Source organism: Marinitoga sp. 1155, from assembly GCF_001021175.1.
Lineage (GTDB): Bacteria > Thermotogota > Thermotogae > Petrotogales > Petrotogaceae > Marinitoga.
The window spans coordinates 1-57,671 of sequence record NZ_AZAX01000011.1 but is presented as its reverse complement, the minus strand read 5'-3'; the positions used below and the strand labels follow the sequence as shown (position 1 = coordinate 57,671).

At 27.9% G+C, this 57,671-nt stretch carries 48 protein-coding genes and 1 tRNA gene (1 of these 49 running past the window's edge); 26 read left to right on the top strand and 23 right to left on the bottom strand.

All coding sequences use genetic code 11. The features are described from left to right. Window positions 1–321, top strand: the 3' portion of a protein-coding gene (locus X274_RS04470; RefSeq protein ID WP_047265612.1) for a basic amino acid/polyamine antiporter. It extends 1,089 nt beyond the left edge of the window; 321 of the gene's 1,410 nt are visible here — the last part of the coding sequence; its start codon lies off the left edge, out of view; the stop codon is at window positions 319–321. A gap of 37 nt (window positions 322–358) precedes the next feature. Here the strand turns inward: X274_RS04470 and X274_RS04465 are convergent, their stop codons facing one another. The 5 genes from X274_RS04465 to X274_RS04445 form a co-directional block, all read right to left on the bottom strand. Further along, window positions 359–2,041 (bottom strand): alpha-amylase family glycosyl hydrolase, encoded by a 1,683-nt coding sequence (locus tag X274_RS04465; protein WP_047265611.1) that lies wholly within the window; start codon window positions 2,039–2,041, stop codon window positions 359–361. A 15-nt stretch (window positions 2,042–2,056) separates the two neighbouring features. Continuing rightward, window positions 2,057–2,863: a MurR/RpiR family transcriptional regulator gene (locus X274_RS04460; protein ID WP_047265610.1), complete on the bottom strand. Its 807-nt coding sequence runs from the start codon at window positions 2,861–2,863 to the stop codon at window positions 2,057–2,059. Between the two features lie 24 nt (window positions 2,864–2,887). Further along, a complete protein-coding gene (locus X274_RS04455; RefSeq protein ID WP_047265609.1) occupies window positions 2,888–3,859 on the bottom strand; it encodes a carbohydrate ABC transporter permease in 972 nt (323 codons plus the stop codon). Then, window positions 3,853–4,719, bottom strand: coding sequence for a carbohydrate ABC transporter permease (locus X274_RS04450; RefSeq protein WP_047265608.1), 867 nt, complete (start codon window positions 4,717–4,719; stop codon window positions 3,853–3,855). Before X274_RS04450 ends, X274_RS04455 begins: the two co-directional genes overlap by 7 nt. 79 nt (window positions 4,720–4,798) lie before the next feature. Continuing rightward, window positions 4,799–6,079 carry an ABC transporter substrate-binding protein gene (locus tag X274_RS04445; RefSeq protein WP_047265607.1) on the bottom strand — a complete coding sequence of 427 codons (1,281 nt, stop codon included), beginning with the start codon at window positions 6,077–6,079 and terminating at the stop codon, window positions 4,799–4,801. 246 nt (window positions 6,080–6,325) lie between these two features. On the opposite strand from X274_RS04445, the gene X274_RS04440 reads away from it, so the two are divergent. Next, complete coding sequence (locus X274_RS04440) at window positions 6,326–6,700, top strand: Rid family detoxifying hydrolase (RefSeq protein WP_047265606.1); 375 nt, start codon at window positions 6,326–6,328, stop codon at window positions 6,698–6,700. Between the two features lie 72 nt (window positions 6,701–6,772). On the opposite strand, the gene X274_RS04435 is transcribed toward X274_RS04440, so the two are convergent. The 10 genes from X274_RS04435 to X274_RS04390 form a co-directional block, all read right to left on the bottom strand. After that, a complete protein-coding gene (locus X274_RS04435) occupies window positions 6,773–7,438 on the bottom strand; it encodes a uracil-DNA glycosylase (protein ID WP_047265605.1) in 666 nt (221 codons plus the stop codon). Between the two features lie 15 nt (window positions 7,439–7,453). Beyond that, window positions 7,454–10,903 (bottom strand): YjgP/YjgQ family permease, encoded by a 3,450-nt coding sequence (locus tag X274_RS04430; protein WP_047265604.1) that lies wholly within the window; start codon window positions 10,901–10,903, stop codon window positions 7,454–7,456. Between the two features lie 3 nt (window positions 10,904–10,906). Then, window positions 10,907–11,632, bottom strand: coding sequence for a phosphate signaling complex PhoU family protein (locus tag X274_RS04425; protein ID WP_047265603.1), 726 nt, complete (start codon window positions 11,630–11,632; stop codon window positions 10,907–10,909). Further along, complete coding sequence (locus X274_RS04420) at window positions 11,629–12,456, bottom strand: NAD(+)/NADH kinase (RefSeq protein ID WP_047265602.1); 828 nt, start codon at window positions 12,454–12,456, stop codon at window positions 11,629–11,631. Before X274_RS04420 ends, X274_RS04425 begins: the two co-directional genes overlap by 4 nt. A gap of 6 nt (window positions 12,457–12,462) precedes the next feature. Next, entirely contained in the window at window positions 12,463–12,762 is a 300-nt protein-coding gene (locus X274_RS04415; RefSeq protein ID WP_047265601.1) for a YggT family protein, read from the bottom strand. 5 nt (window positions 12,763–12,767) lie between these two features. Next, on the bottom strand, window positions 12,768–13,466 hold the full coding sequence (locus X274_RS04410; protein ID WP_047265600.1) for a YggS family pyridoxal phosphate-dependent enzyme: 699 nt from the start codon (window positions 13,464–13,466) through the stop codon (window positions 12,768–12,770). Between the two features lies 1 nt (window position 13,467). Beyond that, window positions 13,468–14,487, bottom strand: coding sequence for a Holliday junction branch migration DNA helicase RuvB (gene ruvB, locus X274_RS04405; protein ID WP_047265599.1), 1,020 nt, complete (start codon window positions 14,485–14,487; stop codon window positions 13,468–13,470). A 155-nt stretch (window positions 14,488–14,642) separates the two neighbouring features. Beyond that, a complete protein-coding gene (locus X274_RS04400; RefSeq protein ID WP_052913172.1) occupies window positions 14,643–15,290 on the bottom strand; it encodes a methionine ABC transporter permease in 648 nt (215 codons plus the stop codon). Then, window positions 15,287–16,261, bottom strand: coding sequence for a methionine ABC transporter ATP-binding protein (locus X274_RS04395; protein ID WP_047265597.1), 975 nt, complete (start codon window positions 16,259–16,261; stop codon window positions 15,287–15,289). Before X274_RS04395 ends, X274_RS04400 begins: the two co-directional genes overlap by 4 nt. Window positions 16,262–16,275: 14 nt before the next feature. Beyond that, complete coding sequence (locus tag X274_RS04390; RefSeq protein WP_047265596.1) at window positions 16,276–17,076, bottom strand: MetQ/NlpA family ABC transporter substrate-binding protein; 801 nt, start codon at window positions 17,074–17,076, stop codon at window positions 16,276–16,278. A 587-nt stretch (window positions 17,077–17,663) separates the two neighbouring features. Here X274_RS04390 and X274_RS04385 point away from each other — a divergent pair. From X274_RS04385 to X274_RS04355, 7 genes are all read left to right on the top strand, one after another. Then, entirely contained in the window at window positions 17,664–18,173 is a 510-nt protein-coding gene (locus tag X274_RS04385; protein WP_047265595.1) for a rubrerythrin family protein, read from the top strand. 12 nt (window positions 18,174–18,185) lie between these two features. Beyond that, the gene (locus X274_RS04380; protein ID WP_047265594.1) at window positions 18,186–18,542 is read left to right on the top strand and encodes a class II SORL domain-containing protein; all 357 of its coding nucleotides are present in this window, start codon (window positions 18,186–18,188) and stop codon (window positions 18,540–18,542) included. Window positions 18,543–18,740: 198 nt separating this feature from the next. Beyond that, window positions 18,741–18,989, top strand: a complete 249-nt coding sequence (locus tag X274_RS04375) for a TM1266 family iron-only hydrogenase system putative regulator (protein WP_047265593.1) — start codon at window positions 18,741–18,743, stop codon at window positions 18,987–18,989. Window positions 18,990–18,998: 9 nt separating this feature from the next. Then, complete coding sequence (gene hydG, locus X274_RS04370; protein WP_047265592.1) at window positions 18,999–20,414, top strand: [FeFe] hydrogenase H-cluster radical SAM maturase HydG; 1,416 nt, start codon at window positions 18,999–19,001, stop codon at window positions 20,412–20,414. Between the two features lie 15 nt (window positions 20,415–20,429). After that, the gene (gene hydE / locus X274_RS04365) at window positions 20,430–21,533 is read left to right on the top strand and encodes a [FeFe] hydrogenase H-cluster radical SAM maturase HydE (RefSeq protein WP_231580383.1); all 1,104 of its coding nucleotides are present in this window, start codon (window positions 20,430–20,432) and stop codon (window positions 21,531–21,533) included. 14 nt (window positions 21,534–21,547) lie between these two features. Next, the gene (hydF, locus tag X274_RS04360) at window positions 21,548–22,756 is read left to right on the top strand and encodes a [FeFe] hydrogenase H-cluster maturation GTPase HydF (RefSeq protein ID WP_047265591.1); all 1,209 of its coding nucleotides are present in this window, start codon (window positions 21,548–21,550) and stop codon (window positions 22,754–22,756) included. 10 nt (window positions 22,757–22,766) lie between these two features. Continuing rightward, window positions 22,767–24,134, top strand: a complete 1,368-nt coding sequence (locus X274_RS04355; RefSeq protein ID WP_047265590.1) for an aspartate ammonia-lyase — start codon at window positions 22,767–22,769, stop codon at window positions 24,132–24,134. A 38-nt stretch (window positions 24,135–24,172) separates the two neighbouring features. Here X274_RS04355 and X274_RS04350 read toward each other — a convergent pair whose 3' ends face one another. After that, complete coding sequence (locus tag X274_RS04350; protein ID WP_047265589.1) at window positions 24,173–25,045, bottom strand: mechanosensitive ion channel family protein; 873 nt, start codon at window positions 25,043–25,045, stop codon at window positions 24,173–24,175. 193 nt (window positions 25,046–25,238) lie between these two features. Between X274_RS04350 and X274_RS04345 the strand changes: the two genes are divergently transcribed. Beyond that, window positions 25,239–25,667: a hypothetical protein gene (locus tag X274_RS04345; RefSeq protein ID WP_047265588.1), complete on the top strand. Its 429-nt coding sequence runs from the start codon at window positions 25,239–25,241 to the stop codon at window positions 25,665–25,667. A 24-nt stretch (window positions 25,668–25,691) separates the two neighbouring features. On the opposite strand, the gene X274_RS04340 is transcribed toward X274_RS04345, so the two are convergent. Together X274_RS04340 and X274_RS04335 are read right to left on the bottom strand one after the other, a co-directional pair. Beyond that, window positions 25,692–27,488: a PQQ-binding-like beta-propeller repeat protein gene (locus tag X274_RS04340; protein ID WP_047265587.1), complete on the bottom strand. Its 1,797-nt coding sequence runs from the start codon at window positions 27,486–27,488 to the stop codon at window positions 25,692–25,694. A gap of 230 nt (window positions 27,489–27,718) precedes the next feature. Then, window positions 27,719–27,795 (bottom strand) — tRNA-Ile (locus X274_RS04335). Between the two features lie 77 nt (window positions 27,796–27,872). Between X274_RS04335 and X274_RS04330 the strand changes: the two genes are divergently transcribed. The 8 genes from X274_RS04330 to X274_RS04295 all read left to right on the top strand — a co-directional run bounded on the left by X274_RS04330 (window position 27,873) and on the right by X274_RS04295 (window position 34,683). Continuing rightward, complete coding sequence (locus X274_RS04330; RefSeq protein ID WP_047265586.1) at window positions 27,873–28,079, top strand: hypothetical protein; 207 nt, start codon at window positions 27,873–27,875, stop codon at window positions 28,077–28,079. A 218-nt stretch (window positions 28,080–28,297) separates the two neighbouring features. Beyond that, a complete protein-coding gene (locus X274_RS04325; protein WP_047265585.1) occupies window positions 28,298–28,810 on the top strand; it encodes an adenine phosphoribosyltransferase in 513 nt (170 codons plus the stop codon). 27 nt (window positions 28,811–28,837) lie between these two features. After that, window positions 28,838–30,205: a glucose-6-phosphate isomerase gene (locus tag X274_RS04320; protein WP_047265584.1), complete on the top strand. Its 1,368-nt coding sequence runs from the start codon at window positions 28,838–28,840 to the stop codon at window positions 30,203–30,205. After that, on the top strand, window positions 30,202–30,765 hold the full coding sequence (gene coaE, locus X274_RS04315) for a dephospho-CoA kinase (protein WP_047265583.1): 564 nt from the start codon (window positions 30,202–30,204) through the stop codon (window positions 30,763–30,765). The genes X274_RS04320 and coaE overlap by 4 nt, the downstream gene beginning before the upstream one ends. Window positions 30,766–30,832: 67 nt before the next feature. Then, window positions 30,833–32,128: an extracellular solute-binding protein gene (locus X274_RS04310; RefSeq protein ID WP_047265582.1), complete on the top strand. Its 1,296-nt coding sequence runs from the start codon at window positions 30,833–30,835 to the stop codon at window positions 32,126–32,128. 206 nt (window positions 32,129–32,334) lie between these two features. Next, on the top strand, window positions 32,335–32,910 hold the full coding sequence (locus tag X274_RS04305) for a TetR/AcrR family transcriptional regulator (protein ID WP_047265581.1): 576 nt from the start codon (window positions 32,335–32,337) through the stop codon (window positions 32,908–32,910). A 174-nt stretch (window positions 32,911–33,084) separates the two neighbouring features. Beyond that, window positions 33,085–34,023 (top strand): inorganic phosphate transporter, encoded by a 939-nt coding sequence (locus tag X274_RS04300; RefSeq protein WP_047265580.1) that lies wholly within the window; start codon window positions 33,085–33,087, stop codon window positions 34,021–34,023. 15 nt (window positions 34,024–34,038) lie between these two features. Then, window positions 34,039–34,683: a TIGR00153 family protein gene (locus X274_RS04295; protein WP_047265579.1), complete on the top strand. Its 645-nt coding sequence runs from the start codon at window positions 34,039–34,041 to the stop codon at window positions 34,681–34,683. Window positions 34,684–34,737: 54 nt separating this feature from the next. On the opposite strand, the gene X274_RS04290 is transcribed toward X274_RS04295, so the two are convergent. The 3 genes from X274_RS04290 to X274_RS04280 are packed head-to-tail and all read right to left on the bottom strand — an operon-like array spanning window position 34,738 to window position 44,013. Beyond that, window positions 34,738–37,356, bottom strand: a complete 2,619-nt coding sequence (locus X274_RS04290; RefSeq protein WP_047265578.1) for a hypothetical protein — start codon at window positions 37,354–37,356, stop codon at window positions 34,738–34,740. A 12-nt stretch (window positions 37,357–37,368) separates the two neighbouring features. Then, window positions 37,369–42,003 (bottom strand): hypothetical protein, encoded by a 4,635-nt coding sequence (locus X274_RS04285; RefSeq protein ID WP_047265577.1) that lies wholly within the window; start codon window positions 42,001–42,003, stop codon window positions 37,369–37,371. A 15-nt stretch (window positions 42,004–42,018) separates the two neighbouring features. Further along, window positions 42,019–44,013 carry a carboxypeptidase regulatory-like domain-containing protein gene (locus tag X274_RS04280; RefSeq protein ID WP_047265576.1) on the bottom strand — a complete coding sequence of 665 codons (1,995 nt, stop codon included), beginning with the start codon at window positions 44,011–44,013 and terminating at the stop codon, window positions 42,019–42,021. A 167-nt stretch (window positions 44,014–44,180) separates the two neighbouring features. On the opposite strand from X274_RS04280, the gene X274_RS04275 reads away from it, so the two are divergent. Next, a complete protein-coding gene (locus X274_RS04275; protein WP_047265575.1) occupies window positions 44,181–44,993 on the top strand; it encodes a flagellin in 813 nt (270 codons plus the stop codon). A gap of 41 nt (window positions 44,994–45,034) precedes the next feature. On the opposite strand, the gene X274_RS04270 is transcribed toward X274_RS04275, so the two are convergent. Further along, complete coding sequence (locus X274_RS04270) at window positions 45,035–46,801, bottom strand: ATPase (protein ID WP_047265574.1); 1,767 nt, start codon at window positions 46,799–46,801, stop codon at window positions 45,035–45,037. Window positions 46,802–46,984: 183 nt separating this feature from the next. Here X274_RS04270 and panD point away from each other — a divergent pair, with 183 nt between their 5' ends. The 4 genes from panD to priA are packed head-to-tail and all read left to right on the top strand — an operon-like array spanning window position 46,985 to window position 52,962. Further along, window positions 46,985–47,362 (top strand): aspartate 1-decarboxylase, encoded by a 378-nt coding sequence (gene panD / locus X274_RS04265; RefSeq protein WP_047265573.1) that lies wholly within the window; start codon window positions 46,985–46,987, stop codon window positions 47,360–47,362. 2 nt (window positions 47,363–47,364) lie between these two features. After that, on the top strand, window positions 47,365–48,663 hold the full coding sequence (locus X274_RS04260; RefSeq protein ID WP_047265572.1) for a nucleotidyltransferase: 1,299 nt from the start codon (window positions 47,365–47,367) through the stop codon (window positions 48,661–48,663). A 17-nt stretch (window positions 48,664–48,680) separates the two neighbouring features. Next, window positions 48,681–50,672 (top strand): alpha-amylase family glycosyl hydrolase, encoded by a 1,992-nt coding sequence (locus X274_RS04255; protein WP_047265571.1) that lies wholly within the window; start codon window positions 48,681–48,683, stop codon window positions 50,670–50,672. A 4-nt stretch (window positions 50,673–50,676) separates the two neighbouring features. Continuing rightward, window positions 50,677–52,962, top strand: coding sequence for a replication restart helicase PriA (gene priA, locus X274_RS04250; protein ID WP_047265570.1), 2,286 nt, complete (start codon window positions 50,677–50,679; stop codon window positions 52,960–52,962). 18 nt (window positions 52,963–52,980) lie between these two features. Here the strand turns inward: priA and X274_RS11505 are convergent, their stop codons facing one another. Continuing rightward, on the bottom strand, window positions 52,981–53,802 hold the full coding sequence (locus tag X274_RS11505) for a thermonuclease family protein (protein ID WP_052913171.1): 822 nt from the start codon (window positions 53,800–53,802) through the stop codon (window positions 52,981–52,983). A 158-nt stretch (window positions 53,803–53,960) separates the two neighbouring features. Here X274_RS11505 and X274_RS04240 point away from each other — a divergent pair, with 158 nt between their 5' ends. From X274_RS04240 to X274_RS04230, 3 genes are read left to right on the top strand one after another with little or no spacing between them, the layout of a single operon-like run. After that, the gene (locus tag X274_RS04240) at window positions 53,961–55,112 is read left to right on the top strand and encodes a hypothetical protein (protein WP_047265569.1); all 1,152 of its coding nucleotides are present in this window, start codon (window positions 53,961–53,963) and stop codon (window positions 55,110–55,112) included. A gap of 16 nt (window positions 55,113–55,128) precedes the next feature. Beyond that, window positions 55,129–56,511 carry a hypothetical protein gene (locus X274_RS04235; protein ID WP_047265568.1) on the top strand — a complete coding sequence of 461 codons (1,383 nt, stop codon included), beginning with the start codon at window positions 55,129–55,131 and terminating at the stop codon, window positions 56,509–56,511. 46 nt (window positions 56,512–56,557) lie between these two features. Then, on the top strand, window positions 56,558–57,427 hold the full coding sequence (locus X274_RS04230; RefSeq protein WP_052913170.1) for a DUF4350 domain-containing protein: 870 nt from the start codon (window positions 56,558–56,560) through the stop codon (window positions 57,425–57,427). The last annotated feature ends 244 nt before the right edge of the window (window positions 57,428–57,671 follow it).

Genomic DNA, 57,671 nt, shown 5'->3' with positions numbered 1-57,671 from the left:
ATAGCAACTACGACAATATTATTGCCCTATTTATTTTCAGCAATTTTTGGAGTTAAAGTGGCAAGTGAAGAACAAAGTGGATTATATAAATTTTTTGGTTGGATTGCGGTTATTTATACAGCATGGGTAATATATGCGGTTGGGTGGATATATATTATTACAGCATTGGTAATTTACTCATTTGGTATATTTGCTTATCCTATAGCAAAACGCGAAAAAGGAGAGAGTTTAACTGGCACTCAAAAAATAATTTATTCTATTATGTGGATAATTTCTATTGTTGTTATAATTTTGGTTGTAACTGGAAAATTAACTGTTTAAAAAACACCCCGTTATGGGGTGTTTTTTTGAATATGAGTTATTTTATCCATAATGTTTCATAAGGTAATACTTCAATAATTAAATGTCCTGATTCAGCATTAATCAACTTGTTTGATAATAAATCTTTTGGTTTTTCTGAATAAATATTTTTGACATTTATAACGAATTTTTCATTTGATACATTTGTTATGACAAGTATCCTTTCATTTTCATATTCTCTGATGAAAGAAAAAATTCTATTGTCTAAAAACAAAATTTTCTGATTTCCTTTTGGGTTAAACGCTTTTTGATTAATTCTTATTGACAGCATATTTTTCATGGAGTTAAATATTTTATATCTGAATGATTTTTTATCAGTCAGTTCATTTTCAAGAGTATCAAAATTTAGTTTTTCTCTATTTATACTTCTATTTATACCACTGATTTTAACACCTTCATAGTAATTTCTTGACCCCAATAGACTATGTATGTATATTCCAGGAACACCTTTCAATGAAGAAGCTATAGCATATGCAGAAACAAATTTTCTAATATTTAATTCCATATCCTCACTTTCTTCATATAATGCATCAAAGTAATTTATATTTAATTCATATGGTGATTTGGAACCATCGGGATTACTTTTATATGAGACTAATCCATTATTTTTTAAAGTATGAGTTACCAAGTAATCTATTTCTTCATCTTTTAATATACCTTTTGCTGGCATTAAGCCTATTCCATCATGTGAAGCCAAAAAATTAAAAAATGTAGTTTTATCGCTTGGTGTTTCCAGTTTATCCGCCCAATGGGAAATATAATATGCATTTTTTGATAAAAAAGAGTGTAAAACAAGGGGGGGTAATGAAAAATTATAAACCATTTGAGCTTCATTATATCCATTTCCAAAATACGAAATATTTTCTTTATGTGGAACGTTGGTCTCTGTTATTAAAATTACATTTTTAGCTGTAAGGTTGAGAATATCCCTGAATAGTTGAATCATTTTATGTGTTTGTTCTAGATGAATACATGATGTTCCGATTTCTTTCCACAAATATCCTATAGCGTCTAATCTTATTAATTTAGCCCCTCTTTTAGCATAAAAGAGTAATATTTCAACAATTTCTAAAAATACATCTTTTGACTTATAATTTAGATCGATTTGATCTTCACTAAATGTAGTCCATATATGCTTTTTTCCATTAGCTGTATCATATATATGTAGCAAAGGCAAAGCTCTAGGTCTTGTTACAATTTTTAGCTCTTCAACAGGAGTTTGTTCAATAAAATAGTCTTTGTATTTTTGATTTCCTTTTAAATATTCTTTAAACCATGCACTTTCTTTAGAAATATGATTTATAACAGCATCAAACATTAAATTATAATCTTTAGATAAAGATTCAATATCTTTCCATGTACCCAAATTTGGATTAACCATTTTGTAATCTATTACAGAAAATCCATCATCGGAAGAATACGGGAAAAACGGGAGAATATGAACTGTATTTATAATACCCTTTACGTGTTTGTTCAAAAAATTATGGAGGGTTTGAAGCGATTTTTCTCCTTTTTTTTGTATGGAGTCGCCATAAGTTATTAAAATAATATCCTTTTCTGTTAAATTAATATCTTCATCTGAAATTTTGTATTTTTTAATTAAATCCATTAATTTAATATAAATTTCGTTAGCTTCATCATGATACAAAAATTTTAGTTTATCTAGAATTTCTTGAGACATATTAAACACCTCGATTTAGAATTTCTTTGGTTTTATAACGTTTTTTAATTTATTAAAATGTTCATCATTGAATTTTTTTGAAACAACTATATTATATAGTAATTCAACGATATACATTTCTCCAATTCTGTCATGTGTAAACTCATTTTCTGAAGGATCACTTGGTGTTGTATAAATAACATCATGAACTACAGTGCTTAGTGGAGAGGCAACGCCGGATGTTATTGCAACTGTATAAGCTCCAGCATCTTTAGCAATTTGAGTGGATTTGAAAACATCTCTTATATATCCTGAATGACTGATAGAAATAACCATGTCATTATTGGTTAGGTTTGCACCAACAATAACCTGCATATGAGGGTCAGAATATGCAGTTGCAGCTAAACCAAGAGCAGCAAATTTCAAAGAACTATCCAGCGCAACAGGGAATGATCTACCAACAGCAAAGAAGATTAATTTTTTTGAGTTTAGAATCTTATCAGCCACTTTTTCAAGTAAAGTTTTGTTTAGATTTTTATATACAGTATTTAAGCTATTACAGATTTTATTATGGAATTCTGAAAATAAATCTTTTTTATCATTAATGTTTATAGATGGCTCTGATAATTCTTTTGCAAGTGCAATTTTAAAGTTTTGATATCCTGTAAAACCTAATTTTTTTATTACTCTATATACGGTAGTTTCGCTAACTTCAGACCAATTGGCTAATTCTGTTATGCTGTAATGAATAACATCTGGAGCCCTTTCTATAATATAATCTGCAACTTTTTTTTCTCTTTTAGTCAGAGAATTATATATTCCTTTTATCTTGTTAATTATCATAAAATCACCTCTCGATTTGAGGGTTTACTCTTTTACGCCCCCTGCGGTTAATCCACCTGTCAAATATTTTTCCATCATCATAAACATTACCACTACTGGAACTGCAGTAACAACAGATGCAGCCATCATTTTTGCCCATATGGCGTGTTCTGAATTGAAAATTTCATTTAATCCCAGAGGTAATGTATAAAATTCTGGGAATGGTCTTACAAAGATGGAAGCAAACAAAAATTCATTCCATGCTATCATAAAAGCGTAAATATATACAGTAATAATTGCAGGCAAAGATAGAGGAATAATTATTTTTGTAATAACTCCCATTCTTGTTGAACCATCTATAATAGCAGCTTCCTCGATTGATCTGGGAATGGTTCTAAAATAATTTCCAAGCATATACAGAGAAACCGGTATAGTTTGAACAATGTATATAACAAATAACGCAAAAGCAGATGATAGTCCAGAAGAAGTTAGACCTATTTTAACAAAGATTTGATAAAGTGGGACTGCTAATATTGTACCACCAAAAAGATAAACAATCAATACACCTCTTTGAATAGTTCCTCTACCTTTAAAGTCTATTCTACTAAAAGCATAGGCGCCAAATACGGAAAGTATTAAGCTCACCAGAGCACTTAATCCAGCTAGTACTAAACTGTTTCTAAAAAAACGTAAAAATGGGAAAGACTCTTTTTTTCTTTGCGCTTCAATTTGAGCTAAAACAGTTTCCTGCTGTTCCTTAGGCAGGGTTTTAATTATTTCCAGTAATTGTTGTTGTTCGTTGCTTAATTCTTCCCGTAATGATTTTTTAAATCCTAAAAGAATTGCATATGTATCTAGTGTAGGTCTTTCTGGGATTATTCCAGGTTCAAACGCATCGGTATCATGTCTGAAAGAAACAGAAACCATCCAGACAAAGGGATAAGTTATAAAAATTACCAGGATTATTATTGAAAACCAGAAACCTAAAAACTTTAAAAGGTTTTTTCTTTTTACCATTTTAACACCTTCTTTACATATAAACCAATCAATGAGATCATGATGATAAATAATATAGTTGCAATTGCAGCAGCAACTCCTTGCTCAGGAATACCAGAAAAGGCTTTTTCGTAAATATATATTGGCAAAGTATTAGCGAATTTAGACATAAGATATACTTCGTCAAATTTATAAAAATTCCATATTCCTCTCAATAGAGCAACAGAAGCGATAACAAAATATAATTCTGGTAATGTAATATAAAGGAATTTCTGCCAATCGCTTGCTCCATCAATTTCTGCTGCTTCATAATAGTCCGATGGAATAGATTGTAATCTTGAAAGAAGCATTAAATAAACAAAAGGGAAATTACGCCATATATTAAAAATAGAAACAACCCAGAAAGCGTTATTGGGATTATTTACAAAATCATTTCCAGGATTCATTCCGAAATTAGCTAAAAATTGCATTAATGGTCCGTCTATAGGAAGAAATATATATTTCCATGCAAAGACTATAGCAATTAAAGGAGTAACATAAGGTAATAATATTAAAGCTCTTACTATATTTCTTCCTGGAAACTCTCTATTCATAAGTAAAGCCACACCTAAACCAACCAAGATGCTTCCAATAACGGTTGTTAAAGTAAATAGAATAGTAATTCCAAAAGATTTCCAGAATGAACTGTCAAATAATATTTCTTTATAATTTTGCAGTCCAACAAATTTATTTGGAGTATCAGAAATAGATACCTCGAAAAAACTTAAATATATATTATAAAATACAGGATATAGTATTAATAAAGAAATCAAAATAACTGTTGGCAATACCAATTTCCAACCAAATCTCGCATCTTTTTCGCGTAAAGATAAAACCGCCATCTTTGAACCTCCTTTTTAAAAAAAGGGGGAATACTTCCCCCTTTTATGAAAAAGACTTAAAATATTAAATGATACTAAATTATTTACCCAGAACTTTTTCTGCTTCTTTTTGAGCCCACATTGCAGTTTGTTGTGGTGTCCAATCATTAGCAAACATATAATTAATAGCCTTACCTATAACGAAATTAGCGCTTAATTTACTCATATCTGTTATAACTTTTCCATTTATAAATTCAAATCTTTCTACAGAATCAAGTGCAGCAACAATTTCTGCGATTTTTGCTTTTCCGTATCTTTCTAATACAGGATTATCTAAGAAAGCATCACTTTCTGCAATAGATTTTCTTGTAGGATTCATTCCACCTGGTGCCATATGTACCCAGTAAACATAATTTTTATCTGACATTAAGAATTTAATAAATTTTTCAACTTCATCTTTATTTGCATTTTTTGTTATTCCAAGAGCAACAACCTGTCCATAAGATGTAGGTCTTGTATTTATCATCTTATTTGCGAATCCAGTATTTTTAACCAATTGTGGATTGAATTTGTTTATTCTTCCTTTTTGAACTTCTTCAACTGCAATATCATCCATAATATATGTTGAATAGAATATCATGGCAGTTTCTCCATTTAAATAACCTTTTAATGCATCTAAAACTGTTGTAAAACCAGGTTTTGAATATTTACCTAATTCTTTGTAGAAACGAAATGCTTCGATCATTTCAGGAGTATTAAATGTTATATTTCCATTTTCATCAATAGGTCTTGCACCATTTGCCAGTGCAACTTCCGTAAATACCTGTTCGGCATAAGCATCTGCTTTTTTAGGTAAAATAATACCATATACTCCTTTTTTAGGATTGTTTAAAACTTTTGCAGCTAAGGCTATATTATACCAGGTTATAGGATCCCCCAGATCTTGTGAATCGAACATATCTTTCCTATACCATATTCCCTGTACCCAGGCTGTAAAAGGAATTGCATAATATTTTCCTTTTCCATTACTCAATAATCTTGCAGCACCATTATAAATATCACCAAGGTCACTGATGATTTTTGTTGATAAATCTTCATCCAGAAAATTTTGAGACCCCAATAAAATCATTGGTTCAATTCCAGCTTCTAATACATCAGGTAAAGTTCCTGCATTTTTTGCAATAGGTATTTGCTTTAATAAATCATTTTCTTCTACAGGAACAACTTCTACATCAATACCCGTTTGAGCTTTAAAAATAGTTGCTAAAGCTCTGATTCTTTGCATTCTGTTTGATTCAACTTCAGTTGTCCAGAATGTGATTTTTGCAAAAATAGAAGTAACCAACAATACGGCTAACATTAATACAATAATCTTTTTCATGCCAATACCCCCTTATGAAGAATTCTTTTTTTAAAAAAATAATTAAAAAGAAAATTTTCTTTTTAATTATACAATAAAAAAAATTTTTTATCAATCGAAAAAAAAGCGGTTAATAATGATAAGAATAAATTTAAGCAGATTAAAGTCTATTAATGAAATATTTCTAAATTTTTTAAAATAAAAAAAGGTATATAATAAATTTATGGTATAATTATTTTGAAAAATTAAATCAAAGGGGGAATTAAAGTGGAATTATTAAATCCAAAAAATGCTCCGAAAGCTGTTGGTCCATATTCTACTGCTGTAAAGAGCAATGGCTTTATTTTTGTATCAGGTCAATTACCTATTATTCCAGAGACTGATGAATTTATACAGAGAGATATAAAAAAAGCCACCAGAGTTATATTAACTAATATAAAAAATATTCTGGAAGAAACTGGAAGTAGTCTTAATAAAGTGGTTAAGGTGAATGCATATATGACAGATTTATCGAAGTTTAATGAATTTAATGAAGTTTATGCTGAAATTTTTGAGGGGCATAAACCAGCAAGAGCAGCTGTTCAGGTTGCTGCTTTGCCAAAAGGTGCAGATATAGAAATAGAAGTTATAGCAGAAGAATAGTCAAACGGATATCCGTTTGACTATTAATTTTATGACGGGTATATAAATTTTTGAGCAGCATTATGACTAATATTATTTATTTACTCTGTTTTCAGCAGCTATTATGCCTTTTTCGGTTTTTTCTATTAGTTTTTTTAAATCTAAATTAGTTTTTGAAGTTAATTGATTATACATATATCCTATTGCTTGCATATCGATTTTAGCATAAAATAAAGGAGAGCCTTCTTTTTCGCTTCTATTTCTTAGCAAATAACTGGGGTGAAATGTTGGAAAAATATATATTCCTCCATACCATTCTTTAAATCGGCCTCTATGTTTTGTTATTGGAACAACCTGCTTTAAAAAATAATTTAATGCTGTTGATCCCAAAGCTACAATTATTTTAGGTTTTATTACTTCTATTTGGGCGATTAAAAAATGACTGCATTTTTCCATCTCGTCGGTTGTTGGAACCCGATTTTTTGGAGGGCGACATTTTACAACGTTGGTAATATAAAATTGCTCTCTAGGCACTTTTGCAATATCCTTTAATAATTTATCCAGTAAATTTCCAGCTCTTCCAACAAAAGGTCTTCCCTGTAGATCTTCATTTGCACCAGGGCCTTCTCCAATAAGCATAATTGGAGAATTTTCATTTCCTTCACCAATTACAACATTTGTTCTTGATAAACTTAATGAACAATTATTGCAGTTTTTTATTCTTTCATTTATTAATTCTAAGTTTTCTGATTTTATCATAAGTACACCACCACCTTAGAAAATGTTTATGTCTACACCTTTTTCTTCTGTATATCCAAAAGATTTTTCTGGTATATCTGTAATAAAAAATTTTAATTCAAAACTTTTTAAAGAAAACTGTGGAAGCATTTTTACATCTCCTTTAAAATAGATTGACCAACATATTATTCGTTTGTTTATTTCAAATTGGGTAAAGTTCCAGACATTATTTTTAATATCATAAATGAAAGATATTTTTGCCCAATTATATTTTGATGATGTGTCATATCCTATACCTGTTTTTAAATATTCATTTTCAATATCATAATCAAGATTTATAGTAAGTGATTTTTCGGCCTTGTTTGATTTGTATTTTAAATCATAATGTATATTTTTGTATTGATTAAAGAAATTTATGTTTCCTTCGTATTTTCCACCATATGAATCATATAATAAATATTTTGTTTTTATTTCCGGTATAGTTTCTTTAAAGGTTTCTTTTTTAAAATAATAATCATAATTTATCTGGATTTTATTTTTGCCAAATGTTAATTCATCTTTATTTTTTATCATGATTATAGGATTTTCAATATCTTTATGATTATAACTAAATTGATAGTAGTGTTTTAATAAAGATACTTTAATATATCCATTAAAATTTGTATTTATGAACTCAAATGATTCTTTTTCAAGTGAAGTTTTAGTATTGTTTTCGATATTAATATACTCATATTTAAAAGTATATTTTGTTGTAAAAAAATGATTTAAAAATTGATCTTCAGGATTTTTTTGCATAAAATCAAAAGTTCTATTATATCTTAAATCAAAATAATTTTTTGTTTTAAAAAAATTTAGTTTAAATTCTATTCCCATAAAATCTGTAAGCTTATTTGTGTGAGTTGCTGGGTTTGATACCCACTTTGGCTCGTTTACTAAAACTCTATAATATTGATAATCTGAAATACCGTATTGAAATATAAAAAGTTTGGATTTAAAGTTTGATTTTATGCCATAGGAGAAATAATTATATATATTATTTGGATATTTATTTTTAAATGCAAACTTTAATTCTGGGGTTATTGTACTGTCAAAATAAAAAAGACCTTTATTATATTGCAAAGGTTTATATTTATCTGTGATATCGTTTTTTATATATATGTTATAGTTTTTCAATATATCTTTTTGGAAATAGCTAGAATAAGTAATTTTTATTGTGTTTTTTTTATTTTTCTGGTATATTTTTGAATCAAAGGATGTGTTTATTGAAACGTTTTTTTCTTTCCATGCTTCAAATATTTTGGTAGCGGGACCTGTGATTTTTATTTTTGTTGTGTTTAATTTAAAAAAAGTTTTTTTATATTTTTTTGATAAGGAAGGAGTTGTGAGATTTAAAAAATTAATATTTGATATTTCTCTATTTTTCCATGATAAAGACGATGAAATTGAGAATTTTCCTAAATTAGTTTCAATATTCTTGAAATTGATAGATAATTTATCGGAGTTATACAAAAAATTATGAGATAATATAGCTGAAAAATCAAGTTTTTTTAATTTGTTGGATAAAGTAAAATTAAGATCCGAAAAGGCATTATTTTTAATACTATTTGATATAGCTAATGTTCCTAAAACAAAAGGTATTTTATAATTATAACTGAGGCTTTGCGAAATTGTATTTTTCTTAACATTTCTTGCATATTCCTGTGAAAAAGAGAGTTCTGAACCATTTTGAAATGTATGGTTTATCTTTATAGAAATATTCACAGTATCTTCTTTAAAAGCAAAAGCAGCAATAAAAGGAGCTTCTTTTTCTCCAGATAAACTCTGGAAATAAAATGGAAAATAAAAGACAGGAATTCCAAAAAATTCTAAAGTTACATCCCTGGCAACTAAAAATTGTTCAGGATATATTGTTACATGAGAGGCTTTAAAATAATAAGTTACACATTCTTTACAGGTTGTGATTTTAACTTTTTTTGAGAAAATAACGTTTTCATCCGTTTTTTTTTCAGAGAGTTCTGACCAAACCCTTATTTTAACATTTTTCTTTTTTTTATTTTTAAATGATTCTATGGAATAGGTATTATTTAATACAACATCTTTACTTTCAAAATTAACAGTCATTGCAGAAGCTTCAATTGTTTTTTTATCATATATATATATAACTTTTCCATATAAATTGGCTTTTATTATTTTATTCTCATCACTTAATATGCCATATCCTTTTTCAGCTTTTATTATAGAATCTTTGTAATTTATTGTGGTACTACCTTCAAAGGTAATTCTCGTTCCTTCAATGCTAATATTAGATGAGTCTATATATACTTTTTCTGAAAATCCATATGAACTTAAAAATATTAATATTATTATTGTTCCAAAAATCCTTTTTAAAGGTTCTATCAATTTATATGCAACCCTTGTGTCTAAAAGTATAAATAACGTAATACCAACAATACCAAAAAATATATTTGGCAGCCATGGCGCAAGATAAGGATTTAATATTTTCTCTTTTCCTAATGCGCTTAGCCAGGCACCTGAACCTTGATAAAAAACAACAAGAACAAATGTGGATATTACACTCCAGGATTTGCTTTTAAGATTTATAAAAAGCGAAAGAGCTACACCTAACAGAGCTATAACAATTGGCGCAATTGAATTAGAAAATTTTTCTTGATATCCAACTATCAATGCAGAAGCATCGCCACCTAATTTTTGAGTAATTTCAATTTTATGTTTTAATTCATTAGTTGTCATATCATTAGGGCTTTTTGAAAATCTGAGATATTCTTCAACGTTTTTTGATATGTCTAATTCCAATTTTTTAAATGTAATATCCAGTTTTAGCAATCCATCATCTGTGAGTCTGAAAATTCTTCCATTTTCCATATACCATTTATCTTTATCTTTAAATGCTTTTTCTGCATGGAATACTGTAGTTTTAGCATAATCTATTTCATATAATAAAAGCCCGTATAATGTTCCTGAATCTTTGTCAATTTTTCTAACATAAAGATATTTTTTGTTTTTTTCCACTTCAACAAATTTATTCATTTCAATATTTGCTTCAACGTTTTTATATACATATTTTGAAATGGCTTCTTTTGCTTTCATATTTGATTTTGGAACAATTGTATCATAAAGTGAAAAAGTTATAATTGATAGGATAGAAGCCAAAAAAAGAAAAGGAATAACAATTCTTTTTGAAGGTATCCCCAATGATTGTAAAGCAATTATTTCATTATCATTTGAAAGTCTTGATAATACCCAGAATATAGAAAAAAGTATTCCAACAGGAATACCCATAACCAAAAAGTAAGGTATATGATATGCAATTAAGATAAAAAGTTTATCAATTCCAACTTTATTTCTAACGATTATATCTGAAAGTTGATAAAGTAATTCAACACTTACAAAAATAATGAATCCAATTAATCCCATAAAGAAAGGGGATGTAAATTCTTTTGATATATATTTTATTAATTTTATCATAAATTATTCCCCCAAAGAATAAAAAATATCAAACCCTTCTTTACTGCATTTGTACCTATCTCCAGTAAGAATAAATATTGAATATTCTGCAATATTTGTTGTTAAGTCAGAAAACTTTTCTAAATTTGATAATATTTCTATATTAGCCATAATAGATCTAAAATTGTCTTTTCGTACCTTCCCCATAAGGTTTCTCTTAAATGCATTATATAGAGCATCAACTTCTGTATCTGTTTTACAAATCATTTTAGCTAATTCAATAGATTCTCTTGTAATATGAGTGTTCTTGTTTTCAACGATATTGGAAAATAATTTTAAAGATTCACCTAACATATTTTGTGATATATCGAATAAATCTTCAAATTGATAAGGATTTATAGAATTTGGGTAGGATAACAAATCCAGATTATTTTTAGCCATAATTTCGCATAAATCAGCCATGCTTTCGAGAATTCCAATTATCTTATTTCCTAAAAAAACAACTTTAAAGTAAGTTCCATATAAATTATTTATTGCTAATATTTCCATTGATTTATATTCAAGGCGTGCCTCGATGAAATCAACTCTCATATCCTGTTTGATTATCTCTTCAGATAGGGATGCATTTTTTTCAAAAAATGCATCTTTGAATTTTAAAAACATTCCTTGAACAAGTCTTCCCATTTTTAATATTTCATTGTGAAAAGAAATAACTTCTTTTTGAGTTTTTTCAGATAATAATTCTATCATATAATTCTCCTTCCAAAACCCAATTTATTATTTAATACCTTAAAAAAAGAATAATCATTTTTTTGGGCAAGAGTTACTTTTTTTTCTGATGAAGAAACAACAACAGCCATACCGGCTTCTATTCTGTGCACAATATCGCCGTCGACAGTAACATAAGCATTTCCAGCATCAATATGATGTATAATAATTTCAATATAATTATCTGGAGAAATTACCAGAGGTCGAATATTTAATGAATGGGAAGCAAGTGGATTTATGGTTATCAGGTTTAATGTTGGTTCTATAATAGGTCCTCCCATAGATAAAGCATAACCTGTAGAACCAGTTGGAGTTGATAAAATCACACCATCTCCAGAATAGTTTAAAACACTTTCTCCTTTTATCAGTATTTCAATGTCAACAGTTCCAATTGGTTGACTTTTTTGAATTGTAATATCGTTTAAAGATATAAGTTTTTTTCCACCAACATAACATTCCAGCAAATATCTATCTGAATAGTGTAAATTATTAGAAGATATATCTTTAGCAGCCTGTTCTATTTCTGTACTATCATAGGCTGTTAAAAATCCTAATGTACCTAAATTAATACCAATAATAGGTACTGAATTTTCTGCCGATAGCTCTGCTACTCTCAATACTGTTCCATCTCCACCTAAAACAATAAATATATCAGCCTGTTGATATAAAGAATTATCAGCTAATGCAGAGCCAGCAGGCATAATTTTTAAGATTTCAATATCATTATTATGAAATATATCAAAGAATTGTTCTTGAATATCATCTTTTCGAGCTTTTAATGGATTAAAAAATAGAATAGATTTCACAAAATATCACCTCAATATTCTGGCAAGATCAAATAATGTTGTGACCAAGAAATTGTCTAATAAAATTAGCAATAATATGGCAGCAAACGGAGTAAAATCAAACATTCCAAAGGTTAGATTTAAATATCTTCTAATAGGTCTTTCTATAATTTCTGACATTGAATCAAAAAATTGCCTTATAGGATGATGATAATTAAATGATATAAAGCTAAATAATGCTGAGATAATTATTGAAATTTCAAAAAAGTTTATAACTATTCTTAAAACAACAGCTAATGCATAAAATAGATTGCCAAATATGAACAAAGTTATCAACCTCCTGTATTGTAATTTCTTTTTCCAAATATAAGAGAACCTATTCTTAACATAGTAGAGCCGCATTCAATAGCAATAGTATAATCATTGCTCATTCCCATTGATAATTCTTTTAAATCAGGAAAATTTTTTGTAAAAGAATCCCTTAAATTTTTTAATTCGCAAAAAACACTTTTTATAGTATCATGATCATCAGTATAAGGGGCCATTGTCATTAAACCAACTACTTTAACATTTTCATATTTTTTTGCTTGTTTTAAAAATTCATTTAATTCATTAGGTTTAATTCCGCCTTTTGTTTCTTCACCGGAAATATTTACTTCTATTAATATTTTTTGAATTTTGTTATATTTTTTTGCAGTTTTATCTATTTCTTTTATTTCTTTTTCTCTATAAACAGAATGAATATATTCTGAAATTGGTACAATATATTTAATCTTATTTGTTTGAATTCTACCGATAAAGTGCCATCTAATGTTATAATTTTTTAATTCTGCGGCTTTATTTCTTAATTCCTGAGCCTTATTTTCTGCAAAATCTTTAATACCTGTTTCATATGCTTTTTTTATATAATGAATGGGAAAAGTTTTCGAAACTGCTATTAGTCTAATATTTTCAAAATTTCTATTGAATTTACTAGAGTGTTCTTTAATATTAGTTTTTATGGTTTTTAAATTGTCAATAATAAATTCCATATTACTTCCCCCATAATGAATATAATTTTTTATTTGAAGAAAAACCAAGATGTTTTAAAGCTTTTTCTGTTATCATTCTTCCGCGATGTGTTCTTACCAGAAATCCCTTTTGAAGCAAATATGGTTCATATACTTCGCTAATACTATCGCTTTCAATACCAAGAGAAGCAGCTAGAGCTTTTAAACCAACAGGGCCTCCATTGTAGAAATTTATTATAGTTTTCAATATTCTTCTATCCATATCATCCAGACCTTCATTATCTATTTCAAGTAATGTCATTGTTTTTTCAACAGAATTTATATCTATAATACCGTTATTATTTATCTGTGCATAGTCACGAACTCTTTTTAATAATCTATTTGCAATTCTGGGGGTTCCTCTTGAACGCATGGCTATAAGCAAGGCAGCGTCTTTTTCTATTTTCACATTTAATAATTTTGCGCTTCTTATTATTATACTTTTTAGTTCCTCTGGAGGATAAAAATTCATTTCCATTATTATTCCAAATCTACTTCGCAATGGTGCTGCAATTAATCCTGTTCTTGTAGTTGCACCAATTAAAGTAAAATGATTAAGATCAATTCTTATCGATCTGGCTCCAGGACCTTTTCCGATGACAATATCCAGTTGAAAATCTTCCATAGCAGAATATAAAATTTCTTCGACTGATCTATTTATTCTATGTATTTCATCTATAAATAGGACATCGCCATTTTGTAAATTTGTTAAAATAGCAGCCAGATCACCAGCTCTTTCCAGAACTGGTCCACTTGTTATTTGTATATTGGCTCCCATTTCATTTGCTATAACATTTGCTAATGTGGTTTTACCAAGACCCGGAGGTCCAGCCAGCAAAATATGATCAAGAGGTTCTTTTCTCTCTTTTGCTGCATTAATAGTAATTTTTAATTTTTCTTTAACTTTTTCCTGACCTATATATTCTTTTAAATATTGTGGCCTGAGGTTTATTATAGTATTTTCTTCATTTTTTTCTGCTGGATCCAATATTCTATCATCCATAAATTCCCTCCGATTATAAATGCTTCTTATAAGTTACTCTATTATAAGTCTCATATTATTATAACATACATTTATTTTAAAATCATAATAGTTTATAAAATAATAGAAAAAATAAAGGTAAAAAATCGACTCTGTCAGAGTCGATTTATTTAATATTATTTTATATCTATTGTTTTTTCTATATTCATTCCTACAAATTGTATTATTTGAGTAATCAAAATTAAGATAATTAAATCATACATTAAAATATCAAATCTAAATCTCTGATATCCATAATTTATTGCCATTGCACCTAAACCTCCTGCACCAACTGCGCCTGCTATTGCAGTATAAGTGACAAGATTTATTAGCAGTAAAGTTATATTAGCAACTATTTTTGGCAATGTTTCTGGAATTAGTATTTTTACTATAAATTCGAAATTATTCATTCCTAATGTATATGCAGTATCAATCATTTCTTTTGGTAACGAGTTAAAAGTGCTTTCACTCAATCTTGCCATAAATGGTATGGCAGCAATAGTTAAAGATACTACTGCCGATTTTGGACCAATTATTGTTCCTGCAATTAATTTTGTTAACGGTATAACCAGAACAATTAATATAATAAATGGTATAGATCGAAAAATGTTTATAATTACGTCAAATATCCTATATACAACTTTTGATATTTTTAGTTGACTGATAGATGTTAAGTATAATATTATTCCTAAAGGAATTCCAAAGATAATACTTAAAAAACCAGAAAAAAATGTCATATATAATGTTTCCAATGTTGCTTTAATTAATTCGTTTATAATATTCAAAATTCCAGCACCTCCAAAGCATAAACATGTTTTTTTAAATCATTTATAAAATTATTTGCCTGTTCTCCTTCTATTTCCAGAATTAATTTTCCGAAAGGTGCATTTTTGAAGTCTTCTATTTTTCCGTATAATATATTAAAGGTAATATCATATTTTTTAGATATTTCATTTAATATGGGTTTTCCAACGCTTTCGCCATAGAAAATAACTTTTATTATTTTTCCATTTTTAAATTTCAACTTACTATAATCATAATTAATATCTTTATAAAATTCTTCATTCAATTCTTTTTCAAATTCAGAAAAAAATTTATAAACTTCACCAAAATAATGAACTTTTCCATTTTTTAAATACAAAATTTTATCACAAATTCTCTTTATTACATCCATTTCATGTGTTACTATAATCGTTGAAATTTTCATATCTTTATTTATTTTTAATATTAATTCAAGAATTTTTTCAGTGGTTTTGGGATCAAGTGCTGATGTTGGTTCATCTAAAAATAAAATATCAGGATTGGAAACTATAGCTCTTGCAATTGAGACTCTCTGTTTTTCACCACCTGATAGATGTGCTGGAAATGCATTTTTTCTATGTTCAAGACCAACTTTTTTTATAATATTAGATACTTTTTTCTTTATTTCAGTATCCTTATTTAAAATTAAAGGCAAGGATATATTTTCAAAAACTGTTTTTCTTGATAATAAATTATAATGTTGAAAAGCTACGCCTATTTTTTTTCTAATTTTCCTTAATTCTTTCCTTGATAGTTTAGTTAAATTAATATCATTAAACAAAATTTCACCCTGAGGTTTTTTAAGTAAGTTCAAAGCTTTCAATAAAGAGGACTTTCCAGCACCGGAAAGTCCAATAATTCCCAGAATTTCGCCTTTTTCTAATTTGAAACTTATATCTTTTAATACATAGTTTTTTCCATCATAAGTAAGATTTAGATTTTTTACTTTAAACAATTTATTCACTCTCCTTAAAAAGTAGGAACTACAGCACCTTTATATTTTTCAAGTATAAAATTTTTCACCTTTTCAGTTTGAAGTATTGAAATTAATTTTTTTATTATTTTGTTATTTTCATTTTTCCTTTTTACAGCAATTATATTGGCATATGGAGAATTAGCATCTTCAATAAACAAGGCATCTTTTAAAGGATTTAAGCCATTTTCAATAGCATAATTTGTATTTATTACTGCTCCAACTATAGAAGTATCTTCCTTATATGTTCTTGGTAAATATGCAGCATCCAATTCAACAAAAGTTAAGTTATACTTATTTTCCTTTATGTCATTAATAGTAACTTTTAAAGAATTAGTATTTTTTAATTTTATTAAGCCATTTTCCTGTAGTAACAATAAGGCTCTTCCTTCATTTGTTGCATCATTTGGAATTACGACTTTATCACCGGATTTAAATTCTTTTATTGGTTTTTTAGAATAAAATCCCATAGGTTCAACATGAATTTTTGCTATTGAAACTAAATCTGTATATCCTTTATTTTTTGAAAATTCTTCTAAATAAGGTATGTGTTGAAAATAATTTGCATCAATTTGTTCTTCTTCGAGAGCTATATTAGGCTGAACATAGTCATTGAATATTACAATATCCAGCTTATAGCCAGTTTCTTTTTCAAAATCGTCTTTTATAAACTCTAAAATTTCTGCATGTGGAACAGCTGTCGCACCAATTTTTAAAGTTTTTTCCTCTCCTGTACAACTGGTTAAACTCAATACAAATGTCGCTAATAATACAATAATAATACTAACCTTTTTCACTACAACCACCTCCGGATAAAATTTTTTTTAATATGATTTAAAAAAATAAGGCCGGTTATTTTCATAACCGGCCTTCTCAATTAATTCCACTCAGCACAACAACAGAGTGGCATTAATCTTCCCTGGAGAAGACCTTGCATGCCACATCATCATCATATGTACTTTATATAATCTTTCTAAATTTTTACTTAATTCCATAATATCACCCGAATATATTTTTTTTGTATATCATTCTATTTTTTCGTATTCTAACATATATGCTCTTTAATTGTCAAGTAAACAAAAGATTATTAAAGTAAATAAAATGTAAATGGAAAAGAGCTAAAAAAAGTAGTTAGGAATTATATAAACATAAGTTTTTTTCGTTTAAAAACAGATTTAATCAATGCAAAAATTGAATCTATGAATTCATAATTCAGAATTTTAATCTAGATTTAAGTCTTTTGAATATTTATTCATTTGGACAGTCTTAATTAATTTGTTTAACTGATAATTTACTTAAAAGAAATGATTAGTTAAATTATAAGATATATACTTATTCTGTAATAATTTTAATTTTGTAATAATATTTTATAGGGGGTGGAAATATGGTGAAAAGAGAAATGACGAGAAAGTTTTTAGAAGATGCATTTTGTGGAGAATCAAAAGCTCATATGAAATATTCAATTTACGCAGAAGATGCTGAAGCACAGGGGAAAGAAAATTTAGCGAGATTATGGAGAGCAATAGCATATGCTGAATTTGTTCACGCTAGAAATCATTTCAAAGCTTTAGGATATTTAGGAGCTATAGATGCTAATTTAGAAGATTCTGCTGCTGGGGAACGTTTTGAAGTTGAAGAGATGTATCCAGTATATAAAAATTCATCAGAGTTTCAGGAAGAAAAAGAAGCGATAAGAAGTGCTCATTTTGCTTTGGAAGCAGAAAAGATACATGAAAAAATGTATAGAGATGCGAAAGAATATTTAGAAAAAAATGAAGATTTAGAAGATAAAAAAATATTTATATGTGAAATATGTGGATATACAACTTTCGATGAAATTCCAGAAAACTGTCCGGTTTGTGGTGCTTCAAAAGAAAAATTCAAAGAATTTTAGTGAGGTGAAAAAATGAAATTAGGTGATGTAATTAAAAGTGCAGATTATAAAAATGAAAAACATGTACCTGTAATAGATGCTCCAGAAAAAGTTAAAGCTGATGAATTATTTAAAATTGAAATTCAAGTTGGAAAGGATATACCCCACCCTAACACAGTAGAACATCATATATCTTGGATAGATTTATATATTCATTATGAAAATGACCCAAATACAGTTCATTTAGGAAGATTTGAGTTTGGACCATCTGTAGCGGAGCCACATGTATTAACTTATGTAAAATTGTCAAAAAAAGGAACGTTGATAGCTCATTCGTATTGTAATATACATGGGCTTTGGGAATCAGAAAAAGTAATTGATGTTGAATAAAAGAATAGCCATCCGGCTATTCTTTTTTAATATTTTTGTAATAAATATTTGTTATAATAATCACAGGTAAAGTGAATAATTTCTCCTGAGATGAAGGGAGCAATCCTAATGGAGTATCCTAACATCAAGGGAGGGGAAATAATATAGGATAATAATATTCCCCTTCCTTGATGATATATAAGGAAGGGGGATTTTTTTATGGAAAATAAAATTAGTACAGTATCTATAATAGTGTATAACAGGGAGTTGGCTTACCAAAAAGTAAGTGATATTTTACACAATTATGGAAAAAAAATACTTTTAAGAGTTGGATATCCAATGAGAGAGAAAGGCGTAGCGATAATATTTTTGGTTGTTGAAATGACGACCGACGAATTAGGAGCATTATCCGGGAAAATTGGGCAGATAGAATCTGTTAAAGTAAAAACAACAACATTAAAGATATGAGGTGATAGTATGTTTTATATTAAAGATAAAGATAGTTTGAAATCATTTATTCCTCAAGAAACAATATCTGAATTATTGGAGAAAACTAAAAATCCTGATCCAGCAAAAGTAAGAGAAATCATTCAAAAGTCATTAAATAAAAATAGGCTTGAACCAGAAGAAATGGCAACATTACTTAATGTAGAAAATAAAGATTTATTGGAAGAAGTATTTGAAGGCGCGCGAGAATTAAAAAGGAGAATATATGGTAATAGAATAGTTTTATTTGCTCCATTATATATAGGTAATGAATGTATAAACAATTGTCAATATTGTGGATTTAGAATTACCAATAAACATATTGAAAGAAGGAGTCTGTCTTTAGATGAAGTTGTTGAAGAGGTAAAAGCGCTGGAAAACAAAGGACATAAACGTTTGATAGTGGTTTTTGGTGAACATCCTAAATATGATGCTAAATTTATGACAGAAACAATAAAAACTATTTATGAAACAAAAGTAGGTAAGGGTGAAATTAGAAGAGTAAATGTAAATGCAGCACCTCAGACAGTTGGAGATTATAAATTATTTAAAGAAGTAGGGATTGGTACATTTCAAATATTTCAGGAAACGTATCATTATGAAACATATAAAAAATATCATTTAAGTGGTCCAAAATCTAATTTTCACTGGAGATTGTATGGTTTGGATAGAGCGTTTGAAGCAGGACTTGATGATGTAGGAATTGGTGCGTTATTTGGGTTATATGATTGGAAATTTGAAGCTATGGGATTATTATATCATACAATTCATTTTGAAGAAAGATTTAATGTTGGTCCGCATACTATATCTTTTCCTCGTATGGAACCAGCATTAGATACACCTCTTGCTGAAAGGCCTCCATATGCAGTTTCAGATGATGATTTTAAAAAATTAGTAGCAATATTAAGATTGGCGGTACCTTATACAGGGTTGATTTTAACAGCACGCGAACCGGTAAAAATACGAAATGAAGTAATGAAATTTGGAGTTTCTCAAATTGATGGTGGATCTTCAATTGGTGTTGGGAGTTATCATGAAAGTGATGATGAAAAATTAAAAAGAAGTCAATTTTTATTAGGAGATAATAGAACATTAGATCAAATTATTGAGGAATTAGCTGAAGAAGGTTATTTGCCATCTTTTTGTACAGGATGTTATAGACTTGGAAGAACAGGAGAACATTTTATGGAATTTGCTATTCCAGGTTTTGTGAAAAGATTTTGTACTCCAAATGCAATATTAACATTTTTAGAATATATAGAAGATTATGCACCTGAAAAAACAAAAATAATAGGTATTAGAAGAATAGAAGAAGAAATAAAAAATATGAAAAATAATCCATTGAAAGAACAATTACTTGAAAAAATAGAAAAGGTTAAAAATGGAGAAAGAGATTTATATTTTTAAGATTTATATTTTTAGGTGGTGATTATAATATCAAAGAGAGTCGAAAGAGTATATGAAAAATTAACTAATATAAGATTAGAGATGCCTGATGAAATAAAAAATATTATAGATTATTTTTTAGAAAATCAAACGTTAGATTATGAAAGGATATTATGGATATTATCTTTAAAAGATGAAAGTCAAAGAGAAAAAATTTTTAAAATAGCAGATATTGTTAACAAAGGATTAAATACAGATATAATAACTTTGAAAGGAGTAATAGAATTTAGCAATTACTGTAAAAAAAGTTGTTATTATTGTGGAATAAGAGCGCAAAATAAGCAGGTAAAAAGGTATAGAATCCCTTCAGACGAAATATTTGAAATAGCAAGAAATGGAGTGAACATGGGGTTGACCACTATAATATTACAATCTGGGGAAGATGATTATTATAGTGATGGAGAGTTAGAGAATTTGATTTATAAAATACACCATGAATTAAAAACAGCGGTTTCAATATCTATAGGTGAAAGAAGCAAAAAAGCTTATGAAAGATTTAGAAAAGCAGGAGCTTCAAAGGTTTTATTAAAACATGAAACGATTAATAAGAACCTATTTGAAAATATACATCCAGATAAAGATTATAATAAAAGAATAGAATTGTTGGATTATCTTGTGAAATTAGGATATATTACCGGGTCTGGGAATATTATAGGCCTTGTTGGTCAGACGATTGAAGATATAGCAAAGGATATAATATTCATGAAAAACCATAATATAAAAATGATAGGTATAGGTCCTTTTATCGCAACACATAATACACCATTTGAAGAATATAAAAATGGTTCTGCAGAATTAACTTTAAATGCATATGCAGCAACGAGATTAGCAATACCATATGCTCAGATGCCAGCAACAACAGCTTTGGGAACAATAGATAGAAAATATCAATTTAAAGCGCTTAATTGTGGCTGTAATGTTATTATGGTTAATTTAACACCTGATAAATATAGAGAAAATTATAATATATACGATGAAAAGATAAAAGTTGATTTATTAGATACTGCCAGACAAATTGTTAATATGGGATTAAGAATTCCACCATATACATTAAGAAAATTACCATTATTAAATAGTTAATAAGGAGGAAAGCTATGGCTTCGGCAATAAAAGGATATAGAAAATATATAGCAATTACCGGTAAAAGAAATGTTGGAAAATCAACGTTAATAAATGCAATATTAAATCAAGAGGTTGCAATTACAAGCGATATGCCAGGCACAACGACAGATCCAGTTTATAGAAGTATGGAACTTGCACCTTTAGGACCGGTAACATTGGTTGATACTCCGGGTATTGATGATACTGGAATAGTTGGTGAAAAAAGAGTAAAAAAAGCAAGTAAAGCTTTGTATAAAGCAGATATAGCATTATTGGTTGTAACTGATAATATTTCTGAATATGAAAAAATGCTGATAGATAATTTCAAAAAACTTGATATTCCTTTTTTAGTGGTTATAAACAAAATAGATGAAATAAAAAATATTGATATTATTAAGAAATCATATTTAAAATATACAAAAGAAATTATTGAAATTTCGGCAAAAGAGAAAAAGAATATAGAAAGATTAAAAGAAAAAATAGCTATGATTTTACCGCCTTTGGAAGAAGTTCCGCTAATAGCCGATTTAATTGAACCAGGGCAGTTAATAGTATTAGTAGTACCTATAGATTTAGGGGCACCAAAAGGAAGATTAATAATGCCTCAGGTAACAGCAATAAGAGAAATATTAGATAGAGAAGCAATTGTAATAGTTACAAAAGAAAGAGAGTTAAGATATACAATAGAAAAATTGAATCAAAAACCAGATCTTGTAGTGACAGATTCACAAAGTGTAATGAAAGTTGTTTCTGATATAGACATAGATATTCCCTTAACAACATTTTCAATTTTAGAAGCCAGACATAAAGGTGATCTGGCAATTTTATCTGAAGGTGTAAAAGCAATTGAAAATTTAAAAGAAAATGATAAAATTATTATTATGGAAGGATGTTCTCATAGACCTTTAACAGAGGATATTGGAAGAGTAAAAATACCAAGATGGCTTACCAACCACCTGGGTATAAATTTAAATATAGAATTTTTTGCTGGCACAGAATTTCCGGATTATGAAATTGTTAGAGATGCAAAACTAATAATACATTGTGGAGGATGTACACTTACCAGAAAAAGTATGTTAAGGAGAATAAATATAGCAAAGATGTATGAAATTCCAATAGTAAATTACGGGGTAATAATATCTTATTTACACGGTGTATTAGATAGAGCACTTGACATTTTTCCAGAATTAAAAAAAGTATAAGGAGTGGATTATGAGAGTAGAAAAAGATTTTATTGGAGAAGTTCTGATTCCTGAAAATGTTTATTATGGAATACATACACATAGGGCTTTAAAGAATTTTCCTAAAACAGGTGAAATTTTTAGTGAAAGTTTCATCTGGGCAATGTTTATGGTTAAGAAATCAGCGGCTATACTTAATTATGAATTAGGATATTTAGATAAAGAGATATCAGAAGCAATAGTTAAAAGTTGTGAAGAATGGCCGGAATTAAAAAAAGAGATAATTGTAGATCCTTTAAGTGGAGGAGCAGGAACGTCTATAAATATGAATATAAATGAAGTAATTGCAAATAGAGCTACAGAAATTTTAGGAGGGCAAAAATCAGAATATATAGTTAACCCCTTGGATCATGTGAATATGCATCAATCAACAAATGATGTTTTTCCGACTGCAGGAAAGATAGCAATTATAAAGGATTTAAGAGAATTAATTGAAAAAATAATTAAACTTCAGGATAAGATTCAAGAAAAAGAAAAGGATTTTATAAAGATAAGAAAAATAGGAAGAACACAACTAATGGATGCAGTACCCATTTTATTGGGGCAGGAATTTGGAGCCTGGGCTGACGCATTAAGTAGAGATAGATGGAGATTATATAAAGTAGAAGAAAGAATAAGAAGCGTTAATATTGGAGGAACAGCTATAGGTACGGGTATATCTGCACCAAAAGATTATATTTTGAAAATTACAAACAAATTGAGGGAAATTACAAAAATAGGAATAGCAAAAGCAGAAAATCTTATAGATACTACTCAAAATTTAGATGTTTTTTCAGAAATTAGTGGCTTATTAAAATCTTTAGCTGTGAATTTAATAAAAATATCCAATGATATTAGATTGTTAGGTTCAAATGCAATAAATGAGATAATATTACCAAAAATTCAAGCAGGAAGTTCAATTATGCCAGGAAAAGTAAATCCTGTAATTCCAGAATATGTGGTTCAATTATCAATGAGTGTAATTTCTTTTGATAACTTAATAACAACTGCGTCCAGTTTGGGGAATTTAGAATTAAACCATCTTACACCATTGATAATTCATTACACATTAAAATCAATAAAATTTTTAAAAAATGCAGTTATATCTTTAAAAAATTATATAAAATTAATAGAACCGGATGAATCAAAATGTAAAGAAAACCTTGCAAAATCATTTACTTTAATAACACCGTTAATAGACGTTTTTGGATATGATGAAGTTTCAATAATGCTTAAGAAAAATGATTATGATTTTGAAAAAACCGTAAGAGAACTATCGGAAAAACACAATATGGATTATACAGAAATAATGAAAAAATTAAAATCACATAAAGCAGCAGGGTTAGGATATAATTTTTGATGTCCCTGCTGTTTCATTATTGGTATATAAAATAAATATTAATTTTTTTCTATATGTATAGTTTGTGTTGGATAAGCAAAATTTATATCGGAATGTTTTGAAAATTCTTCTAAAATTTCTTCCCAAATTTCATGTGAAGAACCTCTTCTCTTTCTTGGTTGGCATAAATATCTTATAGTTAATAATATTCCACTATCTTTTACAGAAGTATATACAATAGGAGTTAATTTTTTATAATAAATCATATATTTAGCAGCAGCTTTTTTTAATTTTTCTTCAGCCTCTTTACTCAAATGTTCAGCATGTTTTTTTGCAATATCTAATAAAATCCCTTTAGCTTTTTTCCAGTTACTATCAAAGGTTATTAGGATAGGTATTTCATTCCATATAAATTTGAAATCTTTAGTATAATTTGCTAGATTTTGATTAAAAATTATCCCATTTGGTATGTGGATGATTCTTCCTGTACTCTGGTCAGCATTTACCCAATTTCCAATTTCTAAAATGGTAAAGTTTAATACGCTTATATCAATAACATCACCAGCAAATTTTCCGATTTCAATTCTATCTCCGATAACAAAGGGCTTTTTTGATATAATATATAGCCAACCAGCAAAATTTGTTATAATTTCTCTTAAAGAAATAGCAAGACCAGCTGAAAAAAGGCCTAAAAATGTGGAAATAGATTGAAAACCAACAAACCATAATCTTCCGATCGATAAAATGCCAATTAAAATTAGTAGATAATTAGAAGTTTTATTCCAATAGTATTTAGATTTTGAATTTTCTATTTTTTCTATAACAATGATATAGTTTATCTTTCTTATTATATATAAAATTATAATTATTCCTAATGAAAATAAAATCTTTTTTCCATAAAAAGAAGTAAAAAAAGAATTTAATAACTCCATATTTTCACCTCTTCAAAGAAAATTGTTAAGAATTCCTCAAATGTTTATCTATTTTTGGACAGGGTATTAAAAATGCTTGCGTCTAAATTATAACATAAAAAGACAAATAAAATTATTATTTATGAAATAAAAGAAATAGTAATTTAAAGAAGTATTTATATAATTTATTGAGAAAAGAAAGGGAGGTTTTAAGATGCAGGTGTCTTTAGATCAACTTATAAATGTTATTATGGCAAAATTAGAAGGTTTAGAAATGTCTTTAGAGGATTTAAAATTCAGAACTAATATAGCATTAAGAGTGTTATATAAAAATGAATTATTAACAGAAGAAAATCTGGTGGATGCTATTAAAGATGAATTTAAAGCCCATACAGAATTAGAAGGGAAAAGCTTAGAATTGCCTGAAGAAAAGGCAAAAGAAATGTCTAAGGATATATTAAATTGGATAAAAATCGATTTAGAAGAAATGAAGAAAAAAATGAAGGAATATGAAGAACAATTGAAACAAATGCTTCAACAGGCGGAAGGCCCGGATATTAGTATAGCTTCTCCGGATTTATTAAATCAATTGGAACAAATGAAAAAAAATAACAAAGGGAACAATGGTGGATTAATATTTTAATAAAAAAGCCCGTAATGGGCTTTTTTATTTTATATATGGATTTCCCGTATGTTTTGGATTAAATTTATATTGATTTAAAACAAAATCATTAACATCAATAATAGCAACAATTCCTTTTGAAGAAGCGAAATATAAGAAACCTTTATTATCCATCGATAAATTTGCACCATATCCCAGGTTAAAACTTTTCTCCACAACACCTGTTGTTTTATTTATAAATAAAATATCCTGATCTAATGTATTTAAGATAATATATTTTTCAGTCAAAACTCCAGTTCCAGGGACATATCCTATTTTTTTCTTCCATAAAATATTTCCATTTTTCAAAGCATATAAATATGTATCTTTTGATGCGACATAAACTATTTTATTTTTTTCATCTATGAGAGGAAATGAATAAGGAATATTGTCTAATTCATATGAATATAGTAATTTGCCATTTTTGTCTAAAACAGTAAAGTTTTTATCAGGGCCACAAATATAAATATTATTCATACTATCAATATTAAAATAATCTGTTTTCCCATTTAAATTTATGTAAAATACAATATTTAAATTGCTATCAAACTTATATAAATTTCCACCAATATCCAGATCAATAATATATCCTTCATAATCAATCAATGGGCTTCTTTTTGATGTAATAACGTTATATGAATATAATATATTTTCATCGTTAATTAATAATAATTTCTCAGACCATAAATGCAGCAAATAATCTTTTTCATTAAAAATAGTAACTCCAGAATATGGATTATCAACTTTTAGATATTTTGTTTTGTTAGTTTCTTTATCGATAATGCTTAGTTTATTTCTGAACTCGGATATAAATATTTTATTATCATAAATTACAGGAAAATCATAAGAATAAGAATTTAAATTATATGTATGATGTATTCCATGAGATATATCAAATTCATACAGTTTTTTTGAATATCCAATAGCGTAAAAATATTCTTCATCAATAGAAACTCCGCTATAAAAAACATCATTTATGACAAATAAATTTATTATAGAATTGGATATAAACTTAATTTTCGGGTTTTCAATAACGGTATTATCCAGAAAAATTTTATTATCATAAATTTTGTAGTCATCTAAGAAATAATTATTTCCATTTATATTGAGTCTATATATTTTTTCAGAAGAAATTTTCAATGGATTATATGAATAATCTTTTAAAAACAATATTTTTTCTTTTGGAATATTTATATTGAAATTATATATAGAAAAATCAAATAAAGAATCTTTTATAGATACCGAGTTATAGAAGAAATAGTCTCCGTTTGTTAAATATACAATATTTTTATTAATACTTGAAATATCCGGTCTGAAAGACGATTTTATAGTATTTATAGGTAAAGAAAAGATGCCATATCTTGTTTTTACAGTCCATAATTTATTTGAAATTATTTTTACAGGTGTAAAATAAAACCTTCCAAAATCAGTAGCTATTATACTGGAAATAATTCTTCTTTTTGTGACTATTATTTTTAGATCATTCTTATGTATATAAAAAAACTTATCATCGTTTTTGAAAATAAAGATATCATTTTTTATCTGAATCAAATAGCCTTTGAATGTATAATTATTGTTTAATGAAAAAAACATCTTTTCTTTTTCATCATCAGAAAATTCAAAAGTTTTGATTTCGGAAACAGGTAATTTAGTCACCTTATTATTTACTTTTAAAAAAATTTGTGAATTGTTTATCGAAAGTAACTTTCCCTCTATAATATTGCCCGATAGAGGAATGATTCTCACGGCATATAAAAGCAATGAGTTAAATAAAACTAATATTAAAAGTAACTTTTTATTCATAAACACCACCCTTTTATTAATATATCACCTGATTAATTAATATTATATCATAAAATATATAAATAAAAAAGGGAAGTGATTATTTATATATATTATTCTTGTTGGATAATATATTTCTCAGAATGGGTTTAAAAAATTAACATAAAAATTGAAAAAACTTGACAAAAAAAATAAAATATATTAAAATAATAAATAGGTATAAAAAAAACGGGGTAAATACCCCGTCGTTTTGGTGGGCTCGGGTGGATTCGAACCACCGACCTCCCGGTTATGAGCCGGAAGCTCTCACCAACTGAGCTACGAGCCCAAATAACTTAAGCGATTAGATTATAACATCTAATTTTATTTTTGTCAAGTGTTTTTTTTGAAGGGAGTGATAAAAAAATGAAAACATTAGATGTTGAAAGTAAAGAAAACTTTAATAAACTTGATCCAGTTAAAATAACATTAAATAAATATCCAAGGCTTCTTGTTTTAAAAGCTGCTTTTGAAACGCTAAAAGAAGGTAATAAAGTAACTTTAATAGAATTAGAAAGGAAAATAGTTTTTTTCTTATCGTATAATATTAAAAACAAGAAAAGGCCACATTAAAGGCCTTTTTTTGTTTTTAGACTACCTGAAAAGTTTGAATAAAGACACAAATGTTGTGTGAAAAATATTATTGAATTTTTTGGACATTAGTAGCATTAACTTTACTTATGTTATTTTTTTCATATTTTATTATTATAATATATATTCGGTATATATATTGTATTTTAAAAAAAATATGGTAAAATACCTGTGTCAATAAAAATTAAGGAGGAATAAAAATGAACTTTGAAAAGTATATTAGAGATATACCGGATTTTCCGAAACCGGGTATAATATTTAAAGATATAACACCTCTACTCGCTAATCCTGATGCATTCAGAGAAGTAATAGACGAAATGGCAAAAAAAGTGGAAAAATTAGATTTTGACACAATTTTAGTGCCAGAAGCGAGGGGGTTTTTATTTGGGTCAGCTCTTGCCTATAAGTTAGGGAAAAAATTGGTTCCTATAAGAAAACCAGGGAAATTGCCATATGATGTAGTTGAAGTTTCTTATTCACTTGAATATGGTGAAGCAAAAATTCAGATGCATAAAGATGCATTATCAAAGGGTGAAAAAGTATTGGTTGTAGATGATGTTTTAGCGACGGGTGGTACAATTCAGGCTATAGAAACATTGGTAAAAAAATTAGAAGCAGAAGTTTCATGTGTTTTATGTTTAATTGAATTGAGCTTTTTGAATCCAAGAGAAAAATTGTCGAATTTGAGAGTTGAAAGTATATTAACTTATTAATATCAATTCAGTTATGGGAGGGGTAATATGAAAGGAATAAAATTTGATTTTACTAATATGTTTTTTCCTAATATAGATAAAGGAATCAAATATGAAGAAATAAATGAATATAAAGAAAAAATAGAGAAAATAATCTCAGAAATTCTGGATGAAAAGCCCGGTTTTATAAAATTACTTGAAAACCCAAAATATTTAGATAAAATACTTGATATTCAGGAATGGGTTCAATCATTTGAAAGTTTTGTAGTTTTAGGAATAGGTGGATCGGCTCTTGGTAATATTGCTTTGCAAACCACATTAAACCCATTAAATTATAATTATATGGAAAATAGAAAAACACCCAAAATATTTATTGTTGATAATGTTGATCCTGATTTTGTTGCATCTATTTTAGATCAGATTAACCCACATAAGACATTATTTAATGTTATTTCAAAATCTGGAACAACTGCAGAGGCAATGTCCAATTATTTAATTGCAAGAGGAATAATTGAGAGCTATGGATTAGATCCGAAAAAACATATAATATTTACTACAGATCCTGAAAATGGTATTTTGAGAAAAATTGCAAAAGAAGAGGGAATTGAAACATTAGAAATTCCACAGGAAGTAGGTGGAAGATTCAGTGTTTTAACTCCTGTGGGATTATTATCTGCTTTAGCAGGAGGAATAGATATAATAGATTTAATAAATGGTGCAAAGACAATGTTTGAAAAAGTATCTAATAAAAATATTTATGAAAATCCAGCGGCATTAAATGCATTATTACATTTTCTTTATTATAAAAAAGGGTATAATATTTCGGTAATGATGCCCTATTCAAACAAATTGTTATTATTGGCTGATTGGTATAGACAATTGTGGGCTGAAAGTTTGGGGAAGAAATATAATATTAATGGAGAAGTAGTGAACGTAGGTCAAACACCTGTTAAAGCTTTGGGTGCAACTGATCAACACTCTCAAGTGCAATTATATAATGAAGGTCCTGATGATAAAGTGGTTACATTTATAAAATTAGAAAAGTTTGAAAGAGATATAAAAATACCAAAAATACATGAAGAATTTTCAGCTCTTTCATATCTGGGTGGAAAAACGTTATCCGAATTATTAAACACAGAATTATTTGGCACAGAATATGCATTAACAGAACACGGAAAGCCAAATATGAAAGTTATTTTTCCAGAAATAAACGCATTTAATGTAGGGCAGTTTTTCTTTGTTTATGAGTTTCAGACAGCTATAATGGGAAAATTACTCGAAATAAATGCCTATGATCAACCTGGAGTTGAACTTGGTAAGAAAGTTACATATGCCTTAATGGGTAGAGAAGGTTATGAGAATTTTGCAAATGAAGTAAAAGAAAAATTTGAAAAAAAGGAAAAGTTTATATTATGAAAATTATTGGCATAACAGGTTATGCTGGTAGTGGAAAAAGTACAGTAGCCAGGGTTCTTCGGGATCTTGGCTATATTGTTCTCAATCTGGATAAAATTGGACATGAAGTTCTTAAAGATAAAGAAGTAAAAGAAATGTTAAAGAAGAATTTTGGAGAAAATGTATTCGAAAATGGTGAGATAGATAGAAAAAAACTGGCAAAAAAAGTGTTTGAAGATAAAAATAAATTAAAAATACTAAACTCGATTACCCATCCAAAAATAAAGGTACAAGTAGAAGAAATAATTAAAAAGTTAAACGCAAAGAAAATCTTTATAGATGGAGCGTTAATAAAAGAAATAGGACTGGATAAAATATGTGATTATATAATATTTGTTGAGTCGACAGAAAAAAATAGGTTGGAAAGATTAACAAAATTAAGGGGGATATCTGTTGAAAAAGCTAAAAATATAATGTTAGCCCAGAAAGATATAAAATATAAATATGACTTTAAAATAATTAATAATAATGGATTAGATGTAATTAAAAAGGAATTATTAAAAATACTTGAAAAAATTTAATTTGATTTTGTTATGTTTCATGTAGTATAATATTATGTTCATCAAATCTATTCAGGAGGTGTTATAGGTGAAAAAGTTACTTTTGGTAGCCTTATTGCTGTTTGTTATGATCTTTTCTTTTGGCGAAAAAATTAAAGTTGAATTCTGGCATGCTATGGGTGGGGGACATGGTAAAACGTTAGAGGAATTAGTTGCAGCATTTAATAGAGAAAATCCGTATGTTGAGGTCGTTCCAGTTTATGTCGGTAATTACGGTGCATTATCAAGGAAATTATTGAGTACAGTTGTTGCATATAATGAAGGTACAAGAGATAATTTACCAGTTATAGCACAGGCATATTCAAACTGGACATCAAAATATCTTCAAAGTGAAGGAATAGTTGAACCATTAAATAAGTTTATATATGGGGATGCAGAGTTTAAGCAAGTATGGGAAAATCAGATATACAAAGTATTTAAAGATATTTCAGTATGGGGAGACACCATTTATTCAATTCCATTTAATAAAAGTGTATATACAACATATTATAACGTTGATTTGTTTGATTTATATGGTGTAGAACCGCCAAAAACATTGAATGAATTATATGAAGTAGCAAAGCAATTAACAGAAGATGTTGATGGTGATGGTCAGATAGATCAATACGGATTAGGGTATAGAACTACTGTAGATGATTTTCAAACATTCTTGTATGCAATGAATGGAAGAGTATTAGATTATGCAGGTAATGGAAAATGGAAGATTGTGTTGGATAAGAATTTAACAATCAAAACATTAAACTTCATGAAAAAATTAAAAACAGATGAGGTTGCATTTGTGCAGGGAGGATATTTAAATGACCCATTTGGAAACGGACAGATAGCAATGTATATGGGAACAATAGCAGGAAAACCATATGTAGAAAAATCAATAAAAGGAAAATATGAATGGACATGGGCACCATTACCTTCAGTTGATGGAGTACCTCATTCACCAATAGCAGGAACAGATTTGATAATGTTTGCATGGGCATCAAAAGCTCAAAAACAGGCAGCATGGATGTTTATGAAATTTTTATTAGATAAAGTTAATCAGGCATATTGGGCAGTAAATACAGGTTATGTTCCAGTAAGAAAAGATGTTGTTGAGACACCACAATGGAAGTCATATGTAGCAAATGATGAAAAACCTGTAATAGCATTGAATTCATTGAAAACAGCTGTTCCAGATCCAAAACCTGCAGCATGGTATGATATTAGAGGAGCATTGGGAACAGTAACAAGTGATTTCTTATACGATAAAATTACCGCAGAAGAAGCATATAACAGAATGATAGAAGAGTTGAAAAATTTACTCATAGAAAATGAAGAATTATCAGAATAAAAAAAGGCGCGAAAGCGCCTTTTTTTATTATCAACTGTAAAAACAACTAATAAAACTTTTTGGACACCCTTTTTAAAATTTTAGAGAATATTTAGAAACTGTTTTGTTACAAAAAATTAACTATATTAATATATCAGGTGATTTGACAATGATATAAAATGATGATATAATTTGTTTATAAAATGATAAAAAGGAGGTTAATTTTTATGGCAAGAAGGCCAAATCCAACATTAAGAGCAAAAAGAAAAGAAAATTTAATGGATTCTATAATTAAAATAATAACGGAGGAATCAATAGCTGAAGCAACTACCAGACATATTTCTGAGATGTCTAATTTAACGATAGCTTCTTTACACTATTATTTCGGATCCAAAGATGGTGCATTAGTCGCTACAGGTGAAAGTATTTTAGAAGATTGGATAAATGAATTTTTTAAAAAAAGAACTATGACTGCTGAAGAAAAAATTAGAAGAATATATGCTCCACCAAAATATATGATAGCCTTTTCTCAAATATTGACTTATCCATATAGGCAAAAAAAAGTTTCAAGAAAAGCGAGATTGCTTGATATGAATTTTACCAATACAATAAAAGAATTTTTAAAGATGCATGAAATAGGTTTAGAAAATCTAGAAAATACGACGGAATTAATCAAAACATTTTTAATAGGTTTAAGTTTTAAAATTATTGTCAATCCGGATATTTTAGATTCAGAATTGGAAAATTTGAGGAATTTCTTTAATAAGAAAGAGGAATTACCAGATATAAAAGGATTTAAATGAGGAATGGTAATTCCTCTTTTTTTATTTTTTTATAAAATATAGAATTACGATTATATTTAGGTTTAAATATTTGTAATTAAATGTTATTGAATGTTTTTGAATTTTATAATTTCCCCTTTTTATTATAAAATATAATACTATATATATTTGAGTTATAATAAAGAAGGTGGGAATATGTTTTTTTATTTATTACCGGCAGTATTTTTTGGGTGGTCATTGGGTGCAAATGATGCAGCTAATATTTTTGGTACAGCGGTATCAAATAGAATTGTAAAATATCGGACAGCTACTATTATTTCTGCAATTTTTATATTAATTGGAGCAGTATTAGGAGGAGCTAAAGGAATAGAAACAATTAGTAACGTTACAGCACAGAGTTTGATTTCTGGGTCAATTTCAGTATTGTCAGCAGCAATTACAATGACAGTAATGACATATTTTGGAGTTCCCGTCTCATCTTCTCAGGCGATAGTTGGTTCAATTATGGCAGTTGGATTGATAGAAGGTGGGGTAAATTGGTCAATAATTTTGAAACTGGTTCTGGCATGGGTGGGAACACCAATTGGAGGTATGATTTTTGGATTTATTTCCTATAAAATTCTATCAATTCCTTTTAATAAAATAAAATCTATATATATGAAAGAAAGAGTTGTTCAAATTGCCACTCTTATTATTGGAGCATATGGGTCTTATTCTCTTGGTGCAAATAATGTTGCAAATATTACAGGCGTGTTTGCCAGTTCAATAGGTGTTAGTACGGCAGCACTGGTTGGGGGGCTTGCAATATCTTTTGGAGTATTAACATATAGTTATAAAGTTATGATGACAGTTGGCCGTCAAATAATAGAACTTGATTATTTTTCTGCAGCAATTGCTGTGCTTGGTGAATCAATAACAGTGTGGATATATGCATTACTTGGTATACCAGTTTCTACATCACAGGCGATAGTTGGTGCAGTAATTGGTGCTGGCTATGCGAGAGGCTCAAGATTAACAAATAAAAAGATATTATTCAAAATATTAAGTGCATGGGTTAATACACCTATTTCAGCAGGAATAATTACAGCGATTATATACTTTGTGTTTAGAGCAATTTTTAAAATAAGTATTTAGCAGGAGGTGCCAAATATGGGATTATTTTTTGGTAAAAAAGAGAAAAAAATTATAGAATTATTTGATCAACATCTTGATGCTGTTGACAGAACAATAGAAGTGCTTGTAGAATTAATAAAAAATTTAGATACAAAACCTGAAAGAATAAGAGAGCTTTCAGATAAAGTAAGAAATGCAGAAACCGAGGCAGATCATATTAGAAGGCAGGTAGAATCAGAAATGTATTCAGGAGCTTTTTTGCCTAATTTCAGAGGGGATTTGCTTGGTACTGTTGAGTCTATGGATAGGATTGCAAATAAAGCAGAAGGTGTTGCTGATGAAATAGAGCTTCAAAATTTATCAGTTCCAGATGAAATATTACCAGATCTGGTTGAGCTCATAAAAAAATCCCAGGTAACATATAAAGCAGTTAAAGAAGCTGCAAAAGAGATGTTTGAAAATTTTGAAAAGGCTAATGAAATGATTTTAAAAACCGAAAATTATGAGCATGAGACTGATATTATAGAAAGAAATACAATAAGAAAAATATTTTCACTTGATATATCACTTGCAAAAAAAATACAGTTAAAAAAGCTTGTTCATAGGATTGCAGATATATCTGATACATCTGAAGATGTTTCTGATAGAATTCAAATAATTATATATAAAAGAAAAGTATAAAAGGTGCGCAGGTAGCGCACCTTTATTTATTTTAATAAAAATATTTATCAAAAGTTATTGAATTCCAATAATAGTATGATATTCAAAAGAAGTATTTTCAGACCAATTATAAATAACCAGTTCAATTAAATACATTCCAGATGACTCGAAAATATTAGCAGGAATATTATAAGATAGATCAGTTATTGAAAAATTTGGTGTATCTGGAACATAATCATCAGCAACTCTCTTTCTATTTTCCCAGTCAACCATATTTGTAATTTCGTTAATTTTAGCTATGTTAATTTCTGCTCCTTCATAAGGTAAATTTAAATTGTTATTCCATTGAAGCGTAATATTTTCACCAGGAGTATATATACTAAAATTATAAGGAGAAGTTATTTCTAAAGAATTTTCTGGATATAGTTTTCCTAAATATAAGGTTTTTGAATCGACTACTTCATTATTATAATTATAAACTTTTACGGTGTAATTAGCATCTTCATAGAAATTTAAAGTTATAACATCAAAAAGTTCTTCATTAAAATAATAATTATCTCTTTCATAATATAAATCAGTTATATATTCATCATTTTTCCATACTTCAACTTTTTGAACACTTTCTGGATTAGATATATTCACATCAAACCTTAAAGCTAATTCTGAGGTTGGAATACCATCATCATCAGGCCTGATTCTTGTAATTCCTTCCATTTCATAATTTATTATTTGAGGTTTTTGCATATTTTGATTAAAATCAATAGTAGATATTATTAATGGATTTTCAATTCCACTTATTAATCCATTAAAATAAGGATCCGGAAAATCAATAATAATCTTTTCAATTTCTTTAGAATCAATAGTTCCTTCAAGAGTGATATCTGGTAAATATATACTTAAATCTTTAAAATCTTCTGGATTTTCGAAAAATACAGCGGGATATATCATAATTGGACCAAAAATATGAATAGGAATATTTATATCATTAGTAAATAGTTCTGAAAAGTTTGAACTATATATATCCCAAATGTTAAAAATTTCAAAGGGGCCAGAAGTTATGTCATGTTCCTGTGGAAGATAATCTATAATCGAATCTTCTAATGCCGTTCTTATAATATCCTTTTGAGAGAATATAGAGTTTTGTATTGAAGCAACTCTTGTTTCGAAAAAATCATCTCGAGGTTTTAACATTTCACCAAAAATGTTATTTTCCATTTCAGATGCAGTTATAGTGTAATCGCTTGCCAAAGTTAAAAATAATTCATCTAAAGAAGCCTCAAGAGAATCGCTTTGCAGAATGGAGGTTATAGTGGCAGATGGATTATTTAAATCGTATAGAAAAAAAGCACTTCCATGTACATAGATATTATTGAATATAAATGCCATCATTGAAATCAAACCTTCATCAACTATTAGATAATCATTTTCATCAAAAGTAAGAGAATAATCAGAAAGATCTTCATAATTCAATTTTTTTGTCAAAAATTCCCAGTCAAATATAGCATCTCCTGGTGTGTTTTTATCTATACCTATAAAATCAATATTATCTATATCATCAAGTTTTAATAATATATCAGTATAAAGGCCAAAAGATCCTTTTTGTGGTTCTTGCCCATAATAAGTTACAGTAGCAGCTATATGTAATTCTGTATTATTATCTATAATTCCATCGCCATTCCAATCAAAATCATTTATTTCCCATTTTATATTTTCATCAAGATAATCATTTATGGAAAGTTTTTGAGAAAATACTCCAAGGTCTTCTATTATATTAATTAATGATTCTTCTAAATTTTCAGGAATATTTATTAAATTTAAAATGAAATTCTGAAAATTATTATTTGTAATGGCATGCATTAATGATTCAATATATTCCTTGTGATTAAAAAATATATCGTTAATATTATGTATTTCATCAGGAAGACTTTTTAAAACAGTTAAAACATCATTATAAGCAGGTGTGGAGATTGAAGTTATATCTATGTTGCTATTTAGTACAATTGTTCCAGAAGGACTTTCAAGAATACTATAACCATAGTTTGCTGTAAATATTGAAAAATCGATAATATTTACTTGCCAGTCCTCTAATTTATAGTCATAAACATATTTCCAATTACCCTTATTAACTATATTTAAAGCTGGACCTATATCAAATCTTGAAAATTCATCAGGTACATCTTCATTGCATGAATTCATTCCATAATAATAAACAAATGATGAAAAATCTGTTAGATCCACTTTTCCGCTCAGGTTAAAATCACCCAACAGTCCACCCCATTTCCAATTATAAGGATCAAAATCATTATATTGTTTGGTTAAAGTATTTCTTGAAAAATAATCAATTTTTTCGATATTAAAATTATTTGCTTTAATGGTTAAAAGTACATCACCAGCATTTACAAAATTTATGGTTGAAATTGCTACTAACAATTTATCTTCTTTTTCTTTTACAATATTCATAAACATTGAAGGAATTTCAATTTTATCTGGAGAAACATTCGTTATTAAAAATTCGAAAGAATCTGCTGTCACCTTTGAGGTGACAACAGCAACATTATCATTAAAACTTATATCTATAATTCTTGAAATATTCAAATTATTGTTTTCATTTATAACTTTATTGTCTTTAATACAGGCTGATAATAACAGTGAAATAATCAGTATTATAAAAAACAAATATAAGAATTTTTTCATTCAAAACACCTCCTATTGTCCGTGAACTTCAAGTGAATTTTCTATCTCAAGCAAAACAGGCGCTTTATTTTCTTCAAATAAAATAAAGGCATCAGTAATTTCTATTGTTGTTCCATATACAATGGAATCATTATTTAATGTGAAAGATGCAATTTCTGTATCTGATAAATCTAAAGGAGATTTGAATATTATAGATATAATAATTTCTTTATATTCTTCATCGGTATAATCATCAAATTTTATGGAAGATTTTATTAGTGAAAAATCTATATCGGAATCCGAAATGGAAATATTACTAGCATCAAAGGTTATTTCAGGATCAGTTTTTAAATAAAATTCTATGCCATAAACTTCTGTTAAATCATCTCCTGAAGTATTAAGTTGGAAGGTATTTTGATTATTTTCAAGATACTGTGGAGCAAATGACACGTAATTTCCTTTTAACAGTGGATCGTATATAAATGATTTTACAGGAGAAATTATGGTTTCGTTTCCATCGTCTGCTAATATTGCATAATAATATATATCACCATATTGTAATTTGTTAAATAATTGCCATAATTCTATAGTAATTTCTTCATTTGGATTTCCAATTAATGATGTCTCAAAAATACCGGGGTATGTCCAAACCTCTTGCCATGGAGTGAAAAGCAATATGTGATATTCAATTTGATTTGCTGTGTTTGAAGCGTAGAAAGAGATGGTATCAAGAGGATTGGCGGTTTTATCAAATGAATCATATACTTCAATATCCATGGAATTATCTGAAGATGAAATATTGAAACTTCTTATATTTGAATTATAAAAGCTATAATTGTCATCATATCCATTCACCATCCATATATATGGTCCATCTTTTAATTCCAGGTTATAATCAGGATTAATAACATAATCAAAAGATTCAATATAGTTGGTATCAGTTTCAATCAATTCTTTTGCTGATTTTAAAAAGAAAGTATATTCAATATTCTCGCCAAGATTTTCCCATGTAAAACCTATATTCTTAAAAGACTCTGATGATATAATAAATTCTCCGTTTAAAGGGGTAAAAAGCTGTAATTTATTTTCTTCCGGTTCTCCCCATATATCTTTTATTTCAAATGTGAATGTTGCGCTTATAATATTTCCACTATCGTCCATTATATGCCAGTAATAAATTCCTGGATTATCAAAATCAACAGTTACATAATATTGGTTTTCAAGATTTGTATTATAAATAATGTTACCTTCTTCATTGATTACTTCAAAAATATAATTCATATTTTGTGGTGGTGCAGGATTATCAGGATCAGGTGGAGGCATTATGTGATGCCAGCTAAACCAAATAGTATAGTAATCAAAAACAGCATTTTGTTCTGGATAATCCAGTAAAACCTCATATGGTTCTGTATTGATGAAGAACCATCTGTGTTCTGTTTCCTGATATTCTTCAGGTTCAACATTTGCTAATGATAACCAGTATTTGTAAGCTCCATCTTCAAGATTTACGTTATAATTAAATGTCATTTCACCAGTAAACATATCAGTTCCTGTTGAATAATCATCTGGAGTGATTAATATATCCATATTTTCCCAGGTATCTATAGGTCGTATATGTAATTCGAAATCACCGGTATAAGATGGATCCATTCCCCATATAAATCCAATGTTATTGGCTTGTGTAGCATCACCATCCAGAGGTTGTATAAGATGCAAATCTAACATCCAAGTTCCTTCTTCGATAAAGAAATACCATATTTCACTTTCAATATAATTTGATTCATCAATAAATGCACGAATTTTCCATTCATATTCTTTTCCAACTGATAATTCAGGGATTATCATTTCTGCTTCATAACTTCCATAATCTTCGTCATACCATAAGATGTTTATATCTTCAGAAGCTTTTATCCAATTATCATCAGTTATTTCTCTGTAATATAATTCAAAAATGTTTGCTGTAGCTATTTGTGAATTTAGATTATTCACACCCCATCTGAAATAAACATCTGTTGTAGTATCTCCTGGTAAAGATGGGACATAATCAGGAGGCTCCATTTTATAGAAATATGCAGTTTCTTCAATATCTCCAATTTTAAACTCAAAATAATCACTATATATTTCATGTTCTTCAAAGGTTTCAGGATCCTGATAATATCCCATAACATTCCATCTATATTTTCCTGTATCTAATGAAATTGAAGTTGTTTCTGATGAGAGTTGATATTCAAAATAGTTATATGGTTCAGTTAATTGTTCTATATAAAGTACATATTTATCTACTATTATAGGTTCATCCATATTGTTTTTGTGGATAAATGCTTTCCATTCAAAGTTAACTTCAGCTGGAGCATCAGTTGAATGCCATTCATTTTCTGGTGAAATTAAATCTATATAATAGAATGTATCTTCAACATATATATTGAACCAGTATGGATTTTCTGGGTAAATAATTTCTATATTTCCATTACCAAAATCTGCATAACCTATAACAGCCCAGAAATAACTACCTTCATTTAAATCAATAGTAACCTGTGTATCAGGTGTTCTGACGAGTCTTATTAATTCGTTTGGACTTAAATTTCCATCAATATAATCCCATACACGCCATTCTGTATTATCTATAATTAATTCGTATGTAATTGTAGCATTATTTATATTTTTTGGAGTCCATTGAAAGGTTACGGATGTTCCGATTATTGTAATGTCTTCAAGATGAATTGTTCCTTTCTCTTTTCCAAAATCTTCTAAATTTATTTCTATTTTACTGTCGAGACCACTAATTAATCCTTTAAAGGTCGAATCTGGAAATTCAACAATTAGATTGGTTGAATTGTTACTTTCTTCTATATAAATATCTGGCAAAAATACATTTAAATTTGAAAAATCATCAGGATTATTGAAAAACACACCAGGATAAATGGTTATATTTTTATTGTACTCTAAAGGAATATCTATACCTTTTGAAGGGTCTTGTATTATCTGTGCCAATTCTTCAGTTTTTTTCAGACCGTCCATAGCCGGAATAAAATCTTCTAATTTTACAGGTGGAGTATCGCCAGAGGTTGGATCATGTGGCTGAATAATATAATCCATAATTCTATCTTCAAAAATCTTATTTAAAATATCATGTAAGGATATAAGTTCATTTTTTATTGTATTAATTAACTCAATAGAAGTATTATAGTCTTTAAAATATAGCATATGTCCAAATATATAGGTCTCAAGTTCCCATCCGGTTATCTTCTCGGAATCAAGAGGTGGAGGGTTTTTTAAAAGGGTTTTTAAAATCTCATCTATTTTATCCATAAGATTAACATTGCTTTTTAAAGCAGCTTTTATGTTTTCTGAAGGATTATTGAGATCATATATAAATAATGATTTTCCTATTATTCCTATTAATCCAGTTACAAGTGATATTTGCCCTGCAGTTCCTTCATCAATTAATATATAGTCATTATCATCAAAAGTTGGATTATGATTTTCGCTGATATTTTCATTAATTAATTCATAATCAAAGATAGCATCACCACCAGCTGGATCTATTCCAAGAACTCTTGAAAATTGATCGATTTTTAGTAAATCATAAAAAGGAATAGAATCTTCACCATTTTCAGTCTTTATTTTTAGTTTTAAAGGTGAAGTGGATTCAACAGTTCCATCCATATCCCAATCAAATTCATTTATTTTATATTTTACATCTGTATACAAATATCCATTTTTTATTGTTCCAAAAAGCAAAGAGATATTATTAATGTCCTTTATTATGTTTAATAAAGCAGTTTCTGTTGCATCTGACATATTAATGATATATTTTATAAATATTTGTGGTGATGCTTCAAAAGAAGTTAAGGAAGAAATAAAGTCTTTATTTTCATTTAAAAAAGTCATGATATGGGAATAAGTATTATAGATATTTTTTAAGCCAGAAACAATATCTTTTTCCATATCGTCTGTAATTATGTCTGGATTTGTATCAGATGTTACGGTTATGGTTGGTTGGGTAGATATAACATCAATTCCATAATTTGCAGCAAATATTGAAAAATCTGATAATCCTATTTTTCCATCAGGTTTGGCTAAATCAAACACTTCATCCCAGATACCCTTATGTGCAAAATTACCAGCTGGACCAATATCTATTAAATCAAAATCTTTCATATTTCCATTAAAACTATCTCTTTCAAGTCCATAAAAATATGTAAACGATGAAAAATCTGAAATATCAACCTTTCCATCAAAATCAAAATCTCCTAACAGTCCAAAAGAGACGCCTTTATTATAATAATCGAAATTTTTTGTAATACTATTTCTATTATAAGTATTGATACTTTTAAGTTTAAAATCTTTATCAGTTACTTTTAATAATATATCCCCACGATGAATAATACCAGGAGAAGAAATAGCTACCTTTAAACCAGCATCATTTTTTATGATTTTTAAAAATTTTGAAGGTATGTAAATATTGTTAATATTTGTATTTTCAAAAACAAATTCAAAACTATCGGCTTCAACATTTGATTTTATAATATATTCGTTATTATTTTTTTCTATAATAATAGATTTAAAACTTTCTTGATTTTTAACATCCTTTTTGAAATTAAAACATGAAGTAAGAAGAAATATAGATAAAATTAAGATTATAAACAAAAAGTATTTATTTTTCATTATATAATCACCCCCTTATTGTCCTATGGTGATTGATATAAAATCACCAGTTGTAAATAATATTTCCGTATCATTTATTTCGTACATATATGTTGATTTTTCAAATTTTATCTTTGTATTTCCTGATTTTTTTGAATTAATTTCTACTGTGATGAGATTTTCTGGAAGAACAAAATTGGTATCTTCAGAAACTATACTAAAAATAAATTCATTATGGTCATTATATTCAATTATTTTTTTGATAACATAATAATTATCGTCATCAAATAAAGGATTTTCAATACAATTTTCTGGGTTAATATCAACATATTCAGGATCATAAGAAATTCTTATGTCAAATCCATGAATATTGTTTTTAAAGGAAGTATTTATTGTAAAATTATCAACGGAATTTATATTTATATTTATTTCATTTGGAATAAAGTATATATCAGGAAGTTCGCCTTCTTCTTTTTTTATAAATTCAAAACTCCATATAGGCCCTGGTACAATATACATACCATCTGTTGCCACAATTCTCCAATAATAGTTTGAAGAATAATTTAATTCCTTATCCAATCTGTTTGTTTGTAAATTGTATTCTGTATAATCGTTTTCAATTAAATTATTAACCTCATCATATACATCTGAAATATAGAAATCAAAAGTCAAAGGTGTACCTTCTGGGTCAAAAGCTTTCCATTCAAAAGATACAGTTGTACCAACAACTGTTGGGGCATCTGGTTTGTGATATGAATCTATAATTGGTGGTTTATTTTGAGAAGAAATAGTAAATTTTCTTAATGGGCTTTTTACAGGCGGATTTACTGTATCTGAAACTTCAACATTCCAGTAAAAATCTCCAGGTTCTTGTAATTTGTAAGTATAAGAAATTTTTTTGTTTTGCGAATCTTCAAGGGATATTATTTCATTTAAAGTAGTTTCAGATTTTCCTATATTCAAACTGTATAATAGAGTTCCATTGTCTGTATCTGTGGCTATCCAGCTAAAGGCTATTTCGTTTGAAGTAAATGAAGAATTATCTTCTGGGGAGAGTAATTGAATGATTGGAGTTGCATTTTCAGGTGGAGAATAATTAAAAGAAAATACAGATGATTCTACAGTTTCTTTTCCATCTGAAACCAGAACCTTCCAGAAATATTGTCCAGTCGAATTTAAAGAATATGTATAAGTTGTTTTTTCATAATTTGAAATTATGTTGTTAAAAGCAGTTTTGGATTTTCCAAGGAATAAATCAAAAGTTAAAGGATCTTTATCAGCGTCGCTGGCATCCCATGAAAACTTTATTTTGGAAGTTGTTACAGTATCATTATCAGCAGGATATACAAGGAATATTTCAGGTTTGTGATTGATAGTTGAATCTGAAGTTGGTTGATAATCAAATTGCGGGGCTTCCCCAACCAGGATTTTATAATTTTTATTTGGTTCATCCCATAATTCGACTCTCCATTGATATTTTCCTTTAATAGGAGGTTCGTAAGCATAATTGCTGACTTCTAGCGGGTCATCATTTAATTTTATGAAATCATTTCCTAGATATTTAAGATAGATATTATAATATATAGCATCCTCTTCAATGTCATTAGCTTCCCATTTAAAAATTACTTTTTTGTCTTTTACAATTTGATTGTCTAAAGGTGAAATATATCTGCCAAATGTAGGAGGGTTATTCTCTGCAGGTTCTAAAAGTACATTTTCAGTTCTTTTTTCTTTTGCATAAACCGTAACTTTACTACTTAGAGGATAATAATAGGTTCTAGAAACTTCATAATCATAATCACCTGCCGGTAACTTAAATTCATAAGAACCATTTTCATCAGTCTTAGCTTGGACTACAAGACTCCCATTTTGAATTATTTTTATAGTAGCACTTTGGATAGGTGTATTTGTTATTTTATCTTTTACATTAAAAGTGATAAAACCTTCTTCGATTTGTTGTAATCTGTCACAAGAGTAAATAAAAAACATGGTTATCGATATTAAAATTAAAATCCATACTTTTTTTCCCATTTTTTCACCCCCTGATTTTAATTTGTAATTTAAACAATATTAACATCATAGTTGTTTAGACCTGATTTTTTTTAGAAAGTTCATAAATAAAATAATAAAAATTGAACTTTTTTATAAAAAAGAAGTCTAAATGCATACAGGAAATTATGAAAAGGGAGGGACCCCTAATGAGAATCGGAAATAATTATTTAAACCAGACGAATAGATTATCAAATTTATCAAATTTGCTATTGCAAAGATCACAGCAATTGGCAAGTGGAAGTAGATTGATTAACGCATCTGTGGATCCTGCAGGATTTAGTATAGCTCAGAGGTTAAATACACAATTTAGATCAGCTTATCAAGCTGTAAGGAATATATATGATGGGATAGGAGCGTTAAATGTTGCAGATCAGGGGATTTCATCTATTCAGGATACATTGGGTCGTATGAGAGAGCTGGCAACAAGAGCTGCAAATGATACATTACCTGAAGAAGCAAGAAGCGCTATTCAGGAAGAATTTAATCAATTAAGGCAGGGAATAAGAGATGTTGTAAGAGATACTCAATATAATAATCAACAGCTATTAAATGGAGAATTTCAGGCTAATTTACCGTTAGATACAACAGGAAGAAATAATTTAAATGTTGAAATTCAAGATATGAGACCAGAAGCACTAAACCTTGAAAACATAAACTTAACGACGCAGGAAGGAGCAGAAAATGCATTAAACACCCTTGAAGAGGCAGCAAATAATATTACAAATGTGAGAACTCAGGTTGGTTCGTATGTTAATAGATTAGGAGTTGCAGCAGAAAATCTTTTAAACAGAGCAGAAAATACAGGTGCAGCAGAAGAAAGAATTGCAGGTGCCGATATGGCAAAAACCATGGTTGAATATATAAGAAATCAAAATTTAAGAGATATGACATCGATGTTGTTTTCTCAAACAGGGCAGCTAAATGCAGCATCAGTTTTAAATATCTTACAATCTCCTTAAAAAGTTAATATTATCTAAAAAGAGAGCCGAAAGGCTCTCTTTTATTGATTATCTATTAATTTTAAAAGTGCTTTAGCAGCATAAGTAGGGCCATTTTCTTCGAACCCAGAAACACCTAATTGAGTTTTTATTTCTCCAACTTTAACTCCGCTTTTAATCATCTGTTCCAAAAATCTTTTAGCGATTTTTTCGTGTTTTTCCTTTCTTTGAACTGCTCCAAAAGGATTTGCAAAATAACTATAAGTTAATCCAACCTCAGCAGTGGTGCCTTTGGCCATTCTGGCACCTTTTGAAAATACATTGTAAGCACTTTCCCAATCATTGAAAAAATTGATATATGAATTATCTTCAGCTTTTACATAATTATTGGCGTATAAGAAATAATCTATTTTAGTTGGTTTTATTATATCTTTGTAATTTGAATAAGGGACTATTACTCTTGCATTTGTTTCATTTGGATTCATAAAAATACTTCTATCTATTGCGGAATAAGCGTATCCGGGTTGTAAATCATCAAGTCTTACAAATGCACCAGTTTCCGTGCCGAATGCAATAATATTTCCGTTAATATCTATTTCTAAAGAACCCATATCATCAATTAAAATATTAACTTCTGAAACTTCTTTTGATAGCCTATTCAGCGCGTCTAAAGTCTCGGATTTTCCAGCACCACTATCACCTATTAACATTACATTAGCTTTTTTCCCATTTCTTAGAACAATTTCTGCTAAAGCTCCATGAATAGGTAAATTTCCTTCATCAATAACTTTTAGATTATGAATGGTTAAAATCATTTTTTTCATATAGCCAAAATAATCAACATCATCATCTCGCCCTAAAAGGCTTACATATGTTCCATCTTTTTCTTTATAAATTACACCTTTTTTATATTCGACTTTTTCAAAAAATCTATCTTCAAGTCCATAAAAATATATTCCATCTGGTTTTTTTCGCTGAACAATCCCAAATCCTGCCAGTTCAAATAAATTAGTTAAACCTGCAGCCATTGCGAGGAATTCCTTATATACATATACTAAAATATATTTTTTACCAACATGTACTGGAAATGCAAACCAATCTTCTGGATTTTCCAGTTCTATATTTTCTAAGATTGGAGAATCAATAACTTTAAATATACCTTTTCTTTTATTTGATTTTGTATAAAATATTACAGGGGGTTCAAACACAACACCCCATACGAAAGGAACCTTATATAAACTATCAGAACCATTTAAAACCTTATCTTTAAAAGATGGAGTATCTATAGAAAATGCAACTTGAGCACCACTTGGTAATTGTCTTAATACTTTTAATCTATCATCTGAAACATTAATCAGAATTTGACGATAGAAATTTGTAATTAAGCTTTTAAAATCAGTATTATTTCTAACAAGAATCATTTCCTTATAAATTTTTTGAATTCCATTAGAAACATAATCGTTTTTTTGTATCATGAATCTATGCTTATTTCTCCATAAATTGTAAATTCTTTCTACAAACTTGACAATCTGTTCCTTTTTATCACTTAATTTTGGAAAACTATAAAAAGGTGAAGAATCTATTTCATCAATTTTTTCAGCAGATAAAGCAAAAAGCATTTTAATTATCTGATCAAGATCATAACGTTCTTTAACTTCAACAGCATCTTCATTTTTTAAAAATAAAGAAAAAAAAGTTAAAAGGCTTTCGTTTCTTTCTTCGAGATCATTTAAAAATTCTATAACCAATTCTTTTAAAATTTTACTGTGAATAATTTGAGCGTTGGAAGAATATGTAACGCTACCGTCAATTAAAACAGTTCTCGACATAAAATCACCCCTTATCTTGTATTTTTATAGTAATTATACCACAAAATAGATAGGATTTAAAATTTCTGGAAATAGAATTTATAAAAATATAAAGTTAAAAATTTTTAATTTCTTAAACCAAAAATACAAAATTTAATGGTAAAATTAGTATATAAATTAAATTTAAATTCAGGAGGTAATTATATGTTTAGAATACTATTAAAAGGAAAAATTCATAGAGCATCAGTTACAGAAAAAAATATTCATTATGAAGGTAGCGTTACAATTGATGAAGAATTAATGGAGCTTGCAGATATAGAAGAAAATGAATTGGTTCAAATAGTGGATATAAATAATGGTGCAAGATTTGAAACTTATGTTATTAAAGGAGAAAGAGGATCAAGGATAATAGGTTTAAATGGTGCAGCTGCAAGAATGGTAGAATTAGGTGATAAAATTATTATTATGGCATATGGGTTGTATTCTAAAGAAGAAAAAAGTAATCCGAAAATAGTTGTAGTAGATGATAAAAATAATCCAAAAATCCTAAAAAATCATGAAGAACCTAGAACGGAGTGCTAAATTTGAAAGTATTAGGGGTAATCGTTGAATATAATCCATTCCATAATGGACATTTATATCACTTAAAAAAAGCTAAAGAGATAGTAAAACCTGACTTCACCATTGCGGTGATGAGTGGAAATTTTGTTCAAAGAGGGGAACCGGCAATTATAGATAAATTTTCCAGAGCAGAAATAGCACTGGAAATGGGGGTTGATATAGTTTTTGAACTTCCATTTTTATATTCTATACAGGATGCAAATGGTTTTGCATTGGGAGCTATTGGGATTTTAGAAAGAACAAAAGTTGTAACAGATATAGTATTTGGGAGCGAATCAGCAGATATTGAAACATTAAATATTATTTCTGATATAATATATAAGCAACCTGATAAGTTTAAAAATCTTTTAAAAAAATATCTAAAAGAAGGATATTCTTTTCCGAATGCGAGAAAATACGCATTAATTCATTTTTTTGAAAAAAATAATATCTTAAAAAAAGAAAAAGTTTTGGCTATTGAAAAATCTAATGATATATTAGGATTGGAATATTTAAAAGCTTTAAAATATTATAATTCTAAGATCGTCCCACATGCGATACAGCGACAGGGGGCAAATTATAATGATGAAGAATTTAAAGGTAGTTTTTCTAGTGCTACAGCCATTAGAAAATTGTGGAAAGAAGAAATGTATGAATTAATAAAAAAATCAGTTCCACAAAAAACATATGAAATATTAAAAAGGGAAGAGAATTTGGGTAAAGCTCCAATATTTATTGAAGATTATGAAATATCTTTACTATCTTTTTTAAGAACATTAAATAGGGATGATATTCAAGAAATTTTTGGAATCAATGAGGGTTTGGAACAAAGAATAATAGAAGCTGCAAAACAAAGTGCATCTATAATAGAATTTTACCGTTTAGTAAAAGCTAAAAGATTTACTTATACTAGAATAAAAAGAACACTCTTAAGTATTTATTTTAGACTAAAAAAAGGTTTAATATATGAAGCTAATAAATACGGTCCTCAATATTTAAGAGTTCTGGGTTTTACAAAAAAAGGAAGAAAATTATTATCAGTAATGAAAGAACAAATAGCGTATCCAATAATTGTCACGCCATCGAATTATATTTCTATTATAAAAAATATAGAAAGGGATTTAGATAATAAACGCAAAGAATGGGAAATAAAAAAGAATTTATATTTTAAAATGATAGAATATGATTTTAAAGCATCTAATGTATATTCAATGTATTATAAAAATAAAGAATTTTCTAGAGGCGAAATAGATAAAAAAGCAAAAATAATTATTCTTAAGTGATTGAAAGGGGTTTTAATATGAAAAAAATTTTTGTATTTATATTTTTAATATTAATTTTTACAATGTCATTTTCAATAAAAAGTGTTATATACTATACTGCAAGTGCTTCAAATGTTTCAATAATAGGGGATTTTTCAGATGAACCTATTCAAATGGAAAAAACAAATACGGGATTATGGAAAAAAACTTTTGAATTAGAAGAAGGAGAATATAAATATTTATTTTTAGTAGATGGAAAGGAGATTCTGGATTATAAAAATACAAACACTGTTTATTCAAATGGGAAATTATATTCATTACTCAAAATAAAAGAAGAAAAAACATATTACCCATCTATAGGTGATGGAAAAGTTGGATTTATAAAACATGAAAGAGAAAGAAAATATATAAATCCAGTAAAACCTGGAGATATTTATTTATCAATAGAAGTGCAAAAAAAAGATATTGAAGATGCATATTTTGTTGGTAATGCAAAAGTCGTAAAAAAAGAGAAATTAACATTTGATAAAACAGAATTATATAGATTCCATGTGAAAACACCTGCTAATGTATTGAGATATAAGTTTATTATAAAAGATGGTGAAAATAGTATCGAATATCCTAATTTAGATTATTTTGAATTTGATTTTAATAAACCAATAATAAAATATTTTGATGTACCAGATTGGACAAAAGGTAGAATATATTATCAAATATTTCCAGAAAGATTTAGAAATGGAGATAAAACAAATGATCCAGCATATACATATGAATGGTATGGTAATTATACATCATCATCATTAGGTTCTAATGGATTTTATGGTGGAGATTTAAAAGGTATTATAGAATCAATAGAATATTTAAAAAATTTAGGAATAGAGGCAATTTATTTAAATCCAATCTTCGAATCAGTTTCTAGTCATAAATATGATACTAAAGATTATTTAAGAATAGATTCACATTTTGGTGATGACAAAACATTTATCCAAATGGTTAAGGACTTAAAGAAAAACAATATAAAAATAATTCTTGATGGAGTTTTTAATCATACAGGTGATGAATTTTTTGCCATGCAGGATATATTTAGAAATCAAAAAAGATCTAAGTACTTAGATTGGTATTTTATAAAGAAATTTCCAGTTACAAAGTCTGCAGATAGCTATGAATCATGGTGGGGATATGCGGACCTTCCTAAATTAAACTTAGAAAATCCTGAAGTAAAAGCTTATATTACCACTGTCTTAGGAAAATGGATGGAATATGGCATTGATGGTTGGAGATTAGATGCAGTAGATCAAGTGAAAAATTCATTCTGGGAAAATTTCTTTTATCCTATAGTAAAAGGGATAAATGAAAATGCTGTTATTAGTGGTGAATACTGGAAAGATTCTACTCAATATTTCGAAAAACCAGCTTTTGATACTGTTATGAATTATTTGTTTAGAGATGCAGCTTTGGGATATGCAAAAGGCGGAAGTGCTTATAATTTTGTAAAAAACACAAATACTTATTTAGAAAAATATCCGCCTCAAATAATTCATACATTATGGAATTTATTAGATAGTCATGATACACCAAGAGCAATTACAGAATTAAATGATGATATTGATAAATTTAAAATAGCAGTTGGTATTCAAATGACCTTTATTGGAGCGCCAGTTATATATTATGGAGATGAAATAGGGTTGACAGGTGAAAGAGATCCTTGGTGTAGAAAACCATTTCCATGGGATGAAGAATTTTGGAATATGGATATATATAATTACTATAAATCTCTTATAAAACTTAGAAAAGAACATGAAGCATTAAGATATGGAGAATATGAAGTAATAAAAACAAAATTAGGCGCTTTGATATATAGAAGATATACTGAAAATGATGAAGTAATTATAATATCCAATTCAAGAAAAATACCTGTAAAAGCAAATATAGAACTAAATGGGGATTATATAGATTATTTTACAGGCGAAAAAATAAAAACAATTGAAAAAATATCAGGATTAACATTTAGAATATTAATAAGGCAGTGATCATATGTATTATTATGAAATAGCGGTTTTTGGAACATATACATATGATACATTTACATATACTTATGAAGAAAAATTATCACCTGGCCAAAGGGTGCTAATTGATTTTAGAAATCAGCAAAAATTAGGTGTAATTATTTCAGAAACCGATGAAAAAAATTATAATGTGAAAGAAATAGAATTGGTTGTGGATTATAAACCGTTGATAAAAAATGAACATATAGAATTAATAAAAAATGCATCAAAAAAATTTCTTGTTCCTATAAGTGAAATGGGGAAATTAATATTTCCCCCGGCTTCTTCCGATAAGATAAAAATAAAAATAATACCTAAATCCCCTTTGTCGAATATGGAAAAACCTATATTTTTAAATGAGTATTATAGAAAATTCAAAACTAAAAAAGCAGCAAATAAAGTATTAAAAAAAATGATAAAAGAAAACCTTGTTGAATTGAATATACATATAAAGAAAGAATTAAAAAAGAAAAGAAAAGTTGTTATATTGAAAAAAGATATAATTGAAGTATTAAATGAAAAAATATCCAATAGCGGTATAAAAGTTGTAAATTATATTAATGAAAAAAATAATAAAATATATGAAAATGAACTATATGAACAAAAAATAATTTCGCGATCTTCTACAGTTTTAAAAACATTAATAAAAAAAGGAATTATAGAATTTATTGATGAAGAAGAGATAAACGAAAAACCGTTTATAGTAGAACTTACAGATAAACAGAAAGAATTGAAAGAAAAAATACTAAAAAATAAAGATGGAATCGATCTTTTATATGGTGTAACTGGAAGTGGAAAAACAGAGATATTTTTCGAAGTTATGGAAAAATATTTGATTAAGAATAAAAAAATAATGATTATAATACCAGAGATTTCATTAACACCACAATTTGTTTCTCGTATAAAGAAAAGATTTCCAGCTAAAAATATAGGTGTGTATCATTCAAGTATAAATAGTTCTATAAGAACAAAAACCTGGTATGATGCTGTAAATGGAAATATCGATATTATTATTGGAACAAGGAGTGCTGTTTGGATTCCGTTAAAAGATCTTGGAATGATAATAATAGATGAAGAACATGATCAATCACTATATCAATTTGATCAGATTTCATATGATGCTGTGGAAATAGCATATTTAAGAGCAAAAATAGAAAAAATAAAATTAATATTATCCTCAGCAACGCCAACATTGAGAGAAATGAAGAAAGCATATGAAGAGGAAATTAATCTTTTAGAATTAAAAGAAAGAGTTTTTACAGAAATGCCAGATATTGAAGTTATTGACTTGAAAAAAGAAGAAAAGGTAAGCTGGATCTTTACTAAAAAAGTTTTAAAGGAAATAAATAAAATCTTAAAAAATAATAAAAAAGTACTTATTTTTTCTCCAACTAAAGGATATGCAAATTATTTAATATGTACAAATTGTGGAAATGTTTTAAAATGCGACAATTGTGATGTATCTTATACGTATCACCGCTATGAAAATAAGTTAAAATGCCATTATTGTGGTATAGAAAAAAAGGTTCCAAATTCATGTCCAGTATGTGGAAATCCAGAATTACAACTTAGAGGGTATGGAACAGAGAGAGTGGTAAATGAGTTGTTGAAATTTTTTCCATCTAATAAGATTATTAGAATGGATAGAGAAGTAATAAAAACACATGAAGAGTTAAATAAAGCTTTTGAAGAAATAAAAAAAGAAGGACCGGCTATAATCGTTGGAACTAAAATGATAACCAAAGGTCTTGATATAGAAGATATTAAATTGGTAGTAATCCTTGATAGCGATAGATATTTAAATTTCCCTGAATACACATCTCAAGAACATACAGCTTCATTGTTAATTCAGGTTGCAGGTAGATCTGGAAGAAAAGAAAAAGGAAAAGTTTTACTTCAAACATTTAAATCTGAAAGTGATTTTTTTAAGTTTGTAAAAGAACATAATTATGATAAAATTGTTGAATTAGAATTAAAAAATAGGGAAAAATATAAATACCCACCATATTCAGAATTATTAATGATTATATTTTCTAATCCGAAATTTGAAACGGCATTGAAAGAATCAGAAGAATTTTTTAATATATTGAAAAATAAAGATTTAAATGTAGAATTATTAGAACCAACAGAACCATTAATACCTAAATTAAGAGGACAATATAGATATCAAATAGTAATTAAAGGAAATATAGATCATGATGAATTTTATGAAATTATTAAAAATTATAATAAAAAAATGCATATTTTTTTGAATCCACCAACAACATTAATATAAAATAAGCCCGATAAGGGCTTATTTTATTATTCTAAATTCAAATTCAGCTCGAGCTAAAATTTCATAAATTCCATTATCTTTCCAAACTTCACCATACACTTCTATTTCTTTATTATCAAGATCATATATATTTAAATTTTTAAAAAAAGCTTTATACTCATCACTTCTAATAGTTATATATACTTTATTATTTTCTGAGTAAATATGGTAAAAGGAACCAGAGCGCGAAATACTTTTAACTTTAAAACGAACCCATCTAATCTTTCCAATATCCAAATCAGAAAGATCATTTTCATAAATTTTTCTGTTATCATCGTCATAAAACTGGAAAATTCCTTTTCTGTTTTCATAAGCATAAACATAAGCTTCAATAAAGGTTTCTTTACGCTTTGAAGTATCAGAATAAAAAAGAGGTCTTGCATAACCGTTTTGTATAATTTCTTCATTTAAAAAATGAATTTTTCCATCTTTACCTTTATAATAAACATAAGCTAATAATCTTCCATAATACCCATATTTGTCAGTATCGAAGTCTAAATAAACATATGATTTTTTTGAATTTTCAGAATATATTTTATTTCTAACGAACCAATATGCTGTATCTCCTAACTCTCCAATAGGTTTATCTCCACTATGTGTTTCCGGAGTATCTATTCCTATTAATCTAACGGAAGTTTCATCGCCATCATAATATACTTTTATTGTGTCACCATCAATTACTTTGCTCACATAATAATTTTTTTCAATATAAGATTTATTAATTTGTGTTTGTTTTGAACAAGAAGTAATAAGAAGTAAAGAGATTAGAATACCAACAAATATATATAGTTTTTTTATCATTTTAACATTCCTCCTAATAAAAAAATGTGATATAATGTCATGTTAAAGTCAAGCTACTGAATTATTATAACATAAAAAATGTAAAAATATACGTAACAAATGAAAATTATAATGAAATAAGTTGGTAAAAAATACATTCGATTTTAGGAGGGGTTTTTATGAAAAAAGCATTAACGATTATGCTATTTGTTCTTATAACTTTTATAACTATTTTTGGAGCTTTTAGTGGAACAAAATTTTCTGTATTAGGTATTTATACAATGAATTTAGATGATTTAAACAATTTCATAGATGTATTTCCTATTGGTTATTTTGATATAGGAATAACTGATAATATTACATTGAGATTCAATGATTATTTAACTTTATCTTCATCAGCGCTTACATACGAGTTTAATGATAATGAAACATTAAACTTTAAACTTCCAAGATACTATTATTTACAATATAGAGTTGGATATGATACATTATTAATGATTGGAAAGTTCAAATTTAGAGATTATCCATATGATTTAAGAAGAGATTATGGATTTAGAGTCGGTGGATTTAGAGATGATCTTGGAGATAGGAATTATACTCTTAATCCAATGAAAATGGCAATTGGAGGATATATAAAACCAGTTGGGGAAATTAAAATAGGTGGAGCATACAATTTAGAAGATAGTTCGATTTATGCATATTTTGGTCTTGATGAAAGATATACTAAATATATGTTCTATATGTCTCAGGATAATAGATATAACAAATTATCAGCATCATTTGCAGGGTATAATTCAATTAAATGGAATAGAAAATTAATAACACAATTATATTATGGAATAGGTTATGCTGTTCCATCAGAAGTGCAATCAATATCAGGAATAACCTCTAACATTAATGATTTAATTGAAATTTTACCAAATCCTAAAATGACTTTTGGTGGGAAAATAAATTATTATCCAGTATATTTAAAGGGCTTAATATATTACAACATGGATAATGAAAATAAAAACTTATATTATCTTGACATTGATGCTGTAACAAATAATCCTCAAAACAAAACATGGTTATATGAATTAAGAGCAGGATATTATTTACCAAGACCGTGGTCAATAGAATTTTTTGTCCAAGGGAATTCATTAGATGATGGAATATTGACAGATTACGTAACAAATTATGGAATTAAAATAAACGGAGATAACATAACATTAACAGTTTCTGCTGAGGATATAAATGGAAGAGCAAGTGGGAATCAAAGAATGGTATTGAGTTTTACAACCTGGACAGATTTTTTAATTACAGAAAGGTCATTAATGAATATTATATTTTAAATAAGGGGGTAGTGGAATGAAAAAGATTTTGGTGTTTTTGTTGATATCTATTTTGGGATTGTTTTTGTTGACAGGGTGTTTGGTAAAAGAGAAAATTGATGATGAGAAGACAGTTTTAAGTTTATCAGAGTTAAGAGAGAAAATATTAGAAAATAAAAATATTTGGAATGATTATGATTCACATGAAACTGTATATGAAACGGAAGGCATAGTTGCATATCAATATACTTCAAATTCAGATCCAACAAAAAATTATATATATATTGTAGATGAAAATGGAAATGGTTTAAAGTTAACATATTTAAAAGCAGAAAATCATGACAGTAAATATAGTATTGGTGATAAAATAAAGGTAAAAGGAATACCGTATTATAAAACATGGAATGATCCTAATGTTTATGAATTGAGAATGGATATAGATAATTATGGAGAAATAACTGTTGTTGAAAAAAACGTTGGAGTTCCATTAAATAAAGCAGAATTAATAAATTCAGAACTATCAGGAGGAGACTTTGGTAATTTAGTAGAATTTACAGGAAAATATATAGGAGAAGATGATTTTAATAATAAAGAATTTTCTGTTATTAATTTTGAATTAAAAATAGATTCTCACTCAGTATTACCAGATTTAACGCTTAATTCAACATATACCATTAAAGGTGTAGTCGGGCAAAATTATGGGTATAGAATATTTGTTTCTGATGAAACATGGGTAACATTAGTTGCAACGGCAGAAGAGCAGCCGCAACCGACTGTTGAAGCGTCAACAATAGCAGAAATAAAAAATGAAATTAAAGAAAATTATGATGCTGGTACAGATGGATGGGATTCAGGAGATACATCAATAGTTCCATTAAGGAAAATAGAAAATGCGATAGTTGTATACGATGCTTCAGATTATGGATATGTATATGCTGTAAGTAATGATGGAACAGGTATTTATGTGAAAATTTCTACTGACTTGAATATAAATCTTAATGAAATTATTTCAGCAACTGGAAGACCGTATTATACAGAACGTGACGCAACTAATAGTTATTTTGAATATAGATTTAATACAACTCGTTCGGATGAATCAGCTACAGTAACAAGTAGTAATGGGACTATTCCTTGGGATAAGGCGGATGTATTAACTGTTAATAATTTACCAGGAATGAATAATTTTGGTAATTTAGTTATTTTTGAAGGTAAATATTTAGGGCAAGATGAATATAAACATTATGATTTTGATCTTGATAACGATGGCCAAAGTGATTTAAAAGTGATTAAATATTCTTCTGATGCGATGAATAGTGCAGGAATTCAAGTTGGCAATCTATATGAAATTAAAGGTGTTATTGGTTATAATTATGGATTTAAAGTGTATGTAGGAGATTCTTCTTTTGTAACAGCAAAATAATTAAAGAAAGCCCGTTTGGGCTTTCTTTTTTGAACTGGAGGTAAAAATGAAAAAGACAATTTATTTATTGTTCGTTTTGATTATTGTATTATTCTTATTTTCAGGGTGTATTATAGAAGATAGAATTAATAGATTAGATAAAATTTTCAATAATGAAGCTATTCTTTTTGATAATGCGCATTCACAAACAGCAGGTAATGCTGATTGGACTATTAGAGGTGGATTTTCTGATTTTGCTGATGATTTGAAAAATCGTGGAGCTAATGTCTATGAATGGGGTAATGATGAATATGGAAGTAATCAAAGAGATGATGATACATCTATTACTTACGAAGTAATATCAAAATATAAGGTATATGTAATACCAGAACCTAATATTCCTTTTACAAAAGATGAACAAAATGCAGTAATAAAGTATATTGAAAATGGAGGGAGAGTTTTTTTTATTGCTGATCATATTGGTGCAGATAGAAATAATGATGGATGGGATGCAGTAGAAATATTCAACGGATTTTTGAAAGGGAAACATATAATAGAAACTAAGAAAATATATGCAGATGATTTTGTTGGAAGATTAGGCTTTAGATTTAAAGAAAAGCAATATTCTGAAAGCCCTATGATAAAGATAAAAGAACATGAGATAACTAAAGGAATAAAGGAAACAGGAGCATGGGCTGGGACATCGGAATATATAATTGATAATGAAAATATAAGTGGAATTATTTATTATAGTGAAGAAACATGGGGAGCTTATGTGATTGCCGGAAAATATGGAAGTGGTAAATTTGTTGCTATAGGTGATTCATCACCAATTGATGATGGAACAGGAACACTGGGAGATAAATTATATGATGGTTATTATTATGGAGATAATAGAGAATTAATGATAAATATTATAAAATGGTTGGTGGAATGAAACACAGTAATAAAGCTAATTCTGATGAATTCACTAATGATTAACAAAAATTAACGGTATTGTAAGTTGACAAAAGAGAAGAAAGGTGGTAATATATATACTCGGACGCGGACGAAGAGCCGCGGGAAGGAAAGGAAAGCTCCTTGACAAGTGAACAGAGACACCCAGCGGAAGTAAAAAAGAGAGTGAGCGATCGAACTCGAAAAGTTGGATGGAGGGTTTGATCCTGGCTCAGGGCGAACGC

Bases quoted from the DNA above. Each gene is read 5' to 3' on its own strand.
- X274_RS04465 (WP_047265611.1), bottom strand. From the start codon at position 2,041: ATGTCTCAAGAAATTCTAGATAAACTAAAATTTTTGTATCATGATGAA.
- X274_RS04460 (WP_047265610.1), bottom strand. From the start codon at position 2,863: ATGATAATTAACAAGATAAAAGGAATATATAATTCTCTGACTAAAAGA.
- X274_RS04455 (WP_047265609.1), bottom strand. From the start codon at position 3,859: ATGGTAAAAAGAAAAAACCTTTTAAAGTTTTTAGGTTTCTGGTTTTCA.
- X274_RS04450 (WP_047265608.1), bottom strand. From the start codon at position 4,719: ATGGCGGTTTTATCTTTACGCGAAAAAGATGCGAGATTTGGTTGGAAA.
- X274_RS04445 (WP_047265607.1), bottom strand. From the start codon at position 6,079: ATGAAAAAGATTATTGTATTAATGTTAGCCGTATTGTTGGTTACTTCT.
- X274_RS04435 (WP_047265605.1), bottom strand. From the start codon at position 7,438: ATGATAAAATCAGAAAACTTAGAATTAATAAATGAAAGAATAAAAAAC.
- X274_RS04430 (WP_047265604.1), bottom strand. From the start codon at position 10,903: ATGATAAAATTAATAAAATATATATCAAAAGAATTTACATCCCCTTTC.
- X274_RS04425 (WP_047265603.1), bottom strand. From the start codon at position 11,632: ATGATAGAATTATTATCTGAAAAAACTCAAAAAGAAGTTATTTCTTTT.
- X274_RS04410 (WP_047265600.1), bottom strand. From the start codon at position 13,466: ATGGAATTTATTATTGACAATTTAAAAACCATAAAAACTAATATTAAA.
- ruvB (WP_047265599.1), bottom strand. From the start codon at position 14,487: ATGGATGATAGAATATTGGATCCAGCAGAAAAAAATGAAGAAAATACT.
- X274_RS04385 (WP_047265595.1), top strand. From the start codon at position 17,664: ATGGTGAAAAGAGAAATGACGAGAAAGTTTTTAGAAGATGCATTTTGT.
- X274_RS04380 (WP_047265594.1), top strand. From the start codon at position 18,186: ATGAAATTAGGTGATGTAATTAAAAGTGCAGATTATAAAAATGAAAAA.
- X274_RS04375 (WP_047265593.1), top strand. From the start codon at position 18,741: ATGGAAAATAAAATTAGTACAGTATCTATAATAGTGTATAACAGGGAG.
- hydG (WP_047265592.1), top strand. From the start codon at position 18,999: ATGTTTTATATTAAAGATAAAGATAGTTTGAAATCATTTATTCCTCAA.
- hydF (WP_047265591.1), top strand. From the start codon at position 21,548: ATGGCTTCGGCAATAAAAGGATATAGAAAATATATAGCAATTACCGGT.
- X274_RS04355 (WP_047265590.1), top strand. From the start codon at position 22,767: ATGAGAGTAGAAAAAGATTTTATTGGAGAAGTTCTGATTCCTGAAAAT.
- X274_RS04350 (WP_047265589.1), bottom strand. From the start codon at position 25,045: ATGGAGTTATTAAATTCTTTTTTTACTTCTTTTTATGGAAAAAAGATT.
- X274_RS04345 (WP_047265588.1), top strand. From the start codon at position 25,239: ATGCAGGTGTCTTTAGATCAACTTATAAATGTTATTATGGCAAAATTA.
- X274_RS04340 (WP_047265587.1), bottom strand. From the start codon at position 27,488: ATGAATAAAAAGTTACTTTTAATATTAGTTTTATTTAACTCATTGCTT.
- X274_RS04330 (WP_047265586.1), top strand. From the start codon at position 27,873: ATGAAAACATTAGATGTTGAAAGTAAAGAAAACTTTAATAAACTTGAT.
- X274_RS04325 (WP_047265585.1), top strand. From the start codon at position 28,298: ATGAACTTTGAAAAGTATATTAGAGATATACCGGATTTTCCGAAACCG.
- X274_RS04320 (WP_047265584.1), top strand. From the start codon at position 28,838: ATGAAAGGAATAAAATTTGATTTTACTAATATGTTTTTTCCTAATATA.
- coaE (WP_047265583.1), top strand. From the start codon at position 30,202: ATGAAAATTATTGGCATAACAGGTTATGCTGGTAGTGGAAAAAGTACA.
- X274_RS04305 (WP_047265581.1), top strand. From the start codon at position 32,335: ATGGCAAGAAGGCCAAATCCAACATTAAGAGCAAAAAGAAAAGAAAAT.
- X274_RS04300 (WP_047265580.1), top strand. From the start codon at position 33,085: ATGTTTTTTTATTTATTACCGGCAGTATTTTTTGGGTGGTCATTGGGT.
- X274_RS04295 (WP_047265579.1), top strand. From the start codon at position 34,039: ATGGGATTATTTTTTGGTAAAAAAGAGAAAAAAATTATAGAATTATTT.
- X274_RS04290 (WP_047265578.1), bottom strand. From the start codon at position 37,356: ATGAAAAAATTCTTATATTTGTTTTTTATAATACTGATTATTTCACTG.
- X274_RS04285 (WP_047265577.1), bottom strand. From the start codon at position 42,003: ATGAAAAATAAATACTTTTTGTTTATAATCTTAATTTTATCTATATTT.
- X274_RS04280 (WP_047265576.1), bottom strand. From the start codon at position 44,013: ATGGGAAAAAAAGTATGGATTTTAATTTTAATATCGATAACCATGTTT.
- X274_RS04275 (WP_047265575.1), top strand. From the start codon at position 44,181: ATGAGAATCGGAAATAATTATTTAAACCAGACGAATAGATTATCAAAT.
- X274_RS04270 (WP_047265574.1), bottom strand. From the start codon at position 46,801: ATGTCGAGAACTGTTTTAATTGACGGTAGCGTTACATATTCTTCCAAC.
- panD (WP_047265573.1), top strand. From the start codon at position 46,985: ATGTTTAGAATACTATTAAAAGGAAAAATTCATAGAGCATCAGTTACA.
- X274_RS04255 (WP_047265571.1), top strand. From the start codon at position 48,681: ATGAAAAAAATTTTTGTATTTATATTTTTAATATTAATTTTTACAATG.
- priA (WP_047265570.1), top strand. From the start codon at position 50,677: ATGTATTATTATGAAATAGCGGTTTTTGGAACATATACATATGATACA.
- X274_RS11505 (WP_052913171.1), bottom strand. From the start codon at position 53,802: ATGATAAAAAAACTATATATATTTGTTGGTATTCTAATCTCTTTACTT.
- X274_RS04240 (WP_047265569.1), top strand. From the start codon at position 53,961: ATGAAAAAAGCATTAACGATTATGCTATTTGTTCTTATAACTTTTATA.
- X274_RS04235 (WP_047265568.1), top strand. From the start codon at position 55,129: ATGAAAAAGATTTTGGTGTTTTTGTTGATATCTATTTTGGGATTGTTT.
- X274_RS04230 (WP_052913170.1), top strand. From the start codon at position 56,558: ATGAAAAAGACAATTTATTTATTGTTCGTTTTGATTATTGTATTATTC.